Origin of the sequence: Sphingomonas gilva, from assembly GCF_003515075.1 — a bacterium.
Lineage (GTDB): Bacteria > Pseudomonadota > Alphaproteobacteria > Sphingomonadales > Sphingomonadaceae > Sphingomonas > Sphingomonas gilva.
The window spans coordinates 675,008-732,205 of record NZ_QWLV01000002.1 but is presented as its reverse complement, the minus strand read 5'-3'; the positions used below and the strand labels follow the sequence as shown (position 1 = coordinate 732,205).

The following is a 57,198-nucleotide window of genomic DNA, read 5'->3' as shown; positions in this document are numbered from 1 at the left end:
AGAACGGCATGTCGTCCTTGCTTGCGGGCTTGCCGCAGAGGGGGCAGGTTTCTGATTTGGCCATGACGCTATGACGCCTCGAAGCGGGTGGCGGTTCCGGTGCGGCGGTGGAGCTCGGCGATCCATTCGGGTTTGAGCGCGGCGAGCGCCGAAAGGGACACGCGTTCGACCGCTACGCCCGGCGGCGGGGTTCGCTCGATGCGCCTGAGCAGTGCGCGCGCCTCCGCCGCGGCGGGATCGGAGGCGAGCAATTCGGGAAGGGAGGCGCGGGCGCGCGGGCGGATGACCTGGAGGAAGCCGTAACCGTTGACCGCAGTGCGCTCGAACGGCGCGATCATCGCGGCGTCGAATGCTTCGGCGACCGCGCCCCGTTCGGCCTTGTTGGCGAGGGTGGGAAAATCGACGCCGATCGAGCCGCCGATGCCCATCCGCCGGATCGCGCGCGCGACCGCGCCGGCGGCTGCGATGGCGAGCCTGGCAGGATCGCCGTCACCATCGACGTCGAACAGCGTCATTGCCGGGGTGACCGCCATGCGCAGCGCGCCGCCGGGAAAGGCGATCTCGCCGGTCGCGGACTCTTCGAGCAGCTCGGACCAGCCTGCGCTCTCGAGCGCGTCAGGTTCATGCGGGCGGATGCGGCGGACGGGGACGCCCGTCGCGGTGATCTCGGCGAGCAGATCGGGGCCGGGCTTTGCTGGCGCATCGGTCGGGACGGCCTTGGGCAGCTTGGGGCGGCGATGCTCGGGAATGGCCTCGCGGACGATCTCGACAGTGAGGTGCCGGCCGACGGTCAGGCCCGGCGGGATAGGGGAGAGCATGGCCTCGCCGCCGCAGTCGAGCGCGACGCGGGCGAGGCGGCCGCCTTCAACCAGCGTCGCGCCGAGCACCGCGCCGAGCCGCAGGCCGGGGTCATGGACGGCGATGCGCGCGACCGCGATCTCGCCATGCTCGATCAGCGCGGCGCGATCTTCTCCGATGCCCGCTTCGTAGAGCCATTCGCTCACGCGATCACGCCAGCCCAGGCCAACAGCGCGCGCGTCTCAAAGAGGGGAAGGCCGATCACGCCCGAATGGCTGCCGTGGAGGAAGCGGACGAACGCCTCGGCGCGGCCCTGGATGGCGTAGCCGCCGGCCTTTCCCAGACCCTCACCGGTGGCGATATAGCCTTCGATTTCGGCCGTCGTCAGCGGTTTGAACGCGACGATGGTGTCGGCGAGCTTCGTGCGCAGCCGGCCGTCGGGCGCGATCACGGTCACGGCGGACAGGCAATGGTGGCGGCGGCCGGAGAGGCGCTGGAGCAGGTCGCGCTGGACATCGGCGTCCGCCGCGGGCGGCAGGATGCGGCGGCCGAGCGCGATGGTGGTGTCGCCGGCGATCACCGCCTCGTCGTCCGCGCGGACGACGGCGCGCGCCTTCTCCTCCGCCAGGCGGAGCGCATACGCGCGGGGCAGTTCGCCCTTCAGCGGGGTTTCATCGATATCGGGCGATTCGCAGCGCAGGGGCATGACGCCGAGCCGCGCGAGCAGATCGCGTCGGCGGGGGCTGGAGGATGCGAGAATCAGCGGCGCGGCCATCGAAAGCGCGGCCGCTTACTTGAACCGGTAGGTGATCCGGCCCTTGGTCAGGTCATAAGGAGTCAGCTCGACCAGCACCTCGTCGCCCACCAGCACGCGGATGCGGTTCTTGCGCATCTTGCCCGCGGTATGGCCGAGGATTTCGTGGTCATTCTCCAGCTTCACGCGGAACATCGCGTTGGGGAGAAGCTCGACCACTTGGCCGCGCATTTCGAGAAGTTCTTCCTTGGCCAAACAATACCGCCTGCAAATGGTGCTGAAAACGAGACGCGCCGCCTTAGCGAAGCCGATGCAAAAAGGGAAGCGTCCCGCCGCAAGGGGTGGACAGCGGCGCTCCAAGACAGCAGGTTAGCGCTAACAAGAATCGTGGAGAGGCGGATGGCGGGGCGGAGGCGGCGCGGATTGCGCTGGTGGATCATCGCGCTGGTGATGATCGGGATGATCATCAACTATCTGACGCGCAGCGTGCTGGGCGTCGCCGCGCCGACCTTGATGGCGGACCTCGGCATCGACGAGCTGCAATATGCCTGGGTCACCGCCGCGTTCCAGCTGGGTATCATGCTCCAGCCGGTGGCCGGCTACCTGCTTGACGTGATCGGCCTGCGTATGGGATTCGCGGTGTTCGCGGTCTCCTGGGGCCTCATCACCATGGCGCATGGGTTCGCCGCCGGTTGGGTGAGCCTGGCGGCCTTGCGCGGCGCGCTCGGCTTCGCGGAAGGGGCGGCGCAGCCGGCGGGGCTGAAGGCTGTCGCGGAGTGGTTCCCGGCGCGCGAGCGCGGCTTCGCCGGCGGGATCTACAATATCGGCGCGTCGATGGGATCGGTGCTGGCGCCGCCGCTCGTCGCCTGGGCCATCCTCGTCCATAGCTGGCAGGCGGCGTTCGTCATATCGGGGGCGCTGGCGCTGATATGGGTGGTGCTGTGGCTGCGCTACTATCGCGCGCCCAGGGAGCATCCGGCGATCACGCCCGCGGAGGCGAGCTATATCGAAGCGGGGCAGGAGGAGCATCTGCTCGCCGACCGCGCCCGGCCGTCCATCGGCTCGATCCTCCGGCAGCGCAACTTCTGGGGAATCGCGCTGCCGCGTTTCCTGGCGGACCCGACCTGGGGCACGCTCACCTTCTGGATGCCGCTCTACCTGATGAACGTGCGCGGCTTCGATCTCACGCAGATCGCGCTGTTCGCCTGGCTGCCCTTCGTCGCGGCGGATCTGGGCTGCCTGTTCGGCCCGGCGGTGAGCCTGTGGCTGCAGCGGCGCGGCGTCAGCCTGATCAACGCACGGCGCGGGGCGTTCACGGTCGGCGCGGTGCTGATGACGGGGATGATGTTCGTCGGTCAGGTAGAGAGTCCCTATGCGGCGCTGGCGCTGCTTTGCCTCGGCGGTTTCGCGCACCAGACGCTGTCGATCACCGTCCTCACCATGGCGCCCGATCTGTTCAAGCGGCATGAGGTGGGGACGGTCGCGGGACTTGGCGGGACCTTCGCCAATCTGGGCGTGCTGCTGTTCTCCCTGGCGATCGGCGGGCTGGTGACGACGATCGGCTACGCCCCCTTCTTCGTCGCGCTGGGCGTGTTCGACCTGGTCGCCGCGGCGCTGCTGTGGGGCCTGGTGCGCGATCCGGCGAAGAAGGCGGTGGCGGCATGATCCGCAATCCGATCCTGCGCGGCTTCAACCCCGATCCTTCGATCGTGCGGGTCGGGGACGATTATTATATCGCCACCTCGACCTTCGAATGGATGCCGGGCGTGCAGATCCACCATTCGCGCGACCTTGCCAACTGGCGGCTGGCGGCGCGTCCACTCGACCGGATCGACCTTACTGGCCGGCCCGACGGGTGCGGCGTGTGGGCGCCGTGCCTCACCCATGCCGATGGGCTGTTCCATTTGGTGTATACCGATGTCCGGCGTTATGGCCGCACCACCGTGGGCGGGGCCGCTGGCGCTTCGCTGCGCGACTTCCACAATTATCTGGTGACGAGCCCAAGCGTGGAGGGGCCGTGGTCGGCCCCGGTTCACCTCAACAGCAGCGGGTTCGATCCATCGCTGTTCCACGACGATGACGGGCGCAAATACCTGCTCAACATGCTGTGGGACCACCGTCCGGCCCGGAATCGTTTCGCCGGGATCGTCGCGCAGGAATATGCGCCCGCGGAGCGCCGGCTGATCGGCGAAAGCCGGGTGATCTTCGAAGGGACCGCGCTCGGGCTGACCGAGGCGCCGCATCTCTACCGCCGCGACGGCTGGTATCATCTGATCGTCGCGGAGGGCGGCACCGGTTGGGATCACGCGGTGACGATGGCGCGCTCGCGATCCTTGTCCGGGCCCTATGAGCTGCATCCCGACGGACCGGTGCTGACCTCGCGCGGGCGACAGCATGCGACGTTGCAGCGCGCCGGCCATGCCGATCTGGTCGAGACGCCCGACGGCCGCACCTGGATGACCTATCTGTGCGGACGGCCCTTGCCCGCGCGCGGACGGTGCGTGATGGGACGCGAGACTGCGATCCAGCCGGTACGCTGGGGCGAGGATGGCTGGCTGCGCACCGAGGCGGGCGACGGCGCGCCGATGGAGACGGCCGACACGGGCCTGCCGGCCGCGCCCTGGCCGGAAGAAACGGCGCGGACATGCTTCGATGGCGACCGGCTGCCCGACGCCTTCCAGTGGCTGCGCACGCCCTGTCCCGAACGGCTGTTCAGCCTGACCAAGCGGCCCGGCCGGCTGCGGCTGTTCGGCCGCGAAAGCATCGGCAGCCTGTTCGAACAGGCGCTGGTCGCGCGCCGGCAGACCGGGTTCCGCTATACCGCGACGACGCGGATGGCGTTCATGCCGGCGCACTACCAGCAGGCGGCGGGGCTGGTCTGCTATTACAACAGCAGCAAGTTCCACTATCTGCACGTGACCTACGATGAGGCGCTGGGTCGCTGCCTGGCGGTGGCGTCGGTGCTTCCCGATTCGCCCCAGGGCGATGTCTGGACACAGCCCGTCGCGTTGCCCGATGGCGAGATCGAACTGCGCGTCGACGTCGATTTCGACCGGCTGCGCTTTGCCTGGCGGATGGAAGGCGACGACGAATGGCGCTGGCTGGCAAAGGAGTTCGACGCGAGCATCCTGTCCGACGAGGCGACCGCGCCCGGGCAGCCCAACTTTACCGGGGGGTTCGTCGGCGTCGCCTGTCAGGACATGGCCGGCACGGCATGCCCGGCGGACTTCGCCTGGTTCGATTACCGCCTCCGCGATTGACCCGTCTCAGGATTGGTCGCTGAAGCGTTTCACCCGGTTTGGCAGATCCTTCCCCTTGGTCCGCCGCGATGGCAGCTGGACGGGGTTCTTCTTCTTCCACTCGGCGAAGGTCATCGGCCCTTCGGGCGTGTCGATGATGGTGTCGTCGATCGAATCGGGCATGGCACCACTATAATGCATCGGGCGACATGCGTCCGGACTATCCGTTAGCGGACATTCCTGTCCGCTATCGAACAGGTGGAATTGCCCAACCCTTGGCATATGTCGCCATGCTCGTTGGCGTCGGCCGGGCGGATATCGCCGAGATGGCCCGAATTCATGGTGTATTATGCATATGGCACACCTCTTGCTGAGCGATGAGCGGCGGATCGGCCGCCGTTCAAGGAGGATTGACATGAAAACGGGTATGCGAGCGATCGTGGCTGCTGGACTTGCGCTCACGGTCAATGTGCCGGCGATGGCGGGCGAGGTGAAGCGGCTCAATAACGAGGACGGGATCAACGTCACCTATCGGGCGGAGTCCGAGCGTTATTGCATCAGCACGCATAGCGGCGAGGCTGCCGACCGATTCAATCTGCGGGTGCATGCCAAGGAGTGCCGGACGAAGGACGGATGGGCGCGCCAAGGGCTGACGCTGGTGCGGCGCGGCGAGAGCGCGCAGCAAGTCGCTTCGGCAGACTGATCCGTGGTGGAAAGGAAACCCCGCCGGGATAGCCCGGCGGGGTCGAGATCAAGAGCGCGCCTGAACGCGGGGCGAGCGTTCTAGGCGGCGCCGTGCGCCAGTGCAGCGAGCAGCAGCAGCGCCACGATATTGGTGATCTTGATCATCGGGTTGACCGCGGGGCCGGCGGTGTCCTTGTAGGGATCCCCCACCGTGTCGCCGGTCACCGCGGCCTTGTGGGCTTCGCTGCCCTTGCCGCCGTGGTTGCCGTCTTCGATGTACTTCTTGGCATTGTCCCACGCGCCGCCACCCGAGGTCATCGAGATGGCGACGAACAGCCCGGAGACGATCACGCCGAGGAGCAGCGCGCCCAATGCGGCGAAGCCCTCCGCCTGGCCCGCGACTGCGGTGATGACGAAATAGACCAGGATCGGCGCGAGCACCGGCAGCAGCGAGGGGACGATCATCTCCTTGATCGCCGCGCGCGTCACCAGATCGACCGTGCGGGCATAGTTGGGACGGCTGGTTCCCTCCATGATCCCCGGATTGTCGCGGAACTGGGCGCGGACGTCCTCAACCACCGAGCCCGCCGCGCGGCCCACCGCGGTCATGCCGAACGCGCCGAAGCTGAACGGCAGCAGCGCGCCGAGCAGCAGCCCGACGATGACGTACGGGTTGCTAAGGCTGAAATCGACCGCGAGATCGGGGAAGAACTCGGTGAGATCGGTGGTGTAGGCGCCGAACAGCACGAGCGCGGCGAGCGCCGCCGAGCCGATCGCATAGCCCTTGGTCACCGCCTTGGTGGTGTTGCCGACCGCGTCCAAGGCGTCGGTGCGGGCGCGCACCTCGGGATCGAGATCGGCCATCTCGGCGATGCCGCCGGCATTGTCGGTGACCGGACCATAGGCGTCGAGCGCGACGACCATGCCCGCCAAGGCGAGCATAGCGGTTGCGCCGAAAGCGACGCCGATGACGCCTGCGATCTGGTATGCCGCGATCACCGCCACGGAGATGACGATGGTCGGCAGCGCCGGACTTTCGAGGCTGACGGCAAGGCCCTGGATGACGTTGGTGCCGTGGCCGGTCTCCGACGCGCGCGCGATGCTCTTGACCGGGCGGTAGTTGGTGCCGGTGTAATATTCGGTGATCCACACCAGCGCGCCGGTGAGCGCAAGGCCGATCATCATGCACCAGAACAGGCCCATGCCGGTGAACCCGGCCGCCTCAGCGACCGGTTCGGCGGCGAAACCGTCGAGCGGGGCATCGAGGAAAGCCTCTCCGCCGATCACCGCGTTCATGTCGCCGAGCGTCCAGGCGGTGGCGAAGTAGATGGCGGGAATGGCGAGCACGACCGAGGTCCAGAAGCCCTTGTAGAGCGCGCCCATGATCGACTGACCCTTGCCCAGCCGGACCATATAGGTGCCGATGATCGAGGTGATGATGCACACGCCGCCGACGATCAGCGGCAGGCCCATCAGCGCAAGCAGCTGTTCGGAAGAGGTGGTGACGAGCAGCGCGATCGACACCATCGTCACGCCCAGGGTCACGACATAGGTTTCGAACAGGTCGGCCGCCATGCCGGCGCAATCGCCGACATTGTCGCCGACATTGTCGGCGATCGTCGCGGGGTTGCGGGGATCGTCCTCGGGAATGCCCGCCTCGACCTTGCCGACCAGATCGGCGCCGACATCGGCCGCCTTGGTGAAGATGCCGCCGCCGAGGCGGGCGAAGATCGAGATCAGCGAGGCGCCGAAGGCGAGCGCGACGAGCGCGTCGATGACGATGCGATCATCGGGCAGGTGGCCTGCCGGACCGATCAGATACCAGAAGAACAAGGCGATCGAGAGCAGGCCGAGGCCCGCCACCAGCATGCCGGTGATCGCGCCCGCGCGGAACGCCATGGTGAGGCCGCCCTGCAGAGAGGTGCGCGCGGCCTCAGCGGTGCGGACGTTCGCCTTGACCGACACGTTCATGCCGATGAAGCCGGTCGCGCCCGAAAGCACCGCGCCCAGGAGGAAGCCGACAGCCGAGATCGGCGCGCCCATCCGATCGAGGAAGACCCAGACGAGAATCGCGACCACCGCGCCGACGATGGCGATGGTGCGGTATTGCCGGCCGAGATAGGCGCGCGCGCCTTCCTGCACGGCGGCGGCGATATCCTGCATGCGCGCATTGCCCGCGCTGGCCGACAATACCTGCCGGCCGGTGACGAAACCGTAGAGCACGGCGATCAATCCGCACGCGATCGCGACGTAGATGACTGTCATGGGATGCGGTATCCTTCCCCCTGTTTATCCCGGGTCGCGCCGCCGGTCTTGATGCCGGTCGAGGGCGCGGGGCGAAGGCGTAAAGGGCGGGGCAAGGCGTGGCAAGCCTTTGCGGGCTAGGTCGCGCCGGCATGCTCCCAGCCGAGCCTTTCGGGCAGCGGGACGTGGCCCATGCGGTCTTCCAGCATCAGCCCTGCGCCGTCGTGGAAGCGGCCGATGCGAGTGACGGGAACGGGCCATTCCTCGTCCTCGGGCGCGGCGAACAGCAGCTGATAGTCGTCCCCGGCGGTCGCGGCGGACAGGCGCGCGGGGCGGTCGTCGCCGGCATGGGCGACGAAATCGTGGCTCAGGGGGATGCGGTCGAGATCGATGCCGATGGCGAGGCCCGAGGCCGCGGCCATGCGGCCCGCGTCGATCAGCAGGCCGTCCGATACGTCCATCATCGCGGTGACGAGCGGGGCGAGCGCACGGCCGTCGGCGATTAGCGGCATCGGCCGGCGATAGGCGGCGATCAGGCGGGGCGGTCCGTCGCGCCCCTCACGCAGCAACTCGAGGCCTGCGCCCGCGTCGCCGATCGTGCCGGTGACGTAGAGCGCGTCGCCCGAACGGGCGCCCGCCCGGCTCGGCGCGCCCGCCGGCCCGGCGCGGCCGATCGCGGTCAGGCCGAACATGCGCGGCGCGCCGCCTGGCAGCGTAACCGTGTCGCCGCCGAGCAACGTGCAATCGAGCTGGGCGAGCGCGCGGCCGAGCTCGTCGGTGAACGCGGCGTCCCATGCGGCGTCGCCCGACAGCGCCTGTCCCACCAATACGCCGATCGGCGACGCGCCCTTGGCGGCGAGGTCCGACAGATTGACCGCGAGCAGCTTCCACGCGACCGATTCCGGCGGATCGGCGGAGAGGAAATGGACGCCTTCGGCGATCATGTCGTGGGTCAGGACCAGCGCGCCCTCGGCCGATCCCAGCACCGCGGCGTCGTCCGCCAGCCCGCGCGCCGCCTCATGCAGCGGAAGCGAGCGCAGTCGCGCGAGCAAATCGGCCTCGTTCATCGGGCCGCTATAGCGGTCAAAACGAGTCGAGCGGAACCTCTGGCGGGACGAGCCGAGCCGCCGGTAGCTTTTCGTTAACCATGAGGACGTTAACCATTCGGCCATGCGTTGGGGCGGGGTATTGATGGTCGCGTTCATGGTTTCCGCCTGTTCGGGCGGGGACGACCGGGATCGGCGTCCGTCGCGCGCGGCCGCCAAACCCGCCAAGCCGCCGACGCCGCGCGCGGACACCGCCGCGATCCGCCAATGCAAGTCGCGGATGCTCGCGCGCGGTTTCGAGTTCTCGTCGTTGCCCGATCGCGACTTCGGCGGCGGCTGCTCGGCGTTCGGATCGATCAAGCTGCTCGACGTCGGCGTGCCGGTGACCAATCTCGGCGCGATGACCTGTCCGCTCGCGGCGAATTTCGCCGCCTGGGCGCGCCACGCTGCGATGCCTGCCGCACGCGTCTATTTCGATACCGAGCTGGTCAGGATCGAGACGATGGGCACCTATTCGTGCCGTCCGATCGCCGGAAGCAGCCGGTTGTCCGAACATGCGCGGTCCAACGCGGTCGACGTCAGCGCCTTCGTGCTCGCCGACGGGCGGCGGATATCGGTGAAGGACGGGTGGAATGGCGACGAGGCGTCGCGCGATTTCCTCCGCCGCATCCGCGCCTCCGCCTGCCGGCGCTTCCCGACCGTGCTAAGCCCCGACTACAACGCCGCGCACCACGACCATTTCCACCTCGATATGAGCGGCAAGGACTTCTGCCGATAGGATTGGCTTGGCCATGCGCCTGCGCTAACGGCGCAGCGATGACAGAACAGAAAGAAACCCGCGTCCCGGCGCGCGTCTTCGCCAACGCGCGGACCGAGGCCGAGACCGCCAAGGCCTCTGCGGTGCGCACGCCGCAGACCGAGCATCCCGCCTATCGCCTGGCCTTTCAGGACATGGAATTCTTGCTGCGCGAGGATCTGCGTCCGGTGCGTTTCCAGCTTGAGCTGCTCAAGCCCGAATTGCTGCTCGACGAGGCGCAGATCGGTTCGATGATGGTGTTCTACGGCTCCGCGCGGATTCCCGAGCCGGCCAAGGCGCAGGCGCTGCTCGATCTCGCCACCGACGACGAGGGCAGGGCGATCGCTGAACGGCTGGTCGCCAAGAGCAAATATTATGATGTGGCCCGCGAGCTCGCCCGGCTGGCGAGCGATTTCCCGCGCGACAATGAGGGCAAGCGGCATTTCGTGGTGTGCTCGGGCGGCGGGCCGTCGATCATGGAAGCGGCCAATCGCGGCGCGCAGGATGCCGGCGCGGAGACGGTGGGCCTGAATATCGTGCTGCCGCACGAACAGGCGCCGAACCCCTATGTCACCCCGTCATTATCGTTCCAGTTCCACTATTTCGCGCTCAGGAAGATGCATTTCCTGCTGCGCGCGCGTGCTGTCGCGGTGTTCCCGGGCGGATTCGGCACCTTTGACGAAACCTTCGAGCTGCTGACGCTGATCCAGACGGGCAAGATCGATCCGATGCCGGTGATCTTCTTCGGCCGGGAATTCTGGGATCGGGTGGTCAATTTCGAAGCGCTGGTCGAGGAAGGCGTGATCGGCCGGCAGGATCTCAACCTGTTTCACTATGCCGAAACGGCCGAGGAGGCGTGGGAGATCGTCCAGGCATTCTACAGCGGACGCACCGAGAATCGGGCGGAGCGCGACGACCCCAGCGTCGGATAAGGCGTCGCCCCTGCGCCGGGGCGACGCACAATTCAGATCGGGCAATCGAAGACGAATGCGTTGCGGTCCGCCGCCCATTGGCTGGCGCATTTGTCGAGTTGCGCGCGGAGCTTGCCTTGCTGCAGCTCGACGCGGCCGGCGGCGGCCTCGGTGAGCGAGATCGTCGCGGGCGTGCGCAGCTTGCTGCGGGTGCCCGAGACGCTGATCCGCGCACCGGGCTTGGCCGAGCGCACCAGTATTTCGGCGAAGCCCATGCCGGCGGGATCGAATTGGACCGGCATCACGCCCGCGGCCGTGCGTGGCGCGAGCCTGGCCGAGGCGAGATCGGCATAGGCGTAGCGCGCATCGCGCGGCGGTATCGCCCGGAGCGCGATCGACCAGTCTCCTGCTGCCGCCGCCTCACGCAGGGCGACGGGAAGCTGCGCGCACCAGTCGCCGGTGAGGTTGGGCTTGGCGCGCGAGGCGGTGCGCGTGTCCATCCGCGCGAACAGGCGATAGGCAAGGACGGCGGCGCCCTCTCGCGTCGTCACCGTGGCTTCGGCATGGGTGACGAAGCCATAGGCAGGATCGTCGCCGATGCGCGCGGCAAGAGGAATGGGATTCTCGAAGCAGAGCTGGCGGCTGGCGCTGTCGCTGCGCGGGCGCGCATCGACGATCAGGGCGCGCACGGCGCAGTTGGCGCCGCAGCCCTCGGCCAGGGCAATGTTGTTCTCAAAGGCTGCGAGCTTCTCCGCGGCGGCGTAGCTGCGCGCCGCGGCTGCGCCGCCATAGAGGCGGACGAACTCCTCGACGGTGTCGGGCCGAGCGACCTGGGCGATTGCCGGTGTGGCGGACAATGCCGCCAACGTGATCGCGATACGCAGCCCCAGCATCACCCGCTCCCTGTCTGAATTCCGGCCAGATTAGGCCGCGGGGCGCGGGCTGTCGAGGATTCGCGCTACTTCACCACCGCTTCGGCGGCCGAGCCCTGCGCGGCTGCTGGATCGACGGACGGCGCGCCTGTGGCCGGCGTCGCGTTGTTGGCGAGCTCCGCTGTGTTGGCGATGTCGCCGCCCTCAGTGACGTTCGCCTCGGCCGTGGTCTCGGGCGCAGCCGCCGGAGCGGCGGGCAGCGGCAGGTTGGAGCCCTGGCTGTTGAGATAGACCAGCAGGTCGGCGCGGTCCTGGGCGTTCCCCAGGCCGGCGAAGGTCATCTTGGTGCCGGGCGCGTACTTGCGCGGGGACGTGAGCCACGCGTCCATAGACTTGAAATCCCAGACGCCCGGAACGCTCTTCAGCGCGTCCGAATAGGCGAAGCCGGGAACATGGCCGTGCGGCTTGCCCATCGCGGCCCAGAGATTGGGTCCGATGCCGTTGGCGCCGCCCTGGTTGATCGTGTGGCAGGCGGCACACTTCTTGAACACCTCGGCGCCCTTGGCCGCGTCGGCGGTGGGCAGCAGCGTGGCGATATCGACCGCGGCGGCGGCGCCGCCCGCGCCCTCTTCCTCGACGCCCTCGATCGGGTAGCCCATCTTCTCGGGGCGCTCTGCATGGAAATACATGCCCGCGCCGATCGACGCCGCCAGGGCGGTGGCGCAGCCGGCGAGCACCCAGCCCGCGATCGTGTTGGTCCGGTCGTCCATCTCGTGCTTTCTCAACGCCTCTTGAAGGTGGCGTGTCGATCACGCCCGGCAGAAAATCCCGCCCCCCTTATCGGCGGGGGGAGGGGATCGCAAGCGCGCTTGCTTGCGCGCGCGCGCATCTTTAGGCGCGCGAGCGATATGGAGAATTTCCCCGCACCCGCCCGTCCGATCGTGACCGAGATGGTCGCCGCCGCCGCCGCCGAGCCCGCGCGCGCGGTCGCCTTTCAGGGCGCCCCAGGGGCGAATTCGCACATCGCCGCGCGCGAGGCGTTTGCCGACGGCTTACCGCTGCCCTGCTTCAGCTTCGCCGATGCGATCGACGCGGTCCGCGATTTCCATGCCGATCGCGCGATGATTCCGATCGAGAACTCGCTGCACGGGCGCGTCGCCGACATCCATTATCTGCTGCCCGAATCCGGGCTGGTGATCACCGGCGAGCATTTCCTCCCGATCCGCTATGCGCTGATGGGGCTGGGAGACGGATCGGGCCTCAGGGACGTGATGAGCCATCCGCAGGCGCTGGGCCAATGCCGCCACTGGCTGCGCGGCAAGAGCCTGAACCCGGTGGCCTATCCCGATACCGCGGGTGCGGCGGCGCGCGTGGCCGAGCTGGCCGATCCCGCGGTGGCGGCGCTGGCGCCGGCGGGGGCGGCGGAGATTTACGGCCTCACCATCTTCCAGCAGGGGATCGAGGATGCGGATCACAACATGACCCGCTTCGTCGTGCTGGCGCGCGAGGCGGCGGCGCCCGTCGCCACCGGCAAGCTGATGACGACCTTCATCTTCGAGGTGAAGAACGTGCCCGCCGCGCTCTACAAGGCGATGGGCGGCTTCGCGACCAACGGCGTCAACATGACCAAGCTGGAAAGCTATCAGCGCGGCGCGACCTTCGCCGCGACGGAGTTCTACGCCGACATCGAAGGCGCACCGGGCGACCCCGCGGTCGATCGTGCGCTCGACGAGCTCGCCTATCACAGCAAGTGGGTGCGGGTGCTCGGCACCTATCCGCAGGCGCGTCCGCGCGGCGGCGACTGAACGGGAGAGTCGGTATGCGGATGGCGATGCTGGTGGCCGTGGCGATGCTCTCCGCCTGTGCCGGAGAGCCCGTCGCTCGCGCCGATGTGAGCGTGGAGACGCTGCGCGAGGTCGGCGACCGATTCGACCAGGCGCAGATCGCCAAGGACGGCGCGGTGCTGCAGACGCTGGTCGCGGACGACCTGATCTTCATCGAAGGCGACGGCACGCGATCGGGCAAGAAGGCGTTCATCGACGGCTGGACCGATCCGGCGCTCAGTTTCGAGCCGATCGCGATCGAGGACCGCGTGTTCGTTCCATTGGGGCCGGATGCCGGGATCGTCGGGGGCGAGGTGGTGCTGCGCGGGCGTGCGAATGGCGCCCCCTTCGCCAGCCATATCCGCTTCGCCGATACCTTCCGGCTGAAGAACGGGACATGGCAGGCGACACATATCCAGGTGACGCGGGTGCCGGCGAACAAATAATCCTCGCCCCTGTGCAGGCAGGGGCCGCTCTGTTTGTGGCACATCCGAACATCGCACTTGCCGACGGTTATTCGTCGATCCACCGCGCGAACAGGGTGTGCGCGATCGCGTAGGGCGGCGGGGCGAGGAACGGCGCGTCCGGATCGCCGGCCATCGCGGCGCGGACGGCGTCGCGGCTGACCCAGATCGCGTCCTCTAGCTCGGTGGCGTCGATCGTCAGCGCGTCGTCCGCCGCCGCCGCCATGCAGCCCATCATCAGCGAATGGGCGAAGGGCCAGGGCTGGCTGGCGACGTAGCGGACGTCGGAAACACGGATGCCCGCCTCCTCGTGGAGTTCGCGCGCGACGGCTTCCTCGATCGATTCGGCTGGCTCGACGAAGCCGGCGAGCGCCGAATAGCGTCCCGGCGGATAGCCCGCGCTGCGCCCGATAAGGACGCGATCATCATGTTCGGCAAGCATGATGACGACCGGATCGACGCGTGGGAAATGCTCGGTGCCGCAAGCGTCGCAACGGCGGCCCCAGCCGGCGCGAAAGATGCGCGTTACGGCGCCGCAATTGGCGCAGAAGCCGTGGCGACGGTGATATTCGAGCAGGCTCCGCGCCGAGGCGTAGATCTGCGCCTGATCGGGCGACAGCGTCGCGAGCGCGCGGAACACGGCGGGGCTGCGCGGGATCGGATCGGGCTGGCCCATGCGCCATTCGACGAGGTGCGGCACGCCGCCGTCGAGGCCGAGGAGGATGAGTTCGGCTTGGTCGTGTGCTTCGGCCAGGCTTTTCCAGCCGATCATTCCCTCCGCGGTCACCACCGGATCGAGCGAGGTGAGGTCGAGCACGCGCGCGCGGACATCGCCGAGCAGGGCGGCGAACGCTTCGGGGTCGCCGCGCAGCTTGTCGGCGCGGTCGAGCGGGCTGCCGGTGAGGCCCGGCCTCACCGCGCCGCCAGCCGCGCCGCGTCCTTGACGAGCGCGGCCGGCACTTCCTGGCGCAGCGGCCATTTCTCGGCAGGGAAATAATTGACCATGATCGTGCCGCGCATCTTCCGCGCCGGATCGACCCAGGCGATCGTGCCCGCGGCGCCGCCCCAGCCATAGGTGCCCTTCGACGCGCCCGTCGGATTATCGGCCAGATAGACCGAGCCGCCCGCGCCATAACCCATCGCAACCGGCGCCTGCGTACCGCCGGTGCCGTCGCCGATGCCTTCGAAGGTGACGCCGGGGGGCAGCAGGTTGGACATGGCGAGCGCCGCCGTCTCCGTCTTCATCACGCGGACGCCGTCCAGCTCGCCGCCATTCTGCAGCATGTGCAGGAACCGGTCGTAATCGCGCGCCGAGGAGACGAGGCCCGCGCCGCCATAGGGAAAGCTCGGCGGCTGGAGATAGACCGAGGTCGCCGCCGGATCGAACGGCACCATCGCATCGCCCATGAAGACGTAGTTGGTGGCGAAGCGGCCGACCTCGCCGGCGGGCACCGTCCAATAGGTGGAGGTCATCTTGAGCGGGGTGAACAAACGCGTCTGGACGAAGCTCTCGAACGGCTGGCCCGCCGCCTTTTCGACGACGGCGGCGAGCACGTCGAGCCCCATCGAATAGCTCCATTTGGTCCCCGGCTCGGCGATCAGCGGCAGCGTCGCGGCGCGCTCGGCGAACTCGGCGAGCGTCTTGGGGCGGGCGGGGCGCGCTACCGCCTCCGCCTGCGCGTTGACCGCGCCCGGCGTCAGGCCGAGCCGCTCGACCTCCTTGAGCAGCGGCCCCTTGGCGCCGATCGAATAGGTCAGGCCGGCGGTGTGGGTCAGCAGGTGGCGGACGGTGATCTGAGTCTTCGCCGGCACGCTGTCGAGCGAGGTGTCGGGGCTGGTCAGCACCTTCATCGACTTGAAGCCGGGGAAGAAGTCGCTGATCGGCTGGTCGAGCTTCAACTTGCCCTCTTCGACCAGGATCATCGCCGCCATCGCGGTGATCGGCTTGGTCATCGAATAGATGCGCCACAGCGAATCGTGGCCGGCGGGCGGCGCGCCGGGATCGGTTGAAATATGACCGGCGGAGACGAAGTGGGTCGGGCCGTCGCCGACGCCGAACGCGCCGACGATACCGGGCATCTTCTTTGCCGCGACATAGCCATCGAACAGCGCCTGTGTGTTGGGGAGCGCGGCTGCCGTGGCGGCGGGGCGGGTCTGGGGTTGCGGCGCGGCCTGCGCGTGGAGCGCGGTGCCTGCGAGCAACATGGCGAGCGCAGCGCCGCGAATCGTCCAACCCAATGTCATCCGTCTCTCCCGAAAATGCTGGCGGCCTTGGCGAACACCGTCGGCAGCCCCGCCTGGCCGATGCGGTCCTTGGGCCACCATTCCCAACCCGGTTGCATCTTGCAATGCTTTTCCGAAGTGCCGGCGACGAGCGCGAGGCGCAGCTCGAAATGGGTGAAGACGTGGGTGACGACCGGCTCGACCGCGTGCCAGCCAACATCGCAAGGCGCGCCGGCGAGGCCCGGCGGAGAATCGCCCCACGATCCGGTGGGCAAGGCGCGCATGCCGCCGAGCAGGCCCTTGTCCGGACGGCGGACCAGCAGCACGTCCTTACCGCGCTCCAGCCAGAAGATGGTGCCGTGGCGAACGGGGCGGGCCTTTTTCGCGGCTTTGACTGGAAAGGCGGTTGGATCGCCGCTGACGTAACCCGCGCAATGTTCGTGGATCGGGCAGGCGAGGCAGGCCGGGGCGCGGACGGTACAGATCGTCGCGCCAAGGTCCATCATCGCCTGCGCGAAATCACCCGCGCGGCCGTCCGGCGTGATCGAATCGGCGGCGGCGCGGATGGCGGGCTTCGCACCGGGCAAGGGATCGGCAATCGCGAACAGCCGCGCGACGACGCGCTCGACATTGGCGTCGACCACTACCGCGCGGTGCCCGAAGGCGATCGCGGCGATCGCGGCGGCGGTGTAGCCGCCGATGCCGGGAAGCTCGCGCAGTCCGGCCTCGGTATCCGGAAAGCCCTTGCCCGCCACGGCACGCGCGGTGGCGAGCAGATTGCGCGCGCGGGCGTAATAGCCGAGGCCGGCCCAGGCGGCCATCAGATCGGCATCCTCGGCGGCCGCCAGCGCCTCGACCGTCGGCCAGCGCTTCGTGAATCGCTCGAAATAGGGCGCGGCGGCCGCAACCGTGGTCTGCTGAAGCATGATCTCCGACAGCCAGACGCGATAGGGATCGGCCGGTGGAGCGCCAGGCGGGCTGCGCCAAGGGAGGCTGCGGGCCTGCGCGTCGTAATGCGCCAGCAGTTTGTTCGCGATCTGGTTCTCGACGGGCACGGGGAGCCTATGGCATGGGTAGGCGGATGAGTGAACGGCGTCGCCCCGCAAAGCCCCAAGACCGCCCGCGCGGCGGACCCGCCAAGAGCGTCGCCGAGCTGGTGCCGGCGATCGGCGGCGCCGCGTTCCGCAAGTTCGGCTTCGTCCAGTCGGCGATCGTCAGCCGCTGGGGCGAGATCGTCGGCGAGCGCTATGCCGCGATCTCTCAACCCGAATCGCTTCGCTTCCCGCACGGCAGGAAGGGCGAGGGCGTGCTGTCGGTGGTCGTCTCCGGCGCGCACGCCGCGATCATGCAGCATGTCGCGCCCGAGATCATGGAGCGGACCAACCGCTTCTTCGGCTATCCCGCGGTTGCGCGCGTCGCGATCCGCCAGGGCCAGGTGGAGCGGCGCGCGAAGCCCGTCCCGCGTCCCGCGCCCGCGCCCATACCGGTCGAACTGGGCGAATCACTGCGCGACATCGCCGATCCCGAACTGAAGGCGGTGCTGTCCGCGCTCGCCTCAAGCGTCGCGGCGGCGGAGGCGCGGCCGATCCCCGTGCTAGGAAAGGTGAAGTGATGCGCTATTCGCTGATGGCGGCCGCGGCGGTGATCGCCACGCCGCTTTCGATCCTCGCCGCCGCGCAGGACTGGAGCCGGACGATCACGCCGACCCCGACGGGCAGCTATGTCCACGGCAATCCGGCCGCCAAGGTCAAGCTGGTCGAATATATCAGCTTCACCTGCGGCCATTGCGCGCATTTCGTCGGCGAGGCCTCGGCCGCGCTCGACGCGCGGGTGAAATCGGGCACGACCAGCGTCGAGCTGCGTCATGCGGTGCGCGATCCGCTGGACCTGACGGCGTCCATCCTCGCGCGGTGCGCCGGGCCGCGCGCGTTCCACGGCCATACCCGCGCGATCATGGCCGCCCAGCCGCAATGGCTGGAGAAGGGCGCGGCGTGGCAGGCGGCCAATGCCGAAGCGCTGAAGACGATGAGCATCAGCGCGCGGCTGCAGGGCTATGCCGGCGGATCGGGCCTGCTGGCGCTGATGAAGGCGCGCGGGCTGCCCGAGGCGAAGGCCAAGGCCTGCCTCGCCAATCCGGCGGAGCTGAAGACGCTGACCGAACAGGCCAAGGCGGCCTTCGCAGTGATCCGCGGCACGCCATCCTTCACGATCAACGGCGAGGTGGTGACGGGCGTCCACGACTGGAGCGGATTGCAGCCCAGGCTTGTCGCGGCCGGATCGCTTTGAGTTTTTCCTCAGGAGTATCGCACTTGACCAGACTTCCCCTTCTCGCCGCCGCCATCCCCGCGCTGATGATCGCCGGCTGCGGCGACGGTGCGGGCAATGGGACCACCGCCGCGCCCGTCGCCAATGTCGCGGCGCCCGCCGGCACGAACTGGGTCGAGACGGTCAACGTCTCGCCCGAGGGCGGCTATGTGATGGGCAACCCCAATGCGCCGATCAAGCTGGTCGAATTCGGATCGCGCACCTGCCATGTCTGCGCCGCCTTCGAAGAGGAAGGCGTCGCTCCGCTCAAGGAGAAATACATCTCGACCGGCAAGTTGAGCTACGAGTTCCGCGACTTCCTGCGCAACCCGATCGACATCGCCGGCGCGCTGATCGCATCGTGCAACGGCACCGCGCCCTTCTTCCCGCTGACCGAGCAGATGATGAAGGGGCAGGAGGAGATCCTGGCCAAGGCGCAGACGCTGGACCAGGCCGCGTCGCAGCGCATCGCCGTGCTGCCGCCGGCGCAGCAGTTCACCGCCTATGCCGAGGCGGTCGGCCTGATCGACTGGGCCAAGCAGCGCGGCGTCGCCGAGCCCAAGCTGCGCCAGTGCCTGGCGGACACCGCCAAGGCCGATGCGCTGGTCGCCGCCACCACCAAGGCGAGCGAGGAATTCGAGATCCAGGGCACGCCGACCTTCCTGATCAACGGCCGCAAGGTGGACGGCACGAGCTGGGCGCAGATCGAGCCGCAGCTGAAGGCGGCCGGCGGCTGACGCGCGGAAGGGGGGCCGACATTTGCAGATCCGGCGGCTTCGCCTCACCGGTTTCAAGAGCTTCGTCGATCCCGCCGACCTGCGGATCGAACATGGCCTGACGGGCGTCGTCGGCCCCAATGGCTGCGGCAAGTCCAACCTGCTCGAGGCGCTCAGGTGGACGATGGGCGAGAACTCGCCCAAGTCGATGCGCGGCGCCGGCATGGAGGACGTGATCTTCGCCGGCACCGCGACGCGGCCGCCGCGCGATTTCGCCGAGGTCTCGATCTTGGCCGAAGGGGCGGGGGAGGAGATCGAGATCGTCCGCCGGATCGAGCGGGGGGCTGGATCGGCCTATCGCATCAACGGGCGCGACGTGCGCGCGAAGGACGTCGCGCTGCTGTTCGCCGACGCCGCCACCGGCGCGCATTCGCCCGCATTGGTCAGCCAGGGACGGATCGGCGCGGTGATCGCGGCCAAGCCCGCCGACCGCCGCGCGATGCTGGAGGAGGCGGCGGGGATCGCCGGGCTGCATGTACGCCGCCGCGACGCCGAGCAGAAACTGCGTGCGACCGAGGCCAATCTCTCGCGGCTCGACGAGCTGCTGGGCGACATGGAAGGGCGCGCGGGGGCGCTCAAGCGTCAGGCGCGCCAGGCGGAGCGCTATCGCAAGCTTTCCGACGAGATCCGCGTGGCCGAGGCGCGGATGATCTTCGTCCGCTGGCGCGAGGCGGCGGCGGCGGCGGATGCGGCGAAGGCCGAGGCCGGGGCGGCCGAGGCCGCGGTGCAGGCGGCGGCGGAGGCGCAGCGCGGCGCGGCCGCCTATGTCGCCGATGCGGCGGCTACGCTCGCCACCGCGCGGCGCGCGGCGCAGGACGCGCGCGACGCCGAACGCGACGCGGGGCACAAGCTGGAGGCGCTCAGGATCGAGCGGCGAACGGTCGAGGCGCGGATCGGCGAGCTGGCGCGGGCGCGCGACGCGATCGCCGCCGACCGGGAGCGGGAGGGCGCGCTCGCCAACGACGCCGCCGGGGCGATCGACCGGCTGACGGCCGAGGCGAAGCAAATCGAGGCGCGGCTTGCCGAAGGCGAGGGCGGCCGTCCCGCGCTGACGGAACGGGTAGTTCACGCCGAACGCGCGGTGCGCGACGCGGAGATCGAGCTGGCGCAGGCGCTGGCCGAACAGGCGTCCGAACAGGCCGAGACGCGCGTGCGCCGGGCGGCCGAGGCTGCCGCGAAGGCCCGGCTGGAGCGCAGCGAAGCGGAAGGTGCGCGGTTGCGGCGCGAAGCCGATGGGCTGGGCGACGCGGCTCCGCTGGAAGTCGAGCGCGATGCGCTGGCGGGCAAGGCGCGGAACGCGCGCGACGAGGTGATCGCGGCGGAGGCGGCGCTGAGCGCGGCGGACGCGGCGCGAACGGCGGCGTTGGCCGCGCGCGAGACGGCGCAGGGGGCGCTCGCCTCGGCGCGCGCCGAGCGTTCCGCGCTGGAGGGCGAGGCGAAGGCGCTGGCGCGGGGCCTGGAAGGCGCGAAGGGCGGCCGCGCGATCGACGCGATGCTTGCCGAGCCGGGCTATGAGCGCGCTCTCGCGGCGGCGCTGGGCGACGATATCGAGGCCGGGCTGAGCGAGGGGCCGCGCTGGTGGGCGGGCGCCGAGGGAGCCGGCGATCCGGCGCTGCCCGCGGGATTAGAGCCGCTGGCGGACCATGTCCGCGCGCCGGCCGCGCTCGCGCGGCGGTTGGCGCAGGTGGGGGTGGGCGAGGACGCCGGCCAAGCGCTCGCGGTCGGCCAGCGGCTGGTGACGCGCGAGGGGCGGCTGCGGCGGTGGGACGGCTTCGTTGCGTCGGGCGACGGCGCGGCGGCGGCGGAACGGCTCGAACGCGCCAACCGCCTCGCCGAGATCGAACGGGTCTTGCCCGCGGCGCGCGACGCCGAAGCGGCGGCGGCGGGCGCGCTGGGCGACGCCGAGACGCGGCTGCGCGCGGCGGGCGAGGCGGGCGAGGCGGCGCGTGGCGCGCGCGCGCGGGCCGAAGCCGCCGAGCGCGAGGCGCTGCGCGAGGGCGAGCGGGTCGCATCGGCGATCGAGCGGCTCGCGGGGCGTCGCGCCGATCTCGATCAGCGCATCGCGCGCGCGGCCGAAGATGCGGCGGCGGCCGGGCGCGAAGCCGATGCGACCGCCGCCGCGCTTGCCGACCTGCCCGATCCGGCCGGCTCTGCGGCGCGGGTGGCGGCGCTCTCGGCCACCGCCGAGGCGCGCCGGGCGGAGGTGGCCGAGGCGCGCGCGGCGTCCGCGACGCTCGACCGCGCGCTCGCCGCCGACCGCGAGCGGCTGGGCGCGGGCGCCGGCGAGATCAAGGGATGGCGCGCGCGCGCCGGCGAGGCGGCGCGGCGCATCGCCGACATGGCCAGGCGCGAGGCCGCCGCGCTGAACGAGAGCGAGACGCTGGCCGGGAAGCCCGACGCGCTCGCCGCGCGGATCGCCGAGGTCGAGGATGCGGCGAGCGCCGCGCGCGACGCGGCGGCGGCGCTGGCCGCGCGCGAAAGCGAGGCGGAGGCCGCGCTCAGGGCCAACGAGGCGAAGGCGGCGGCGGCGAACGAGGCGCTGTCCAGCGCGCGCGAGGTGCGCGCCGGGGCCTTGGCGCGCGCCGAGAACCAGGAGCTGCGCCGCGTCGAGATGGGGCGCGTGTCGGGCGAGCGCTTCGAATGCCCGCCGCCGGTGCTGCCCGAGAAGCTTGGCTTTTCAAGCGCCGAGGTGCGCGGCGCGGCGGAGGAATCGGCGCGGCACGAACGGCTGTCGGCCGAGCGCGAGCGGATCGGGCCGGTCAACCTCGTCGCCGAGAGCGAGCTTGCCGCGCTGGAGGCCGAGCATGTCACGCTGGCGGCCGAGCGCGACGAGCTGGGCCAGGCGGTCAACCGGCTGCGCGGGTCGATCGGCAGCCTGAACAGGGAGGGCCGCCAGCGGCTGCTCGCCGCGTTCGAGGCGGTCGACGGGCATTTCCGGCGGCTGTTCACCACGCTGTTCAACGGCGGGCAGGCGCATCTTGCGCTGATCGATTCGGACGATCCGCTGGAGGCGGGGCTGGAGATCATGGCCCAGCCGCCGGGCAAAAGGCTGCAATCGCTGACGCTGCTGTCGGGCGGCGAGCAGGCGCTGACCGCCGTCGCCCTGATCTTCGGCCTGTTCCTGACCAACCCCGCGCCGATCTGCGTGCTGGACGAGGTCGATGCGCCGCTGGACGACGCCAATATCGAGCGTTTCTGCGACCTGCTCGATCGCATGGCGGCGGAGACCGACACGCGCTACCTGATCGTCACCCACAACGCCGTGACGATGAGCCGGATGCACCGGCTGTTCGGCGTGACGATGATCGAGAAGGGCGTCAGCCGGCTGGTGTCGGTCGATCTAGGCGGGGCGGAGCAGCTGCTGGCGGCCGAGTAGGGCGCCTCAGGCCCCTCGACTCCCCCTGACCGGCAACCTCGCAGGGTTTCGGACTCACGCCTGTAGCTGGCGTTGCATGGCCCCCTGCTTTCGCAAGGGCGACAGGGACATATTCAGCGCGGCGCGTTCGCACGCCCGCTATGCGGCGTCTCGTCGCCGTAATATTCGCGCAGCCGCGCCAGCTCGGCCTTCATCGTGGCGATCTCCTCGCGGTAGGCCGGATCGTCGATGCGGTTGTGCATCTCGGTGGGATCGGCCTTCAGGTCGTAGAACTCCCAGGCGTCGATATCGCCGTAGAAGCGCGCCAGCTTGTAGCGGTCGCTCCGCACGCCGTAATGCGCGCGCACCGAATGGAAGCCGGGAAATTCGTAATAATGATAATAGAGGCTGCGGCGCCAATCGGCGGGCGGCTTGCCCTCTACGAGCGGCGCGAGCGACCGCCCCTGGATGCCGCCCGGCGCCGGCACCCCGGCACATTCGAGCAGGGTCGGCGCGTAGTCGATATTCTGCACCAGCGCATCCACCGTCGTCCCGCCGCGGATATGGCCGGGATACTGGACGAGCAGCGGCGTGCGCATCGACTCCTCGTAGATCCAGCGCTTGTCGAACCAGCCGTGCTCGCCGAGATAGAAGCCCTGGTCGGAGGTGTAGACGACGATGGTGTTCTCCGCGAGGCCGCTTTCCTCCAGATAGTCGAGCAGCTCGCCCACCCCCTCGTCGACCGCGGCGACCGTGCCGAGATATTCCTGCATGTAGCGCTGGTATTTCCACAGCGCCATGTCGCGGCCCTCAAGGCCGGCGGCGTTCATCGCGTCGTTGCCCGCCTGGTGCAGCCGGTCCCATTCGGCGCGCTGGGCCGGGGTCATCCGGTCGAAATCGTCGGGCCAGATATTCTCGCGCAGCCTGGTCGAGCCGACCGCGACCGTCATCTTGAGATCGTGCCCTTCCTGCGCGTCGCGATAGATGTTCATCTCCTGCCTCGCGGCGGCGGGGCGGCTCTTGTAATCGTCGAAATAGGTCGGCGGCACCGGGAACTCGACGCCCTGGTACTTCTGCACATGGCGCAGCGCCGGCATGAAGTTGCGATGCGGCGCCTTGTGATGCACCATCAGCATGAACGGCTTGTCCGGGTCGCGCCGCGTCTTCAGCCAGTCGAGGCTGTACCGGGTGATCAGATCGGTGGCGTAGCCTTCGACCCTGGTCCTGCCGCCGGCGGTTATGAAATCGGGATTATAGTATTTCCCCTGGTCGTCGAGGATCTTCCAGTAATCGAAATCGATCCCCTCGGGCGTCGGCCCGATATGCCATTTGCCGATCACCGCGGTCTGGTAGCCGGCCTCCTTCAGCGCGCGCGGCCAGGTCCATTGGCTGGCGTCGAAGGTCTCGCCATTCTTGTTGAAGCCGTTCACATGGCCGAACTTGCCGGTCAGCATGGCGGCGCGGCTCGGCCCGCACAGCGAATTGGTCACGAAGCTGTTGCGGAACACCACGCCGTTCTGCGCGATCCTGTCGATATTCGGCGTCGGCGCGAGCTTCGACACCGGATGGCCATAGGCCGAGATCGCCTGCACCGCGTGATCGTCGGACATGATGAAGACGATGTTGGGCCGCGTGCCACGTGGCTCGGCCGACGCCGCGCGCGAAGGCGCGTCCATCCCTTGCGTCGCACAGGCCGCGAGCGACGATCCCATCAATATGGTGGTGAACCGCTTGAGCCACATTGCCCTCACCCTCCTATTCGGTCAGCGTGAAATCGGCGGACGCGGTCGCGTCGGACGATCCGCCGATGAACAGCTTGAACGCCCCCGGCTCCGCCCCGTAGCTCATGTCCGCCCGGTGGAAGGCGAGGTCCCTGTCGCTTAGCGTGAACGACACCTTGCGCCGCTCGCCCGGCTTCAGGCTGATCTTACGGAAGCCCTTCAGCTCGCGCACCGGCCGCGTGACCGATCCGACCAGATCGTGGACATAGAGCTGCACCACCTCCTCGCCTGCGCGCTTGCCGGTGTTGGACACGGTCACCGACGCGGTCAGCGCCTGGCCGGGACGGATCGTCGCGCGGTCGAGCGTGACCGGCGAATAGGCGAAGCTGGTGTAGGAGAGGCCGTATCCGAACGGGTAGAGCGGCGAATTGGGCGTGTTCAGATAGCGCGACAGATATTTCTGCCCCTGCTTCTCCGGCGTGTAGGGCCGCCCGGTGTTCTTCATGTCGTAATGGATCGGCACCTGCCCGACATTGCGCGGAAAGGTCACCGGCAGCTTGCCCGACGGGTTGTAATCGCCGAACAGCACGTCGGCGACCGCGTGTCCGCCCATCGTGCCCGGATACCAGGCGTGGAGGATGGCGTCGACATTCTCCGCCGCCCAGCCGATCGCGTTGGGCCGGCCCGACATCAGCACCAGCACGATCGGCTTGCCCAGCGTCTTTAGCTGCTCGAGCAGCGCCTGCTGCGTGCCCGGCAGGTCGAGCGAGGTGCGGCTCGCCGCCTCGCCGGTCATGTCCCATTTCTCGCCCATCGCGGCGACGATCACGTCGGCATCTCGCGCCGCCGCCATCGCCGCTGCGAAGCCCGAGCTGTCGGTGCTGCCGAGCTCATAGGCGGCGCCCTTGGCATAGGTGACCGTCGCGCCCTTGGCCCGCGCCTTCAGCCCTTCGAGGATCGTCACCGGCCGCGTCTTGCGGTCGCCCGCCGCCGCCCAGCTGCCGATCATGTCCTCCTTGCTGTCGCCCAGCGGGCCGATCAGCGCGATCCGCCTGGCGGACGCGGCGAGCGGCAGCACATCGCCCTCGTTCTTCAGCAGCACCATCGACTTGCGCGCCATGTCGCGCGCCGCCTCCAGATGCGCGGGCTTGTAGATCTCGCGCTTCTCGCGCGCCTCGTCGCTGTAGCGATAGGGGTCCTCGAACAGGCCCAGCCGGTACTTCATCTCCAGGATCGCGCGCACCGCCGCATCGACCCGCGCCGGGCTCACCCGCCCTTCCTTCACCGATTTTTCCAGATGCGTCATGAACACCGCGCCCTGCATGTCCATGTCGACCCCGGCGTTGATCGACAGCTCGCCGGCATGCGCCTCGTCGCGGGCATAGCCGTGCGGCACCATCTCGTTGATCGCGGTATAGTCGGTGACGACGAAGCCCTTGAAGCCCCATTCCCCGCGCAGCACGTCGGTCAGCAGATATTTGCTCCCCGTCGCGGGTACGCCGTCCAGCTCGTTGAAGGCGGTCATGAAGGTCGCGGCGCCGGCGTCGAGCGCGGCCTTGAACGGCGGCAGATAGGTGTCGCGCAGCACGCGTTCGGACATGTCGACGGTGTGATAGTCACGCCCCGCCTGCGCCGCGCCGTATGCGGCGTAATGCTTGGCGGTGGCGAGGACCGTGTCGGTCCGCTTGAGGTCGTCGCCCTGGTAGCCGCGCACGCGCGCCTTGGCGATCAGGCTGCCGAGATAGACGTCCTCGCCCGATCCTTCGGAGATGCGCCCCCAGCGCGGATCGCGCGCGATGTCGACCATCGGCGCGAAGGTCCAGTGGATGCCCTCGGCCGACGCCTCGACCGCGGAGATGCGCGCCGCATGCTCGATCGCCTTCAGGTCCCACGACGCCGCCTCTCCCAGCGAGATCGGGAAGATCGTGCGATGGCCGTGGATCACGTCGTAGCCGAACAGCAGCGGAATCCCCAGCCGGGTCTTCTCGACCGCGATCTGCTGCAGCTCGCGCGTATATTTTGCGGTGAAGGCGTTGAAGATCGATCCGACGTTCCCCGCGGCGATATCCTGCATATAGCTGTCGCGCATCGTCGGGCCGGTCGATTCCCAGCTGCTGGTGAGCTGGGTCAGCTGGCCGATCTTCTCCTTCAGCGTCATCTTCGCCATCAGCGAATCGATGAAGGCGCGCATCTCCGGCGGGTCGCGCCAGGGCGAAGGCGCCGCCTCAGCGGCCGCCTCGGTGCGCGCCGCATCCTGCGCCGCCAGCGCCTGCGGCCAGCACGCGCCCGCCAGCGCCGCCAGACAGATCGCGCGTGCCGCCGCGCCCCGGTTCCACTTGGTCAATGCATCCTCCCATGCCCGGCGCGGCGCACATTGCCTGCCGGAAAATCCCTATGGCCAGCCCGATTCGGCGGCCCTGCAACGTTGCCGCCAGAGCACGATGCGCCCGAAAAATCGGGCCCCGCGCCGGCCGTGTCCGATTTCTCTTGACGACGGCCACCCTGTGCGACGATTTTCCATGTAACCGGTTTCATTCCGTGCGGCAATCGCCCGAAAGCCGGATCAGAAGACGCACGGCGGTCCGTCGAGGGGAGAATTTATCGTGTCATTTCAGAATTTTGTATCACCGCGCACGCGTCGTGGGGCGTCGCTGCGAATCGCCGCCGCCCTGTGCCTGGGCACCGCCGCCAGCGCGCTGATGTCGACCCCTGCCGTTGCGCAGCAATCCAACGCTTCCTTGCGCGGCGACATCACGACCGACGAAGGAGTGACCGTCACCAGCGTCACCGCCATCGAGGTCGACACCAACTATCGCCGCCCAGCCACGGTCACGGAAGACGGCGGCTACAATCTTCCGTCTTTGCGCCCCGGTGAATACCGACTGGAGATCGTCACCTCCGCCGGTCCGCGCACTACCGACGCGTTCACGCTCAACGTCGCGCAAAGTTCACAGCTCGACTTTGATTTTTCGACGGGCGGAATCGACGCCGGGGCGGCCGCGTCGGGCGGCGATATCGTCGTCACCGCCGCGCGCATCCGCCAAATGGAAGGCGGGGAGGTCGGCGTCACCATTCCGCAGCGCCTGATCGAACAGTTGCCGCAGAACAACCGCAATTTCCTCGCCTTCGCCGATCTGGCGCCAGGCGTGCAGCTTATCACCGGCACCAACGGCAACGTCGCGATCCGCGGCGGCGCGCAGAACAGCCGTACTGTCAACGTGTTCATCGATGGCGTCGGCCAGAAGGACTATGTCCTGAAGAACGGCATCACCGGCCAGGATTCATCGCAGGGCAACCCGTTCCCGCAGCTGGCGATCGGCGAGTACCGCGTGATCAGTTCCAACTACAAGGCGGAGTTCGATCAGGTCAGCTCGGTCGCGATTACCGCGGTGACCAAATCGGGCACCAACGAGTTCGAGGGCGATTTCTTCGTAGACTATACCGATCAGAACCTGCGCGCGCGCACGCCGACCGAGGTGGCCGACGGGGACGAGAAGACCGAGACGCGCGACTTCCAGTTCGGCGGCGCGCTGGGCGGCCCGATCGTCAAGGACCTGCTGCACTTCTTCGCCAGCTACGAAGGCAAGCGCCAGCAGATTCCGGTTGATATCTTCCCCGCCGAGACGGACAATACGCAGAATATCCCGGCCGAATATCTGGGCAGTTTCGGCCGATTCAACCGCGTCTTCAACGAAGACCTGTATTTCGGCAAGCTCAGCTTCTCGCCAAGCGCCCGCGACCTGTTCGAGCTTTCGGTCAAGGTTCGCAAGGAAACGGGCGAAGGCATCGGCTCCGGATCGACGCTGCGCGAAGCGGCGACCGATACCAAGAATGACGAGGTGCGCGGCCTGTTCCGCTACGAACGCACGGGCGAAACCTGGGTCAACGACTTCAAGCTCACCTATGAGGACGCGTCTTGGGCGCCGACGCCGGTCAACTTCGCCAACGCCTACGTCTTCCAGGCGGCGAACGGCGGCCAGATCTTTCGTTCGGGCGCCGGCAGCAACTATCAGGACAAGGGCCAGACCGGCTACAGCGTCCAGAACGACTTCACCTATACCGGAATTGAGAACCACACCATCAAGGCCGGCGTGAAGGCGAAGTGGGTCAAGCTCAATGCATTGACCCTGAACGCCTTCAATCCCGTTTATTCGTTCAATACGGAATTCAATCCGAACGGCGGAAACTTCAATACGGAGATTCCGTGGCGGCTGGTATTCGGCTATGATGACGGCGTCGGCGATCCGATCGTCGAATCGGAGAATTTCCAGTTCGGTCTATACATCCAGGACGATTGGGACGTTACCGACCGGCTGACGCTCAATCTCGGCATACGTTGGGACATGGACCGTACGCCTGCATATCTCGACTTCGTGACGCCGCAGGACTCGATCGATCTGGTCTCTCCGGAAAACTATCCCAACCTCAACGACGCCGATTACGATATCACCGACTATTTCTCGACCGGTAATGAGCGCAAGACCTTCATGGGCGCGTTCCAGCCGCGCATAGGGTTCAGCTATGTCGTTGACGAGGCGCGCACGACGACCATCTTCGGCGGCTATGGACGGTCGTACGATCGTAACCAGTTCGACTTCCTTCAGCAGGAAATCTCGATTGGCTCGTTCGCATCGCGCACGATCTATTTCGACACGGGCGATGACGAACACCCTTGTCCGAGCGGGAACAATGTCTGCTTGCCTTGGGATCCGATCTATCTGACTCAGGAAGGCCGCGATCAGATCGCAGCCGATCTCGGTACGAGCGGACGCGGCCTGCGCTTCATCACCAACGATTTGAAGGTGCCCTATTCGGACCAGTTCAGCCTGGGCGTGCGTCGCCGCTTCGGCAGCAATTTCGAGGCGGAGGTGGGCTATACCCACATCGAAAGCCGTGACGGGTTCGCCTATCTGCTCGGCAATCGCTTGCCCAACGGGGACTTCTTCGCGCCGGGCACGATCTGGGGCGCCCCCTTCACAGCCGGCGCCGTTCCGGGCGGGGGCAACATCACGCTCGGCACCAACGGGCTCGAGACGAGTTCGGATTCGGCCTATGTCAAGCTGACCAAGACCTACACGCCGTCCTCCCCGTGGAGCCTGAACGCGACCTACACCTTTACCGAGGCGGAGGAGAACCGCGTCTATGGCGAGTATTTCTCGTTCGACTACCCGTCGCTGGCCGACTATCCGGTGCTTCCCGCAACCGGGTCGGTCCGGCATCGCTTTGTCGCCGCCGGCACGGTCGATCTGCCGTTCGGTTTCACCTTCTCGAGCAAGCTGGAGCTTTCGTCGCCACCCTTCCTCTACGGGATCAAGGGCGATTCCAACGCGGACAACCGGCCGGTGGTGGCCGAGGGCCTCAACAAGAACCCGTTCATCATAGGCGATCTTTGGGCCAAGCGTCAGATCGACGTTGCGCTGACCAAATACGTCCCGATGGACTTCTTCAAGGATGGCGCACGCATCAGGCTGCGCGTGGATGTGCTCAACGTGCTCAACGAGGAAAATTTCACGACCTACAACAGCAACCCGGACGACACTACGCGGCCGGCCAACTCGCCCTCGGTCTATCGCGAGATCAGCGGTCTCAGCATCGGCGGCAATCCAACGCGGACCTTCAAATTCTCCGCTGGCTTCAGCTTCTGAAGCCGCTTCGGGCCGCCGCGCGGAAGTCTCCGCGCGGCGGCCTTTTCTTTTGCCCGCAATCCAGGGGATCACCGATGCGCCTTCCATTCGCCCTGCTCGCCGCCGCCACGCTGGCCGGGTGCATGGCGCCTGCCGGCGACATGCCTCCCCCGCCGCCGCAGGCCAGTGCTCAGGCCGCCTTCGTCGAGGATCTCTCGCGGCGCACCTTCGATTATTTCTGGCAGACCACCGATCCGGAGAAGTGCCTCGCGCCCGATCGCTGGCCGTCCAATCCCTTCTCCAGCATCGCCGCCACCGGCTTCGCGATGAGCGCCTATGCCGTGGGCGTCGAGCGCGGCTATGTCAGCCGCGCCGAGGCGGCTCAGCGCACGCTCAGATGCGTCGAGTTCTACCACGACGCGCCCCAGGGCCCTCAGACCAGCGGCGTTTCGGGCCACAAGGGCTTCTTCTATCACTTCCTCAGGAACGACGACGGCACGCGCCACGGCAAGACCGAGCTTTCGACCGTCGACACCACGCTGCTGCTCGGCGGCATCCTCTTCGCCCAGGCCTATTTCGACCGAGACGACCCCACCGAACGCCGCATCCGCGAGCTCGCCGAGGCGATCTACGCCCGTGTCGACTGGACCTTCGTCCAGCGCGAGAACAGCGGCATCCCCTCCGCCAACGGCGGCAGCGGCAAGGCGATCGCGATGGGCTGGTATCCGGAGCGCGGGCAGGGCGGCGACTTCGGCACGCACGACTGGGTCGGCTACAATGAGGGAATGCTCGTCTATATCCTGGCGGCGGGCTCGCCGACGCATCCGATTTCGAAGGAGGCGTGGGAGACCGGCTGGGCGGCCAATCTCGAAAAGGACTGGGGCAGCTATTACGGGCAGGAGCACCTGACCTTCGAGCCGCTGTTCGGGCATCAATATTCGCACGTCTGGGTCGATTTCCGCGGGATCCAGGACGAGTTCATGCGCGGCAAGGGCATCGATTATTTCGAGAACAGCCGCCGCGCCACGCTGTCGCAGCGCGCGTACGGCATCGACAACCCCAATGGCTGGGCCGGCTATTCGAGCGACATCTGGGGATGGACGGCGAGCGACGGCCCCGGCGGGTTCAAGCGCATGGTCGGCGGCAAGGAACGCCAGTTCATGGGCTATGCCGCGCGCGGCGTCAGCCCCGACCGCATTGTCGACGACGGCACCGTGGTGCCGACCGCGGCGGGCGGATCGATCCCCTTCGCGCCCGAGATCACCATCCCCGCGCTGATGGCGATGAAGGCGCGATATGGCGAGCGGCTCTACACACGCTACGGCTTCAAGGACGCGTTCAACCCCAGCTTCACCTTCACCGACGCAGGCAGCAGGAGCGGAACGGTCGACGCCCAGGCCGGCTGGATCGCGCGCGACCATCTCGGCATCGATCAGGGCCCGATCCTGCTGATGCTGGAGAATCACCGCAGCGACCTGATCTGGAAGACGATGCGCAAGAGCCCGCACATCGTCCGCGGCCTCAGGCGGCTGGGCTTCAGCGGCGGCTGGCTGGACGAGGCGGCGCGCTGATGCGGGGGCCGATGCTGGACCGCCGCACCCTTCTGCTCGCCGCGGCGGCTCTTCCACTGTCCGCTTGTGCGACAGGTGCGGCGTCGAAGCGTCCGGCGATTCGCGTCGCCACCTTCAACATCTGGCACAATGCCGGCAACTGGGAGGCTCGGCTGCCGCTGCTGCTCCAGGCGCTGCGCGAGGCGGATGCGGACGTCATCGCGCTCCAGGAGGTGCTGGAGGATGCCGGCAAGGGGCTGCCCAACCAGGCGGACACGATCGCGCGCGCGCTTGGCGGCTATTCCGTCCACTTCTTCGCGACCGAGCCCCCCGGCTCGCCCAAGCGATACGGCAACGCGATCCTGACGCGCCTTCCCGTCATCGCCGAGGCGTCGAGGAAGCTGGAGCCCTTGAACGACTATCGGACGGCCCTGCGTGTGCGCGTGTCCGCCGATGGCCGGCCGGTCGACATCGTCGTCACCCATCTGGCGTGGCAGCCAGAGGCCGGCGCGGTGCGCGCGCGGCAGGTCGCCGATCTCATGTCGTGGTTGCCCAGGGACGGCGTGCCGCTGGTCGTCATGGGTGACTTCAACGCTCCGCTCTCGGATTCGGGCCTCGCCGCCCTGACATCGCCGCGCTTCGAAAGCGCCCTGCCGCCCGGCGCGACCGATACGACGCTGAACCCCGCGAAGGGGCACAAGCCGCGCGTCATCGACCATATCTTCGCCGAACGGCGCTGGTTCGGCGCCTCCCACGCAAGGCGGATCGGCGACCGGCCGGTGGCGGGCGAATATCCATCCGACCATTTCGGCGTGGCGGCGACCCTTCAATTCAACTGAGGGGCGACGCGCGGTCCCCGGCCTCAAGCGAGGCCGCGAACACGAACCATCGCACTGGTCAGAAGCCGCGGAACAGCGGCTCCGTCGACGGCTTCGCGGTGGGGACATGCAAATTGTCGCCCCAACGCAACACCGCCCTGTCGACACCGCCGGCGATTCCGTGGAAACCCGGAGCAAGCGCGACGACCGTTTTCGGCGTATATCGGCGGCCGTCGATCGTCACCGGGGCATCGGCCTCGACCGTGTACCGCCCGCCGATGACGATCTCGAAATCGGCCTTGCCGCCAACCAGCCGCAGCGTTTTCCCGGCGACCCAGATCGCGCCCCAATGATGGACATAATTGTCGCGCAAGAAGGCCGCGTCGCCGGGCAGCAACCGATTGCCGTCGGCGGAATCCGCGCCCGCCATCGCTGCCTCCAGCGCCGGGCCGTTGGCGATCAGCAGCGGCGGGGCGCGATCCCTCGCAATCGCCCTGAACACCTCACGATCGGCCGCGCGGTAGCTTTCGACGCCCCAGCTCGACATGAAGAAGCCCGTCTTCGGGAAGCGCGCGATCATCGAGCAGCGGTCGATATAGGGCACGGGCTCAGGAAATACCGCGTGCACCGCGGCGATCAATTCGGCCTGCGCGTCCTGCGGCTTGGCCAAGCCCCGGCTGTGGCTCACCACGCTGCCGATCGTCATCGCCAGTGCTAGCGGGATCAGCCAGCGCCGCCCCAGCCGCTCGGTCGCATAGCCCGCCACCACCGCCACGGGGGGCAGGATGAAGGCGAAGAAATAGGGAAAGGCGTTGCGGTAGAAGATCAAGGTCAGCAGTGGCGTGGCCAACGCGAGCAGCATCAGCGGGCGCTCATACGCGCTGCGGCGCACCAGCGCGGCGCCAGCCATTCCAACGCCCGTGACGGCGAGCGCCGCCTGGACGGGAGAGTTCAGGACGACGGAGAGCAGCACGTCCGCACGCGGGAACAGGCCCGCTTCGAGGATCGTCTTCTCATAGGCGTTGGCCAACAGCGCGCGCGATCCATCCAGATCGGCGGACATCAGCGACTGATGCCACAGATAGAGCCCGGCGAAGACGGCGCCGGCCGCGACGCCCGTCACGGCCAGGCGCAGGGCCAGCGCGCGCGGCTGGGCCGCGCGCCATAGACGCCACGCCGCCAGCGCTGCGATCAGCGGCGCGTAGAAGATCGCCTTGACCGTGATCAGCATCGCCAGCGCGCCCGCCACGGCGAGCAGTGCGAGCGCCGGCGCGCGCAGCGTCGAGCGGGCGAGCAGCGCGCAGCACAGCATCATCAGGACGGTCGCGATCGGGTCCGCGCGAAAGCTGGCGCCGTGGAGCATGACCACGCCCGCGGCGATATAGGCCAGCACCGCGGCAAGCGCCTCCTCCCGATCGAGGAAGCGGCGTCCGACGGCGTAGATGCAGGCCATCGTGCCGGCCTCGCAGGCAAGCATCGCCAGCCGCGCCGCCTCGATCTGCGCGATCTCGCCGCCGGGGACAGCGGGCAACCAGCCGAACAGATGGACATGGAAGCTCTGCAGCGCCCGCGCCAAAGTCCCGCGATCGAACGCGTGGACGTGCGACAGGAAGAAATACTCGTCCCAGTTGATCTCCTGCACGAAGACGAGATGGAGCTGCAGGGCGAGGCACAGGCCGATGCCGAACAGCAGCAGGGCAGCTATCCATGGCCGCGCCGGATCCGGCGTCCGGTCCGTGCCGGCATTCCCTTCGGTCATCGTCAGGCGCTCGCCGATCGCGAACCGGCCGGGATGCGCGTGGGACGGCGCCTGGTCTCCAGCAGCCGTTCGATCTGGCTCACGATATAGCAGTTCACATCGCCCATTCTCTCGGTGAATGCGCGCGACCGGGCGCGGAACGCCTGCCGGTCTTCGGCCAATGCGCGCTCCACCGCCTGTCCAAGGTCGTCGGCCGCATGAAGGCGGCTGATCAGCCCCGCCGCTTCCTGCTCGGCGACATAGCCATAGTCCTTGTCGATTTGGAGCAGCGCCGGAACCCCCAGCGTCACCGCCTCGCTGGCGACGGTGATGCTCTCCCCGCAGCACAATCGGCAATGCGCCAGCAGGTGGTGGAAGTCGGCGACTCCGCCGCGATAGCGCAAGGGTTCGAGATCGCCTGGCAGCGCGCCTTCGGCCGAGATGTGAACCTTGCCGCGCGCGCCGAGAACACGGACCAGCTCGCGCAGCCGGGCGGTCGAGAGACCGGACCGGCCATGATCGTGATTCGCCTGCCACGCGACCGTGCGGACAAGGAAATTGTCGCGGGCGGGATCCCATCCGGTCGCGCGGGCGATCTTCGGCGAGGGAAAGAAATGGCCGGGGTGCAGATAGGCGAACTGCTTGCCGCCCGCGAAGCGGAAGGTGCGGCCCCCGGCCTCAGCGCCGCGCCAGCTTTCGGGAACATGCCATTCGCTGATGAAGGGCAACGCCAGCCGAATCTGAAGGTCCGCATGCTCGGTATCGTAGAAGGACAGGCTCGGAATGCCGGTCAGCGCGCCGACATGCGCGATCGCGACGCCGCCGAAGCCGACCATCACATCGGGCCGGAACCGCCGCACGAGCCGCCACAGCCGCCAGTCGCGCCGCAGCAGCTCGATCGCAAGACCGGCGCGTCCCCTGCCGGCGCGGCCGAGCGGCACATGCGCGAGGCCGAGATCGTCGAGCAACGGGATCAGGACATCCTTGTCACGGCTTGCGATGCGCACGTCGATCCCGTTGCGCCGCAGCGCCTCGATCGCGTGGCGAAAGAACAGCGCGTCCGCCGGGTGGACCAGATCGAACAGGACCTTCATGCCGCGGCCTCGCGGCGTGCGTAGAGCGCGGAGGTTCGTCCGCGCAGATGGGCGACATGCCCCGCCGCGGCGCCGAGCAGATGGAGCCCGGCGGCGAAGGAGGCGATCCCGATCACCGGCACGACCATCAGCGCCAATCCCGCCGCCGCGCGCGGAAGCTGCTCGAGCAGGACCCGCGCCGCCGGAAGGTCGCGCAAGGCGGCCATGACGATCCCCTGCGCCCGGCTGCGGCCGAACTGATAGCGGATCGAAAGCCGGTCGGCGGTGATCGGCTCGGAAACGATGGCGGTCGGGCACCAGGACACGGCGAGGCCCGCGTCGCGCACCGCGCGGTAGAAGGCGGCGTCCGATCCCCCCGAATAGCGCATCGCGCTGTCGAACCACAGATCATGGTCGCGCACGATGGCGAGCTCGCACAGCCAGTTGCTGGTGTTGACCGGAACCGGCCGGCCGGCGGCCGCGTCCCGCTCCGCCCGCTTCTCGGCCAGCGATCGCCGGGCGATCAGGCTGCGGGCGAACAGGCGCCGCCAGGCGGGCAAGGCGTCGCGCGGCATCGTCCGGCGCAGGGGGCCGCCGATCAGCGCCGCGCCGGTCCGCTCCCAATGCGCGATCATCTCCCTCAGCCAGCCGCGCTCCGGCGTCTCGTCGTCGTCGAGGAAGCACAGCAGCCTGCCGCCGCCCGCAAGCCCCTCGCGAAGCGCGCGGTTGCGTGCGGCGGGAATGCCCGGCTCCGGTTCGACAACATAGCCAAACGCCGGCGCCTCCCGTTCGACCAGCGCGCGCGCGCTGCCCTGCGGATCGTTGTCGACGATCAGGAAACGGACCTCCCAATCCTCCGGCAGCGCCAGCCTGCTACACCCCCGCAACAGCTGGGCCACGTCCTCGGGCCGCTTGTAAGTCAGCGCCGCGACGTACACGATTGGCTTCATGGCAGCACCATCCTACACGCACCGCCCTGCAACACGGTGAATCGCGCGCGACACCTATCAGGATGGACCCCAGCATGAACGCCGGCGCCAATTGGTGGATACGATACCGGACGCCGATCAAGGCGGCGCTGTTTCCGCTCAGCCTGGGATGGGCCGCGGCGAACCGCTACGGATGGCTCGGCGAACCGGCGATCGGGTCCGCGCCGCATCTCAACCCCCGCGCGCTCGCATGCTGGCGCGAGGCGATGGCACACGCGAAGGTCTATCTGGAATATGGCGCCGGCGGATCGACCGTCGAGGCGGTCCAGTCCGCCGCGCATGTCGTCAGCGTCGAGACCGACGGGCGGTATCTTGCCGCAGTCGCGCGGCGCGTCGCCGGCATTGCCGGTCGCGGCGCCTTCCATCCGGTTCATGTCGATATCGGCTGGACGTCCAAATGGGGCCAGCCGGTCGTCACCCGGCGCTCGTCGGCGCGCCTCGCCAGATGGCGTCGCTATCCGTCCGCGCCCTGGGCGGTGCTGGAGAAGGAGGGCCTGGTCCCCGATTTCATCTTCGTCGACGGCCGTTTCCGCCTGGCCAGCGTGCTCGAATCCTTGCTTCGCCTGCCCGACGGATCCGATTGCCTGATCATGTTCGACGATTTCGAAGGCCGCGCGGCGACCTATGGCCGCGTGCTGGAGTTCGCCGAGGACGTGCAGCGGCTGGACGGCACGATCGCCTTCCGCCGCAGGCGCGACTTCGATCGCGCCCAATGCCGGCGCTATCTGGATTCGGCCCAGGGCGATCCGTTCTGACCGCACTCAGAAAGCGCCCAGCGCCGGACGGACGCCGCGCCGCGCTCGCGCAAGCAGCAGCAGCCCCGCGGTGAGCGCGAGGCCCGTCATCCACACCACCCGGCCGATCGCGGCGCCGACGAAACCGACCGCCGCGGGAACCGCCACCGCCGGGGACAGCAGCGCCACGACCGTCTCCCCCACGCCCAGCCCGGACGGCGCGATCATCGCCGCCGATCCGACGAACGAAGCGACGACGAAGACGGAGGATTGGCCGAAGCCGATCGCCGTCCCCACCGCCATCATGGCGAGGACGTAGCGCAGGGCTTCGAGCGGGAGCGAGACCAGCCGCATCAAGGCGACGATGCCCACCATCCGCCAATGCGCGAAGCGGGCGAAACCCGCGCCGCAGATCAGCAGCAGCGCCGCGCCCAATGTCGCGAACAGCGCGGCAAGCCGCCCCTGCCCGAGCCACATCAGCGCGCCGGCGGAATAGAGGAAGGCGAGGCCGCCCCACACCGCATAGGAGAGGACGATCATGGCGGAGCCCGCTCGGTAGCCGACGCCGTGCAGCTTCATCGCCGCCATCTTGGCGAGCGCCCCGCCCGGCAGCGGCAGCATGTTGGCGGCATTGGTGTAGACGGTGACCTCGAAGGCCGTCCGCCACGCCATCCGTCCCCCGCCGATCCGGCTGAGCGCATGGAGCTCGACCGAATTGAGCAAGGCGCCGACCGGCGCGCCGATGACCAGCAGCGCCAGCAAGGGTTCGTACCGCAGGCGGGAAGGCAGATCGGGCAGGCGCGACATGGCCCAGGCAAGTCCGCCGATGAACATCAGCAGCGCCAGCGCCAGCCCGTATTTGCGCAACCGGTCGCGCCGTTCCGAAATCCAGCGGAACGCCCGGTCGGCCGCTATGGCGAACCCCGCCATCGCCTTGCTCAGGCCGCCTTGCCGCGCGATGCCGGAACGGCGCGCCGGGGTGCGTCACCCATCCCATTCTCGATCCGCCGCACGCGTTCGAGCGTGGTCTCGAGCAGCTGCCGGTTGCGGCCGACCAGATCGGCGACGATGCCGAACATCACCGCGACGATGCCCAGGATCAGCAGCACGCCGCCCAGCACCAGCGACTGGACGTGCCCGTCGCCCTCGCCGATCGCATAATAATAGAGGAACCGCGCGATCGGCGCGAAGCCGATCAGCGCCGCCAGCAGCCCGGCCATCACGAACACGCGCAGCGGATTGTACATCGCATAGGCGCGCGCCATCGTCACCGCGGTGTTGGCGATGAACTGCGGGATGCTGGAGAACAGGCGCGAGGGGCGCATCGCCGCGTTGGTGCGCACCGGCACCGACGTCACCGCCATCCGCTTGCGCCCCGCCTGGATCAGCATCTCGGTGGTGTAGGAATAGCGCGACACGATGTAGATCCGCTCGGCCGCCGCCCGGCTGATCGCGCGGAAGCCGCTGACCGCGTCGGTCACCTCCGTCCCCGAAAAGCGCTGCACCACCGCGCTGCCCAGCCGCTGCAGCAGCCGCTTGCCCGGGGCGAAATGCGCGTTGTCGCGCACGCCGCGGTCGCCGATCACGACATCCGCCCAGCGATCGACGATCGGCGCGACCAGGGCGGCGATGTCGCGTCCGTCATACTGGTTGTCGGCATCGGTGTTGACGATGATGTCCGCGCCCGCGGCGAGCGCGGCGTCGATCCCGGTCTGGAATGCGGCGGCCAACCCGCGATTGGTGCGATGCCGCACGACATGGTGCACGCCCCAGCGGCGCGCGACCTCGCTGGTGCCGTCGCGGCTGCCGTCGTCGATCACCAGGAATTCGATGCTGTCGATCCCGGCGATCTCGCGCGGCAGGGCCAGCAGCGTGGTCGGCAGCGCCTCCGCCTCGTTGTAGCAGGGTATCTGGATGATGAGCTTCATCTGGCGCCGCGCCTCGATTGGGTGCGCCGATCCCTAAAGGGGAGTGGTTAACAACCTCTTCGAACATCGCCCGCCGAATGATCGCCGGCACGCCGTGGAGGGCGGCGAATAGTGCTGCTTATGCTGGAAGATTGGTGGACAGGGCTGGATTCGAACCGCGCCGGATCGACTTGACGATCCGGCCAACTGACAAAAGCTGGTTCGCGATGATGCAGGTATTGGTGGACAGGGCTGGAGGGGTGCCTGTGTTCCATTTTGCTGCCAAGCTGTTGATATTGTTTTGGCCGATCACAGCTAGTGTACCAAGTGTACCAAGCGTGATGTAGCGTACCGTAGCTCTAATCACGGTCTGGTGAAGGGGGAAGTTACGTCCCTTCTCATGCATATCCAAATCTGCTTGATGACGAGTGCATTTCACCCAAAATCGGTCGTCCGCTTCGAACTCCGTCGAGCCTGAACGCGGACGTTCGTTCAGCTCGGCCGGGCTCAATCCGCTGCTATCAACTCCGGGCCGCCGCCATGCTCCATCCCCTCCAGCGCCTGAAGGGCCTGTAGCACCATCACGAGGTTGTCGCGCCGTTCTCGCAGCTCTGCGTGGAAGCCGTCCCGTTGTTCCGCAGGGAAGGTGCCGAAATGTGGTCCTGGGCCGGCCATCCAAGAAACCTTGAGCTGCCGCGCCTGCCTAGCTCGGCGTACCGCTGAAAGGAAATCGTCTCGAGCCTGATGCCGCATGTGATCGTGCCATGCGCGGTGTTGACGTTCCAATTGAGGCATTTGCGCCCTCACAATCTCGTCCCGCAGCTCACCGTCTTCAAGCAGAGTGTTCGTGATGGTCCGCACCGCGTAAATGAGGTCGTTGATGCTCCTCCCGCGAGGATCGGCGGGAGGCTCTGGCGCAGGCGCAGCGACGACTTCCGGTTGAGGTCGGTCTCGCTGGCCCAGGAAGTATCCCAGTGTTGTGGCAGCGTACAACAAGAGGAGGCCGATTACCGGGTAGATCAGCCACAGCCACTCTCCGAGGCCGGAAAGCACCGCGTCGGGCTTGTGCTCCGCCATGACAGGCAGCCCCGCAAGTACGATCGTCAGCGCGAGGGCACCTATCGCCTTGTACTTCGTGAACAGTACCATCCCCACCCCCTTGCGCGACAATAACCAGCACCGCTCCTCCCTTCAATTCGTGCTGCCCAAGCACGATCGAAGGCGGTCAACCAAGCTCATGAACCGCGCGAAGAACTTGGAAAACTCGGTCGAAGCTTGGCCGTCACACCCATAGCGGATTTCATCGAACAATCGGCGATTGCCCTTCCTCCGCTTGGCATACCCCGCAACATAATCGGCGAAGCCGAGCTTGATGAGATCGGGATGGATGGGAACTCGGCGAACACCAGCGGCCGATTTGACATGCTTGAGATCGCCCCCGCGGTTGTTGTCCTCATTGATGGAGATGAAGGGGATGGGTCCAGCCAACGAGATGTCGCATAGGTGGAGCTGGATCAATTCGCCGAGCCGACAGCCTGTGTACAGACCCAGAATTGGCACCCAGAATTTCGCATCGCGGATCAGTGACGATCCCGGCACGAAACGGCGATGCCGCGACTTGCATCCCGTGAAGAGCGGGCTCTGGAATAGCATACGCAACTCGTCCTCCTGGAACGGGCGGCGGGTGCGCTGACCTTTAGGCTTCTTGTCGGCGATAATGCGAATGTCTTCAGCCGGGTTGGTGTCGATCAGCCCTTCAACCGATTTTCCCCAACGAAAAAACGCCTTTGTCGGTTCGAAGATGATGGTTGCGGTCTTGATCGCGATCCGGTGCTTCTCACTGGCCGTCTGTTTCTCCGCGAACGTCTGGGTAGGCGAGCGGCCATGATTTACCCGCAGGGCCAAGATGCCATTACGAAACGCGCGGATGTCATGTGCCGTAATACTGGCGATGGCTCGCTCTGCGCCGAGAAATTGCTCCAGATAGCCGAGCTGCCATATCCGAGCCTTGTGGGTGCGAGGCCGCCAGACCTTCCGATGCGTATCGAGGTACGATGCGATTGCGTGGCCGAGCCGAGGTCCGGTCGGCTCCGGGACGGACCTGAGCATCGGGGGGACGGCGGCTTCATCGACATTCGATCCACCTTGGCCGATCTCCTTGGCGAATAACGGGTCGACGGGCCGGATCGGAGCCAACCTGTCCTCAAGGCGAAGCAGGAAAACGTTCTGCTGCTCGACCAACGCTCGTGCCACACCGCTCAATAGATCGAGGCGGGCGACTTCACCGAGATCGAGCATGGAGCTGCCGTTGGCGACCAGCACCATATCGGCCCTGCTCTTCACCTGACCATCGAAGTCTTGGGTCAGCTGCTGTTGGCGCAACTGGATGATCCGATCCGTAGCCAAGGTCCGCTGTTCCTCGATCTCCAGTTCCGGTTCCGTCGTCTGCGGGATGTAGCCGCCGACCGCCTCGATCTCGGATACCAGATCGTGGAAACAGGCATGTACCAACTCACGCGCGCGGCCCTTCGTGAACGTTTCGGTACGAATCATATCGAACGCCTCCATCACTCTCGCCGCATAGAGTGCGGCCAATGATCGAGCCTTCTTGTGCGCGTAGGTCCCAAGGGACCGGCGAACCTCGGCTCGGTCGATGCAGTGACGAACGTCATCCGGAACCCGGACCCGCAGATGGTAGATGCCGTTACGTCGCTGGAGGTGCGGAGTGCGTACTCCGCTCAATGCGGCGTACCCCGGCCGAGGCCCCACCATGCTTGGGCCAGCCCTGCCGATATGATGCCTCGGCAGCCGGGCTTGTGTACCAAGCGAATGTACCAGCATCGGCGAAGGCAGGATAGTGCCTTCGTTAAGCCATTGGTGTTCCAGCTATATCCGAAGTTTTGGTGGACAGGGCTGGATTCGAACCAGCGTACGCTCACGCGGGCAGATTTACAGTCTGCTGCCTTTAACCACTCGGCCACCTGTCCGTTGGGGCCGCTTTCAAAAGCGAGGCGGTCACATGGCGAATGCCCCTCCGGCTGTCAACGGCTGGATTCGCGCGCTTGCGCCTGCGGGTCGCCATGCTAAGCCACCGCAATAAAATTACAGGGGAATCGTTCATGCGCCATCTGCTGCTCGCCGCCACCGCCCTGATCGCCGCCGCGCCCCTCGCCGCGCAGAGCGTCGATCGCCAGACGGTCAACAGGATCATCGACCAGGGCACCAACCAGAGCCAGGTGATGCAGATGGCGCAGCACATGACCGACGTGATCGGCCCGCGCCTGACCAACTCGCCGCAGATGCGCGAGGCGGAGGCCTGGGCGCAGGCCAGGTTCCGCGAGATGGGCCTGAAGAATGTCCGCGCCGAGGGCTTCGATTTCGGCCGCGGCTGGTCGATCGAGCGCTCCAGCGTCCGCATGACGACGCCGCGCCCGATCCAGCTGCGCGCGATCCCGATCGCCTGGACCCCCGCCACCAACGGCGCGCTCACCGCGCCCATCGTCGTCGCGCCGATGTCCGAGGAGGAGGATTTCGCCAAGTATCGCGGGACACTCGCCGGCAAGATCGTGCTCGTCACCCATCCCGGCCAGCCGAGCGATCCGACCGAGCCCGCCTTCAAGCGGCTGAGCGGCGAGGATCTCTCCAAGCTCGACAATTTCCAGCAGCCCACGCACGATCCGGAGGCCGCCAACCGCCGGCTCGAGCGGCTCGATTTCGCCAAGCGGCGCGACGCCTTCCTCAAGGCCGAGGGCGCGGTGGCCTGGGCGCAGATGGCGCGCCGCGACGGCGGGCTGCTCCACGGCGAGGGCTATCTCTTCAAGCGCGAGGACACGCCCGCGCTCCCCGCGGTCGAGATCGCGCAGGAGGATTATCGCCGCCTGACCCGCCTCGTCCGCCTGGGCAAGGCGCCGACGCTGGAGATCGTCAGCGACGTGACCTTCCACGACGAAGACCCGATGGCCTACAACATCATCGCCGACATTCCCGGAACCGATCCCGATGCCGGCTATGTCATGGCCGGCGCGCATTATGACAGCTGGGTCGGCGGCGACGGCGCGGTCGACAACGCCGCGGGCTCGGCGGTGGTGATGGAGGCGGCGCGCATCCTCACCGCGATCGGCGCGCGGCCGAAGCGGACGATCCGCTTCGTGCTGTGGAACGGCGAGGAGCAGGGGCTGCACGGCAGCTTCGCCTATGTCACCAAATATCTCGCCAGCCGCCCGCCCGAAACCGATCCGGCGAAGGCCCAGCTCGACCAATATTATACCTGGGGCAGCCGCTGGCCGATCACGCCCAAGCCGGGCTTCGACGACCTCGCCGCCTATTTCAACCTCGACAACGGATCGGGCCGGATCCGCGGCATCTATGCCGAAAACAACCCGGCGGTGGTGCCGATCTTCAAGGAATGGCTGGCGCCCTTCGCCTCGATGGACGCCTCGACCGTCGCGATCCGGCGGACCGGCGGCACCGATCATGTCTTCATGCAGCAGATCGGCGCGCCGGGGTATCAGTTCATCCAGGACCCGCTCGATTACGGCGCGCGCGCGCACCACACCTCGATCGACACCTATGACCGCCTCCGCGCGGAGGACATGCGCCAGAACGCGATCATCATGGCGAGCTTCCTGCTGAACGCCGCCAATGCCGACAAGGCGCTGCCGCGTCCGCCGCTGCCGCAGCGGCCGGTGCCGACCGATCCCTTCGCCTGGCCCAAGGACGACGACTGATCATGGCCGGCCGGCGCGGGCACAGGCCGCAGGGCAACGCCGCCCGCCCCCGCTTCTGGGGGCGGCACGCGGTGACGGCGGCGCTCGCCAATCCCCACCGCACCGCGCGCAAGCTGTGGGGCACGCGCGAGGCGTTGGGCCGGCTCGATCTGCCGCCGGTGCTGCCGGTGGTCTATGCCGACGTCGCCGATCTCGGCCGGATGGTGCCCGGCGACGCGCCGCACCAGGGGCTGGTGCTGGAGGTCGATCCGCTGGAGGACCTGTACCTCGACGAGCTGTTCACTGCGGGGCGAGACGACACCCGTCCGATCCTGGTGCTCGACCAGGTGACCGATCCGCACAATGTCGGCGCGGTGCTGCGCTCGGCGGCGGCGTTCGACGCGCTCGGCATCGTCACCCAGGACCGCCACTCGCCGCCCGAATCGGGCGCGCTCGCCCGCGCGGCGAGCGGGGCGCTGGAAACCGTGCCCTGGGTCCGCGTGGTCAACCTGTCGCGCGCGCTCGACGAGATGGCGGAGGCCGATTTCTGGCGCATCGGCCTGACCGGCCACGCGTCCGATCTGCTTGGGGAAGCGCTCGGCCAGCCCAAGGTCGCGCTGGTGCTCGGCGCCGAGGGCGAAGGGATGCGGCAGAATACGGAGGCGCATTGCGACGCGCTTGCGAAGCTGCCGATCTCGCCTAAGGTGGAAAGCCTGAACGTGTCCAACGCGGCGGCGATCGCGCTCTACGCAGTGGCCACGCGCTCTTCTTAAGTCCCTCCCCTTCAGGGGAGGGGTTGGGGTGGGGCTTGTCAGGACAAACCGGGGGGCAAGCCATGTTGCATTTCACCCGCATCGCGCTCGCGCTCGCAGCGCCGATTCTCCTCGCCAGCTGCGTCATCACGCCGGGCAAGTTCGTCTCCACCTTGCGGATCGACGCCGATCGCAGCTTCGCCTTCACCTATGTCGGCGAGGTCCATGCGATCGATGTGGGCAATGCGTTTGCAGAAGGCATGGCCGAAGGCCTGAGCGAGGGCATGACCGACGATCCCGATTCGGACGGCGCGACGTTCGAACCGATTGCCCAGGAGCAGGAGGAGGATGGGGCGGCCGCGAAGAAGGCCGAAACCGAAGCCAAGAACCGCGCCATCGCCGAGGCGCTCGCAAAGGAGGCGGGCTATCGCAAGGTCGAATATGCCGGCGACGGCAGGTTCCTGATCGACTATGCGATCGAAGGCCGCCTGACCCACAATTTCATCTACCCCTTCAATAGCGAGGCCGAGGTGATGTTCCCCTTCATCGCGATCGAGCTGAAGAAGAACGGCACCGTCCGCATGACCGCGCCCGCCTTCGCCAACCGGTCGGACGGCGGCGCCCCGGCCCAGCCCGATGCCGCGGCCAAGCTCGACGGCAGCTTCACCCTTTCGACCGACGCCGAGATCGTCAGCCAGAACAGCGAGGACGGCGCCACGACGGAAGGGACGCGCAAGTCCATAACCTGGCGCGCCACCCCCCTCACCAAGGCCGCCCCGATGGCGGTGCTGCGGATGGGGGAGTAGCAAACCGAACCAATTCCTCCCCCGCGTTAGCGGGGGAGGGGGACCACGCGCAGCGTGGTGGAGGGGGCTTGCCGCGAGCGCGCCGCTTGTGGCTTCCCCCTCCACCGTCCTTCGGACGGTCCCCCTCCCCCAGACAAGCTGGGGGAGGATTTAAGCAAACCCCCGCCGCTTCGCCGCCGCGCGCAGCTCCGCCTCGCGCCCGGGCGCCAGCGCCTCCATCCGCCGCGCATAGGCGGCGACCAGAGCCTCGCCCGCGCGCTCGGGCGACCCAGCGTCGAACGGCGGCTGCGGATCATATTCCAGGCCGAGCTGGACCATCCGCGCGTGGTCCGGCCCGCGCACCTCTGCCATCAGCGCGAAGGCGAAGTCGATCCCGGCGGTGACGCCGCCGCCGGTCATGCGGTTGCGGTCGATCACGTGGCGCGCCTTGACCGGCTCCGCGCCGAACAGGGCGAGGTGATGGTGCCACGCCCAATGCGTCGTCGCCCTGTATCCCTTGAGCAGCCCAGCCGCGCCCAGCACCAGCGATCCGGTGCACACGCTCGTCACCCAGCGCGCGGCGGTGCCGACGCCCTCGACCCAGGCCATCGCCGCATCGTCGGCCATCACCCCGGCGACGCCGATCCCGCCCGGCACGCACAGGATGTCGGCGCGCGGCACGTCGGCGAAGGCCGCGGTGGGCGCAATCGCGAACCCGGCGTCGGTCATCACCGGCGCCCTGTCCTTCCACACCAGGTCGAGCGTGACGTTGCCCAGCCGCGACAGCACCTGCGCCGGCCCGGTCAGGTCGAGCTGGGTGACGCCGGGAAACAGCAGGAACGCGACGGAAATCGGAGACAGTTCGGCCATGACGGGCCTCCTTCAAGCAAGAGGATGCCCAGGCGCCGCGGCTCAGCAAGCCCGCGCTCCCCGGTGGTGCTCCACCTTTCGCGCCAGTCACGCGGACGGTGCGAGGATAACGCAAACCTCGCCGTCAACCAACCCCGCCTGACTGCATAGGACCGCGTCGCCCCTGCGAAGGCAGGGGCCTCAGTCGGCAAGCGCGACGTCGGAAGCGCCACAAACCCAGCGGCCCCTGCCTTCGCAGGGGCGACGCTGAATCAGATGGCGCTCACCATCACCGGCAGCCCGCCTTTAGGCCTCAATGTCACGCTGCCGTGCAGCTCGACCGTGTGGCCTTCGACCAACGCGAACCGCCGCGCCGACAGCCAATGCGTCAGGATCACCAGCGCCTCGACTATGGCGAAGCGCGCGCCGACGCAGGTGCGTGGCCCAGCGCCGAAGGGGATGTACTGGAACCGATGCCGCGCCGCCTCGCGGCCGGGCGCGAAGCGTTCGGGATCGAACGCGTCGGCGTCGTCCCACAATTGCCGGTGCCGATGGATCAGCCACGGCCAGATCGAGACGAGATCGCCCGGCCCGACCGGCTCCCCGTGCAGCATGTCCGCCGCCACCGCCTCGCGATCGAAGCGCGGCGCGGGCGGATAAAGCCGCAGCGTCTCGTCGAGCACCTGGCGCAGATAGGGCAGGCGGTCGGCCAGCGTCGCCGGATCGCCCGCCACCGCCGCCAGCGCCTCGTTGCGCGCGCGGTCCTGCGCCCTCTGGTCGCCCGCCAGCAGGTAGATCGCCCAGGCGAGCGCGTTGGCGGTCGTCTCATGCCCGGCGAGATAGAAGGTCGCGGCATTGTCGATCGCCAGCATCGTCGCCTCGGCGGGCGGAAAGCGCGCATTGAGATCGCGGATCATCCCGCCCAGGAAGTCGTCGCCGCCTTCCGGCCCGCGCTCGCGGACGATGCTGGTCAGCGTCTCGCGCAGATAGCGCCGCCCGCGCTGCCCCACCCGCACGCTCCGCGTGATCGGCAGCGGGTTGAGCCCGAACAACGCCGAAAGCCGCGCCGCCCCCGCCGCCTCCAGCGCGGCGGTGATGTGGCGGCTGGCCTCCGCCGTGGTCAGCCGCGCATCGTCCGAGAACAGCGCGTCGGCGATGATCCGCATCGTCGTCTCGGTCGCCGCATGGGCGATGTCGATGCGCCCGCTCGTCGGCCAGTCCGCCATCTGCCGCTCGGCCGCCCCGGCCATCGTCCCCGCCAGCCGCGCGACCGCGCCGGGCGCGAAGCTCGGCGCCACCACCTTCCTCTGTGATCGCCACAGCTCGCCATCCGCAGTCAGCAGCCCGCGCCCCAGCATCGGCATCAGCAGCTTCTTGATGATCCGCGGCTTCTGGTAATTGGCCGCGTTGGTCAGCAGCACCCGCTCGACCGCATCCGGATGCCGCGGGAAATGGATGACGAGCCGCATCATCCGCCGCCTGACATGCCATTGCTCGAAGGCGAGCTTGGACCAGCCCGCCACCGAATTGCGCGCCCGCTCGCCGAAGAAGCCCGACCACCACGGCCCGAACGTCTCGGGCCGGGGCGGATGGGCTGGAACGAAACGGGTCGCCGAATCGGTCATCCGGCGAATATAGATCGCCGGACCGGCTATGCATCGCGTCACCGCCAGCGATGTTCGTCCGGGGACATTTGCGGGGTGATGCGATGACGAAGAAGACCCAGATCGTCATCGTCGGCGGCGGCGCGGGCGGGCTGGAGCTCGCCCGGCGGCTGGGCGCGCGCTACGGCCGCAAGCGGCACGACATCATCCTGGTCGACAAGAACCACACCCATGTGTGGAAGCCGCTGCTGCACGAGGTCGCGACCGGATCGCTCGACGCCAATCTGGACGAGGTCGGCTATCGCAGCCATTGCCACCGCTGGGGCTATCGCTTCTTCTTCGGCGCGCTGGAGGCGATCGACCGCGACACGCGCGAGATCGTCATCGCGCCGCTCTATGACGAGGACGGCAGCGAGCTGATCGCGCGCCACCGGCTGCGCTTCGACTATCTGGTGCTGGCGATGGGATCGGTCGGCAACGATTTCGGCACGCCCGGCGCGCGCGAGCATTGCATCTTCCTCGATGAGAGGCCCCAGGCGGACCGCTTCCGCAACCGGCTGCTCAACCACTGCCTGCGCGTCTCGCACGAGATGCTCGCCGATCCGGCGAGCGACGCGCATGTCAACATCGCCATCGTCGGCGGCGGCGCGACCGGGGTCGAGCTCGCCGCCGAGCTCTACAACGCCGCGGGCGGGCTCCGTCATTACGGGCTCGAGGTGTTCGACGAAGGGCGCCTCGGCGTCACGCTGATCGAGGCCGGCCCGCGCATCCTGCCGGCGCTGCCCGAGCGGCTGGCCGAGGCGGCCAGGGCCGAGCTGGAGGCGCTCGGCGTCACGGTCCTGACCGATACGCCGGTGACCGAGGTGACCGCCGACGCGGTGCTGCTCAAGTCGGGCGCGCGCGTGCCCGCCAATCTCAAGGTCTGGGCGGCGGGGGTGAAGGCCGCGCCGCTCGCCGGCGGCGACGATGACGGGCTGGAGCGCAGCCGCGCCGGCCAGTTCGTCGTCCGCCCGACGCTGCAGACCTCCAACGACGATCGCATCTTCGCGATCGGCGACTGCGCCTTCTGCCACTTGCCCGGCGACGAGCGCCCGGTGCCGCCGCGCGCGCAATCGGCGCACCAGATGGCGGCGACCGCCTATCGCAACCTGATCGCGCTTCAGGACGGCAAGCCGCTGCGCCCGTTCCGCTATCACGATCACGGTTCGCTGGTGTCGCTCAGCCGTTTTTCCACCGTCGGCAGCCTGATGGGCAATCTCGTCGGCGGGCGCATGGCGATCGAGGGCCGGCTGGCGCGCTTCGTCTACACCTCGCTCTACCGGATGCACCTGATCGCCATCCACGGCTGGCTGAAGGGCCTCGCGCTGATCGCCATCGGCCAGGTCAACGCCATCATCCGCCCGCGGCTGAAGCTGCATTAGAGCGGTTGAGCCCCATCCCCTCCAACGGAGACCAGGCCGCTACGCGCCCAGGTCTCCCATAAAGGAGGATCATCCTACCGAGACGTCGGCCAGGCCAGGGTCGCGACTATGGGGAAGTGATCGGAGGTCTGCATCTCGCCGCGATGGTCGGTCACCGTTTGGGTGCTCCGCACATCGAGGCCGCGGGTCAGGATCCAGTCGATCCGGCGATCGGCCTTGCCGGTGAAGTTGTGGAAGGTGTCGTCCGGCCCCGATCGCGACGGCGCGGCGATGCGCACGTCCGCCAACCGCTCGGTCAGCGCGGCGTGGATCTGGCTGTCGGGCGTCGTGTTGAAATCGCCGGTCAGCACGACCGGTATGTCCGCGGGCAACGCGTCGATGCGCTGGCGCAGCATCAGCGCGCCCTTCATCCGCGCGTCCTCGTCCTCCGCCCGATAGGGGAAATGGGTGTTGAGCACATAGAAGCGGCGCTTGTCGTCCTTGGTCTCGAACAGCGCCCAGGTCGTCATGCGCGGCAGCGGATGGCCCCAGCTGATGCTGCCCGGCACGTCGGGCGTGTCGGACAGCCAGAAATTGCCGAACTCGATCAGGTTCAGCCGGTCGCGGCGGTAGAACAGCCCCATATGCTCGTCGTCATGGCCGCCGCGCCGGTCGATGCCGATCCAGCCATAGGCGGGCAGCAGGCGGACGATATCGTCGCCCTGGCGCTTGTGCAGCTCCTGCGTGCCGATCACATCGGGCGCGATCCGGCGGATCATCTCGGCGGCGAGGCCGCGCCGGCGCTCCCAGCTGTTGACCCCCTTGTCGATGGGCAGCCGGACGTTGAAGCTCATCACCTCGATCGTGCCGTCGCGCGCCTGCGCGATGCCAGCGCCCAGCATGATCTGGCACAGGGCCGCGACGGCCAGCGATATCCATGTCAATCTGCTCATCGCGCCACGCTATACCGGCCGCTCCGCCGATTGCCAGAATTCGGTGCGCGCCGGCGACAAGACGGGTCCGGGCCAGGCCAAGGGCCGTGTCAATGTGGCGCATCGCTTTCGTCCCCGATCTGCGATAATATCTGTCCGTCGGTCGAGGGGGGAGGCTGGGCTGTGGGGAAGGATGCGTTCCTGAAGCTGTGCGGCTGTGGCCGCACCTCGGCGATCGCGGGCCGATGCGTGTCCTGATCGTAGAGGACAACGCCCGTCTGGCCGGGCTGTTCGCGCGCGGCATCGCCGAAAAGGGCTTCGCCGTGGACCGCGCCGGCAATCTCGCCCATGCCGAACAGGCGCTCAGGACCGCGACCTACGACGCGATGATCCTCGATCTCGGCCTGCCCGACGGCGACGGGCTGGCGTGGCTGCGCGCCAATGCGAACATGCTCGATCTGCCGATCCTGGTCATGACCGCGCGCGATGCGCTGGGCGATCGCGTCGCCGGGCTCGACGCGGGGGCCGACGATTATCTGGTCAAGCCGGTCGACATCGCCGAACTCGCCGCGCGGCTCCGCGCGCTGCTTCGCCGGCCGGGCTATCGCAACGCGCCGGTGATGCGGATCGGCGATCTGCAGTTCGACACCGCCGGGCGAACCGCGCGCAACGGCGAACGCGATATCGAGCTGACCCGGCGCGAGGCCGATCTGCTGGAACTGCTGATGCGGCGCGCCGGCACCGTGGTGAACAAGACGGCGATCACCGAAGCGCTCTATTCCTTCGAGGATCCGGTGACGCCCAACGCGATCGAGGCGATCGTCTCGCGGCTGCGCCACCGGCTGCTCGCGGCCGGCGCGGGCGAGGTGCTGATCACCATTCGCGGCACGGGATATATGCTGAGGGACCAGGCGCGGTGAGGGAGGCGGTTTCCGACCGGCTGACGCGCGGGCTGACAATAGTCGGGCTGACCGGCGGGCTGGCGTTGATCGCCTTCGTCAGCCTGGACGTCGATGTGCTGCTCGAACAGCAATCCGCGCAGGTCGGCTGGCGCGGCGAATGGCTCGAGATCGCCGAGCACGTCGTGCTGCCGCTGATATTGCTGATGCTGCCGATGTATCTCGGCATCCGGCTCGTCGTGCGCAGGTCGCTGGAACCGCTCTCGGCAAGCGCCCGGCATATCGACGCGGTCAAGGGCACCGAGCGCGGCTTTCGTCTGGACACCACCGGCTTCCCCGCTGAGCTGTTGCCGTTTGCCGATGCGATCAACAACCTGCTCGGCCGGCTGGACGATGTGGCGCACCGGCGCGAGACGGCGGCGGCCGAAGCCGCGCACGAGCTTAAGACGCCGCTCGCCATCCTCATGCTCGAGCTCGACCGGCTGGGCGGCCCCGACGCCGCGCGTCTGAAGGGGGATGTCAAGGAAATGAGCCGGCTGCTCGACCAGATGCTGCTGACTGCGCAGGTCGACGCGCACGCCACCGCCCCGGTGCCGCTGGAGATGGTGAGCCTGGCCGAGCTGGCCGAAGATGTCGTCATATGGCTCGCGCCGATCGCGCTGGAGCAGGGCAAGGAAATCGTGTTCGACCGGATCGAGAGCGGAATGGTGATGGCGCGCCGCGAACTGCTCCGCGCGGCGATGCGCAACCTGGTCGAGAACGGGCTGCGCGCCACGCCGACAAAGGGGACGGTGTTCGTGCTGGTCGGCCCAGGCCGGCAGTTTCGTGTCCGCGACGAAGGGCCGGGGTTGACCGCGGAGCAGCTCGACCGCCGAGTCCGCCGGCTGCCCCGGTCCGATCCGGATCATGTCGGCGGTGCGGGGATGGGGCTTTCGATCGTTTCGCGTATTATTACCGTCCATGGCGGCAGTCTGCAGACCATTCCCAAACAAAGGGAAATTGTTCTCGTCTTACCGGATCCCGGCACATCCGAAGTATAGGAAAGTGCTCGTCAGGCTGCCGTCAGGTTAACCGGCTATGCATAATCCCAGTCGCGAGTCGTTTCGGGTAAGGTGACGACAGAACACTTAACCTGGGATAATAACCTGGCTGCGATTCTGACCGAAATCTTTGAAGACAATCGACTTCGAGCCGAATTCAGCGTCATTTTGTGGGGAACTGACGTGGAGGGGATTCCGAACCATATTCTGGTGGCCGACGGCCAGCTGCTCTGCCGCGCCGGGCTGGCGGCGATGTTCAGCCGCGACCTGGGCATCGCCACGGTCGACGAGGCGGGCAGCTTCGATGACATGGTCGCGGCGATCGCCCGCAACCCGGGCATCGCGCTGGTGACGATCGACCTCGACCTGCCGGGCATGCGCGGACCTGAGAAGATCCGCCAGATGCGCTTGGATCATCCATCGCTTCGCGTCGTCATCGTCGCCGCGACGCGCGACCGCCAATCCGTGCTCGATGCGCTGTGCGCGGGCGTCCATGGCTATGTGCCCAAGGACCTGCCGGCGAGCGAGATGCTCGATGCATTCCGCAGCGTGCTCGCCGGGCATATCTATGTGCCGGCGCTGGTCAGCGATGTCTGCGCCAAGCCGCAGGCGTCGGCGCAGCGCAACGTCGCGCCGCACGATCAGAGCCTTACCGACCGGCAGTTCGAGGTGCTGGGGCTGCTCGCGGCGGGACGGTCCAACAAGGAGATCGCGCGCGCGTTGCGCATCGCGGAAGGCACGGTGAAGGTACACATCACCGCCGCGTTCCGCGCGCTTGGCGTGCACAACCGCGTCAGCGCTGCGGCGGCGCTGCACAATCTGCCCGAGCCGGAGGCCATGCGGGGCGCCTTCATCCCGGGCCTGTTCGCGCCCGAACGGCGAGGGCGGGGCGCCGGCCCCGCGGGCGGACCGGAGCCGCTTCCGCTCGCCAGCTGACGATATCGGTCGTTGCGCCGCCCGGGAGCGCCGCGACGCCAAGGAGCTTGTTATGTTGAGCGCCCTGATCGTCGAAGACGATGCCGCGGTCGCGCAGATGCTGAGCGCACTCGTCGAGCTAGACGGGCGATACCGCGTGACTGCGGTGGCGGACGATCTGGCGGGCGCGATGCGCGCCGCGGCGGAACAGCGTATCGACCTCGCGCTGGTGGATATCGCCCTGGCGCGCGAATCCTCGGGCTACGGCGTCGCCTGCGAGCTCAACCGGCGCGATATCTGCTGCATCTTCGTCACCGGCGGCGCGCCGCCTTTCGCGATGCCCGAATTCGCGCTCGGCTGCATCGAGAAGCCCTGCACGCTCGAGGCCGTGCACGCCGCGCTGGAGGCGGCGGCCACCCGGCTGGCCGGAAGCGAGCCGTCCGTCGCCGGCGCGAACGCCGGCTTCATGCTCTATTGAGCAAAGCTGCTGAACGCGCTGGAAAATATCACACAAGTTAAGATGGCTACGACGAAGGTCATAGTACCGGCCAAGCAAGTCATAGAGGACTAGTCCTTCCGGCTTTAATGCTTCAGCCCAATTGGTCTTGGGCGAATCTCCGCGCAAAATTCCATCCGAAGAAGCGGGCTTGAACACAGTTTGAGCATGACCGTCCCGAGCCGTGGGGGTTCGGGCGGGAAAAGGGTGCCGGCTTCGCAACGGAGGGCGTGATGGTTGATTTCATCAGGAGCGATCTCGAGTTCATTCTCCAGCAGATCAAGATTGCCGAGGCGCACGCGGCCGGAACGCCCCTCTATGGTCCCGGCGGCCAGATCCCGGCCTATAACATCCATTGGGGGCTGCGCACCGTCGACGGAAGCTACAACCATCTGCTGCCGGGCCAGGAGCGGTGGGGCGCGTCCGACGTGGAGTTCCCGACCCTGCTCGACCCGGTCTACCGCCCCGCGGACGGGACGGCGTTCGATCCCGACGGCCCCGGCGGCGCACCGCCCATGCCGACGGCGCCAAACTACAACCCCTCGAACGATCCCGATTCGCTGGTGTTCGACAGCAGCCTGCGGACGATCTCCAACCTGCTGGTCGATCAGACGCTGGGCAACCCGGCGGCGATCCTCGAAGGCCTCGACCGGGCCGGCAGCGCCGATCCCTTCGCGGATCTGGCCGCGATCACCGTGATCTATCAGGCGTTCAAGCCGGCCTCCGATGCCGAGTACCAGGCCCGGGTGGTCAAGCAGAACGCCGAGACCGCCGCGGTCGAAGCCGATGACGGCGATCCCGGGACGACCACCCCGGCCGAAGCCGCCGCCGCCGCCGCGCTCGCCGCGGCCACGGCTGCGCATGACGTTACCGTCGCCGATCTGGACGCGGCGCGCGTGGTGCGCGACGCCGCGCTCGCGCCCTATGGCATCGCCATGGACGGCGACAACGTCCATCTTCCCAACATCTCGCCGGACGGCGGCCTGTCGGCGTCGTTCAACTCGTGGTTCACCCTGTTCGGGCAGTTCTTCGATCACGGTCTCGATCTCGTCGCCAAGGGCGGCAGCGGCACGGTGTTCATCCCGCTGCAGCCGGACGATCCGCTCTATGTCGAGGGCAGCCACACCAACTTCATGGTGCTGACGCGCGCCACCGTGTCCGCCGGCGAGGACGGCATCATGGGCACCGCCGACGATGTCGGGCCGGTCAACAACACGACGTCCTTCGTCGATCAGAACCAGACCTATGCGTCGCATTCGTCGCACCAGGTCTTCCTGCGGCAATATATGGTGAACGCCGACGGCGAGCCGGTCGCGACCGGCAAGCTGATCGAGGGCGCGGGCGGGTCTCCGGGCGGCATGGCCACCTGGGGCGAGGTCAAGGCGCAGGCGCTGATGCTCGGCATCCTGCTGACCGATGACGATGTCGGCAACGTGCCGCTGCTGCGCACCGATCAATATGGCAACTTCATTCCCAACGCGGACGGTTACGCCCAGGTCATCACCGGCATCGGTCTTGACGGGATTCCGAACACGGCCGACGATGTCGTCATCTCCGGCACGCCGGACGCGCCCGTCGGCCTGGCCGCGGCGATCCGCACGGGCCACGCCTTCCTCGCCGACATCGCGCACACCGCCGTGCCCAACGGCCTGGAAGACGGCGACATCACCATCGGTCTGCTCAACCCGGGCAACAACCCGCTGGTCTATGACGACGAGCTGCTCGACGCGCACTTCATGGCGGGCGACGGCCGGGTGAACGAGAATGTCGGCCTGACCGCGGTCCACCATGTGTTCCATGCCGAACACAACCGCCTGGTCGATCACACCAAGGAGGTCACCCTTGCCGATGCGGCGGCGATGCTCGCCGGCGGCGCATCGCAGGCCGATGCCGTGGCGTTCCTCAACGAATGGCTGATCGACGACGTGACCTCGGTGCCGGACACCCCCGCGGAGATCGCCGCGCTGGTGTGGGATGGCGAACGCCTGTTCCAGGCCGCGAGGTTCGGCAACGAGATGCAGTATCAGCACCTCGTGTTCGAAGAATTCGCGCGCAAGATCCAGCCGCAGGTCGATGCCTTCATCGTGCCCGACGGCTTCGACACCACGATCAATCCCGATATCGTCGCGGAGTTCGCGCACGTCGTCTATCGCTTCGGCCATTCGATGCTGACCGAGGATATCGATCGGTTCGGCCCGACCTTCACGCCGAACGACATCTCCCTGATCGACGGCTTCCTCAATCCCGTGCAGTTCAACGGCGTCAACGGCGCGATCGAGGACGGCCTCGCCGCCGGCGACATCATCCGCGGCATGACCCGCCAGGTCGGCAACGAGATCGACGAGTTCGTCACCAGCGCGCTGCGCAACAACCTGCTCGGCCTGCCGCTCGATCTCGCGACGATCAACCTCGCGCGCGGCCGCGACACGGGCGTTCCGTCGCTCAACGCCGCTCGCCGCGAATTCTACGAGGTGACCAACAACGACGCCCGGCTCAAGCCCTATGAAAGCTGGGTGGACTTCGCCGGGAACATCAAGAACGAGGCGTCGATCATCAACTTCATCGCGGCCTATGGCCTGCATCCGCTGATCACCTCGCAAACCACGGTGGAGGGCAAGCGCAACGCGGCGATGGAGATCATCTTCGGCACCGATATGGGTGTCGGGGATACGGGCGTGCCCGCCGATGCGGAGGACTTCCTCAACAGCACCGGCGCCTGGGCGAGCTCGCCCGACGGCGTGACGACCACCGGCCTCGACAATGTCGACCTGTGGATCGGCGGCCTGGCCGAGAAGATCCTGCCGTTCGGCGGCATGCTCGGCTCGACCTTCAACTTCGTGTTCGAAGTGCAGATGGAGCAGCTGCAGAATGGCGACCGCTTCTACTATCTGCAGCGGCTCGACGGCCTGCATCTGTTCAGCGAGCTCGAGGGCAATTCCTTCGCCAGCATGATGATGCGGCACTCCGATGCCACGCATCTGCCGTCGGACGTGTTCTCGCGGCCGGGATTGATCCTGGAGGTCGACTCGACCCGCCAGTTCAACGATCTGGACGGCGACGGCGATCTGGAGAGCGGCGATCCAACCGGCGGCGGCATCCTGACGCCGCTGGTCATCCGCAACAATCCGGGCACCGTTGGTCCCGACACCAACTATCTGCGCTATACCGGTGACGAGCATGTCGTGCTGGGCGGCACCGACGGCGCCGATATCATCATCGCGAGCGAAGGCGACGACACCATCTTTGGCGATGGCGGCAACGACACGCTGGAAGGCGGCGCCGGCAACGACATCATCAATGCCGGCGACGGCGACGATGTCGTGCGCGATCTGGGCGGCGACGACAACATCAAGCTCGGCGACGGCCATGACGTCATCAACACCGGCCCGGGTCTCGACCTGGTGCTCGGCGGGCGCGGCCAGGACTTCATCGTCCTGGGCAACGATGCCGGATCGGAGGTGTTCGCAGGGGAAGGCAACGACTTCATCCTGGGCAACATCACCGCCGAACGCATCCTCGGCAACGAGGGCGACGACTGGATCGAGCACGGCACCTTCGACGGCGCGCCCGGCGACAATTTCGACGAGGTGTTCGCCCAGGACGGCATCGACGGGCACGACGTGTTCTTCGGCCTCGGCGGGTTCGACGAGTTCATCGGCGAAGGCGGCGACGACATCATGGTCGGCAGCCCGGGCCGCGGCAAGCTGGCCGGCATGTCCGGCTGGGACTGGGCGACCTACAAGGACAATGATTTCGGGGTCGACGCGGATCTGACCCGGGGAATCGTGTTCGATGAGAACCCGACGCCGCCTGCAAATGCCACGCTGGACGCCTATGAGGCGATCGAAGGCCTCTCGGGCTCCCATTTCGACGACATCCTGACGGGCGCCGACACCATCGCGGACGAACGCCTGCCGTTCGCCCAAGGCGGCACCGAAGGATATCGCGGCAGCGCGCTGGATGCGGACGGCATCGCCCGCATCGACGGCCTGCAGGAACTGCTGGGCGCGGGCGTCGACTCGTTCATCGCCGGCGACATCCTCCTCGGCGGCGACGGCAGCGACGTCATCAGCGGCCGGGGTGGCGACGACATCATCGACGGCGACAGCTGGCTGAACGTGCGCATCAGCGTGCGGGAATCGGTCGGCCCGAACGGCGGCGTCGGTGATGAAATCGCCACGGCGGACAGCATGAGCGAACTCGTCACCCTGATGTTCAACCGCACCTATAATCCCGGTCAACTGGCGATCGTGCGGGAGATCCTGTCCAGTGACTCGCTCGACGACACGGATGTCGCGAGGTTCCAGGGGAATCTGGCCGATTATCTGATCGAGGGCCGCGTTCTGGCTGGCGATGTGGTGATTACCGCGGCCGCCG

The 57,198-nt window shown here is 67.9% G+C and carries 49 protein-coding genes, 1 tRNA gene and 1 riboswitch (2 of these 51 only partly in view); of the genes, 24 read left to right on the top strand and 26 right to left on the bottom strand.

Going from position 1 to position 57,198, the window contains the following annotated elements; genetic code table 11:
• The 4 genes in view from D1610_RS08070 to infA are tightly spaced (at most 15 nt apart) and all read right to left on the bottom strand, a layout consistent with a single transcriptional unit that may run on beyond the window.
• A protein-coding gene (locus tag D1610_RS08070; RefSeq protein ID WP_118863593.1) for a DNA gyrase inhibitor YacG crosses the window boundary here: on the bottom strand, positions 1-64 show its 5' portion. It extends 113 nt beyond the left edge of the window; only the first 64 of its 177 coding nucleotides appear in the window; its start codon is at positions 62-64; its stop codon lies beyond the left edge, outside the window.
• Between the two features lie 4 nt (positions 65-68).
• Positions 69-1,004 carry a ribonuclease gene (locus D1610_RS08065; RefSeq protein WP_118863592.1) on the bottom strand — a complete coding sequence of 312 codons (936 nt, stop codon included), beginning with the start codon at positions 1,002-1,004 and terminating at the stop codon, positions 69-71.
• Complete coding sequence (locus tag D1610_RS08060) at positions 1,001-1,573, bottom strand: Maf family protein (protein WP_118863591.1); 573 nt, start codon at positions 1,571-1,573, stop codon at positions 1,001-1,003. Before D1610_RS08060 ends, D1610_RS08065 begins: the two co-directional genes overlap by 4 nt.
• A 15-nt stretch (positions 1,574-1,588) precedes the next feature.
• The gene (infA, locus tag D1610_RS08055) at positions 1,589-1,807 is read right to left on the bottom strand and encodes a translation initiation factor IF-1 (RefSeq protein ID WP_010162480.1); all 219 of its coding nucleotides are present in this window, start codon (positions 1,805-1,807) and stop codon (positions 1,589-1,591) included.
• Positions 1,808-1,951: 144 nt separating this feature from the next.
• Here infA and D1610_RS08050 point away from each other — a divergent pair, with 144 nt between their 5' ends.
• Both D1610_RS08050 and D1610_RS08045 read left to right on the top strand, forming a co-directional pair.
• Positions 1,952-3,217, top strand: a complete 1,266-nt coding sequence (locus tag D1610_RS08050; protein WP_118863590.1) for an MFS transporter — start codon at positions 1,952-1,954, stop codon at positions 3,215-3,217.
• The gene (locus tag D1610_RS08045) at positions 3,214-4,812 is read left to right on the top strand and encodes a glycoside hydrolase family 43 protein (RefSeq protein WP_118863589.1); all 1,599 of its coding nucleotides are present in this window, start codon (positions 3,214-3,216) and stop codon (positions 4,810-4,812) included. Before D1610_RS08050 ends, D1610_RS08045 begins: the two co-directional genes overlap by 4 nt.
• A gap of 6 nt (positions 4,813-4,818) precedes the next feature.
• Here the strand turns inward: D1610_RS08045 and D1610_RS17040 are convergent, their stop codons facing one another.
• Positions 4,819-4,992: a hypothetical protein gene (locus D1610_RS17040; protein WP_222926978.1), complete on the bottom strand. Its 174-nt coding sequence runs from the start codon at positions 4,990-4,992 to the stop codon at positions 4,819-4,821.
• A gap of 214 nt (positions 4,993-5,206) precedes the next feature.
• Here D1610_RS17040 and D1610_RS08040 point away from each other — a divergent pair, with 214 nt between their 5' ends.
• A complete protein-coding gene (locus D1610_RS08040) occupies positions 5,207-5,494 on the top strand; it encodes a hypothetical protein (protein WP_147414295.1) in 288 nt (95 codons plus the stop codon).
• Positions 5,495-5,574: 80 nt separating this feature from the next.
• Here D1610_RS08040 and D1610_RS08035 read toward each other — a convergent pair whose 3' ends face one another.
• Positions 5,575-7,740: a sodium-translocating pyrophosphatase gene (locus D1610_RS08035; protein WP_118863587.1), complete on the bottom strand. Its 2,166-nt coding sequence runs from the start codon at positions 7,738-7,740 to the stop codon at positions 5,575-5,577.
• Positions 7,741-7,856: 116 nt separating this feature from the next.
• Positions 7,857-8,786, bottom strand: a complete 930-nt coding sequence (gene thiL, locus D1610_RS08030; RefSeq protein WP_118863586.1) for a thiamine-phosphate kinase — start codon at positions 8,784-8,786, stop codon at positions 7,857-7,859.
• Positions 8,787-8,889: 103 nt separating this feature from the next.
• Here thiL and D1610_RS08025 point away from each other — a divergent pair, with 103 nt between their 5' ends.
• Both D1610_RS08025 and D1610_RS08020 read left to right on the top strand, forming a co-directional pair.
• Positions 8,890-9,543, top strand: coding sequence for an extensin family protein (locus D1610_RS08025; protein ID WP_118863585.1), 654 nt, complete (start codon positions 8,890-8,892; stop codon positions 9,541-9,543).
• A 38-nt stretch (positions 9,544-9,581) separates the two neighbouring features.
• The gene (locus D1610_RS08020) at positions 9,582-10,493 is read left to right on the top strand and encodes an LOG family protein (RefSeq protein WP_118863584.1); all 912 of its coding nucleotides are present in this window, start codon (positions 9,582-9,584) and stop codon (positions 10,491-10,493) included.
• Between the two features lie 32 nt (positions 10,494-10,525).
• On the opposite strand, the gene D1610_RS08015 is transcribed toward D1610_RS08020, so the two are convergent.
• Positions 10,526-11,365, bottom strand: a complete 840-nt coding sequence (locus D1610_RS08015; protein ID WP_118863583.1) for a hypothetical protein — start codon at positions 11,363-11,365, stop codon at positions 10,526-10,528.
• Between the two features lie 65 nt (positions 11,366-11,430).
• The gene (locus D1610_RS08010) at positions 11,431-12,114 is read right to left on the bottom strand and encodes a c-type cytochrome (protein WP_118863582.1); all 684 of its coding nucleotides are present in this window, start codon (positions 12,112-12,114) and stop codon (positions 11,431-11,433) included.
• A gap of 138 nt (positions 12,115-12,252) precedes the next feature.
• On the opposite strand from D1610_RS08010, the gene D1610_RS08005 reads away from it, so the two are divergent.
• On the top strand, positions 12,253-13,149 hold the full coding sequence (locus D1610_RS08005) for a prephenate dehydratase (RefSeq protein ID WP_118863581.1): 897 nt from the start codon (positions 12,253-12,255) through the stop codon (positions 13,147-13,149).
• A gap of 20 nt (positions 13,150-13,169) precedes the next feature.
• Positions 13,170-13,613 carry a nuclear transport factor 2 family protein gene (locus tag D1610_RS08000; protein WP_182466744.1) on the top strand — a complete coding sequence of 148 codons (444 nt, stop codon included), beginning with the start codon at positions 13,170-13,172 and terminating at the stop codon, positions 13,611-13,613.
• A gap of 67 nt (positions 13,614-13,680) precedes the next feature.
• Here the strand turns inward: D1610_RS08000 and nudC are convergent, their stop codons facing one another.
• Genes nudC through D1610_RS07985 form a run of 3 tightly spaced genes read right to left on the bottom strand, consistent with a single transcriptional unit; the run spans position 13,681 to position 16,909 of the window.
• Positions 13,681-14,547 (bottom strand): NAD(+) diphosphatase, encoded by an 867-nt coding sequence (gene nudC, locus D1610_RS07995; RefSeq protein WP_245942037.1) that lies wholly within the window; start codon positions 14,545-14,547, stop codon positions 13,681-13,683.
• On the bottom strand, positions 14,544-15,875 hold the full coding sequence (locus D1610_RS07990) for a serine hydrolase domain-containing protein (protein ID WP_118863578.1): 1,332 nt from the start codon (positions 15,873-15,875) through the stop codon (positions 14,544-14,546). Before D1610_RS07990 ends, nudC begins: the two co-directional genes overlap by 4 nt.
• Positions 15,872-16,909: an A/G-specific adenine glycosylase gene (locus tag D1610_RS07985; protein ID WP_118863577.1), complete on the bottom strand. Its 1,038-nt coding sequence runs from the start codon at positions 16,907-16,909 to the stop codon at positions 15,872-15,874. Before D1610_RS07985 ends, D1610_RS07990 begins: the two co-directional genes overlap by 4 nt.
• Positions 16,910-16,935: 26 nt before the next feature.
• Between D1610_RS07985 and D1610_RS07980 the strand changes: the two genes are divergently transcribed.
• Genes D1610_RS07980 through D1610_RS07965 form a run of 4 tightly spaced genes read left to right on the top strand, consistent with a single transcriptional unit; the run spans position 16,936 to position 22,310 of the window.
• Positions 16,936-17,466, top strand: coding sequence for a DUF721 domain-containing protein (locus D1610_RS07980; protein WP_425453207.1), 531 nt, complete (start codon positions 16,936-16,938; stop codon positions 17,464-17,466).
• Complete coding sequence (locus D1610_RS07975; protein ID WP_118863575.1) at positions 17,466-18,140, top strand: DsbA family protein; 675 nt, start codon at positions 17,466-17,468, stop codon at positions 18,138-18,140. Before D1610_RS07980 ends, D1610_RS07975 begins: the two co-directional genes overlap by 1 nt.
• A 23-nt stretch (positions 18,141-18,163) precedes the next feature.
• Complete coding sequence (locus tag D1610_RS07970; protein WP_245942036.1) at positions 18,164-18,895, top strand: thioredoxin domain-containing protein; 732 nt, start codon at positions 18,164-18,166, stop codon at positions 18,893-18,895.
• A gap of 22 nt (positions 18,896-18,917) precedes the next feature.
• A complete protein-coding gene (locus D1610_RS07965; protein WP_118863574.1) occupies positions 18,918-22,310 on the top strand; it encodes a chromosome segregation SMC family protein in 3,393 nt (1,130 codons plus the stop codon).
• A gap of 113 nt (positions 22,311-22,423) precedes the next feature.
• Here D1610_RS07965 and D1610_RS07960 read toward each other — a convergent pair whose 3' ends face one another.
• The gene (locus D1610_RS07960; protein WP_245942035.1) at positions 22,424-24,031 is read right to left on the bottom strand and encodes a sulfatase family protein; all 1,608 of its coding nucleotides are present in this window, start codon (positions 24,029-24,031) and stop codon (positions 22,424-22,426) included.
• A gap of 13 nt (positions 24,032-24,044) precedes the next feature.
• Positions 24,045-26,354, bottom strand: coding sequence for a beta-glucosidase BglX (bglX, locus tag D1610_RS07955; RefSeq protein ID WP_245942034.1), 2,310 nt, complete (start codon positions 26,352-26,354; stop codon positions 24,045-24,047).
• Between the two features lie 355 nt (positions 26,355-26,709).
• Here bglX and D1610_RS07950 point away from each other — a divergent pair, with 355 nt between their 5' ends.
• The 3 genes from D1610_RS07950 to D1610_RS07940 all read left to right on the top strand — a co-directional run bounded on the left by D1610_RS07950 (position 26,710) and on the right by D1610_RS07940 (position 32,023).
• A complete protein-coding gene (locus D1610_RS07950) occupies positions 26,710-29,655 on the top strand; it encodes a TonB-dependent receptor (protein WP_182466743.1) in 2,946 nt (981 codons plus the stop codon).
• Positions 29,656-29,729: 74 nt separating this feature from the next.
• Entirely contained in the window at positions 29,730-31,205 is a 1,476-nt protein-coding gene (locus tag D1610_RS07945) for a glucoamylase family protein (protein WP_118863572.1), read from the top strand.
• A complete protein-coding gene (locus D1610_RS07940) occupies positions 31,205-32,023 on the top strand; it encodes an endonuclease/exonuclease/phosphatase family protein (RefSeq protein WP_118863571.1) in 819 nt (272 codons plus the stop codon). The genes D1610_RS07945 and D1610_RS07940 overlap by 1 nt, the downstream gene beginning before the upstream one ends.
• Positions 32,024-32,081: 58 nt before the next feature.
• Here D1610_RS07940 and D1610_RS07935 read toward each other — a convergent pair whose 3' ends face one another.
• The 3 genes from D1610_RS07935 to D1610_RS07925 are packed head-to-tail and all read right to left on the bottom strand — an operon-like array spanning position 32,082 to position 35,763.
• Entirely contained in the window at positions 32,082-33,761 is a 1,680-nt protein-coding gene (locus D1610_RS07935) for a glycosyltransferase family 39 protein (RefSeq protein WP_182466741.1), read from the bottom strand.
• 2 nt (positions 33,762-33,763) lie between these two features.
• Positions 33,764-34,834, bottom strand: coding sequence for a DUF354 domain-containing protein (locus D1610_RS07930; protein WP_118863569.1), 1,071 nt, complete (start codon positions 34,832-34,834; stop codon positions 33,764-33,766).
• Positions 34,831-35,763: a glycosyltransferase family 2 protein gene (locus tag D1610_RS07925; RefSeq protein ID WP_118863568.1), complete on the bottom strand. Its 933-nt coding sequence runs from the start codon at positions 35,761-35,763 to the stop codon at positions 34,831-34,833. Before D1610_RS07925 ends, D1610_RS07930 begins: the two co-directional genes overlap by 4 nt.
• Before the next feature lie 74 nt (positions 35,764-35,837).
• Between D1610_RS07925 and D1610_RS07920 the strand changes: the two genes are divergently transcribed.
• Positions 35,838-36,557 (top strand): hypothetical protein, encoded by a 720-nt coding sequence (locus D1610_RS07920; protein WP_147414293.1) that lies wholly within the window; start codon positions 35,838-35,840, stop codon positions 36,555-36,557.
• A 6-nt stretch (positions 36,558-36,563) separates the two neighbouring features.
• Here D1610_RS07920 and D1610_RS07915 read toward each other — a convergent pair whose 3' ends face one another.
• From D1610_RS07915 to D1610_RS07895, 6 genes are all read right to left on the bottom strand, one after another.
• Positions 36,564-37,466, bottom strand: coding sequence for a hypothetical protein (locus tag D1610_RS07915; RefSeq protein ID WP_118863566.1), 903 nt, complete (start codon positions 37,464-37,466; stop codon positions 36,564-36,566).
• 8 nt (positions 37,467-37,474) lie between these two features.
• Positions 37,475-38,464: a glycosyltransferase family 2 protein gene (locus tag D1610_RS07910; protein WP_118863565.1), complete on the bottom strand. Its 990-nt coding sequence runs from the start codon at positions 38,462-38,464 to the stop codon at positions 37,475-37,477.
• Positions 38,465-38,582: 118 nt separating this feature from the next.
• Positions 38,583-38,954: a hypothetical protein gene (locus tag D1610_RS16845; protein WP_147414292.1), complete on the bottom strand. Its 372-nt coding sequence runs from the start codon at positions 38,952-38,954 to the stop codon at positions 38,583-38,585.
• A complete protein-coding gene (locus D1610_RS07905; protein ID WP_118863564.1) occupies positions 38,951-39,592 on the bottom strand; it encodes a hypothetical protein in 642 nt (213 codons plus the stop codon). Before D1610_RS07905 ends, D1610_RS16845 begins: the two co-directional genes overlap by 4 nt.
• A 42-nt stretch (positions 39,593-39,634) precedes the next feature.
• The gene (locus tag D1610_RS07900; protein ID WP_342768326.1) at positions 39,635-41,215 is read right to left on the bottom strand and encodes a DUF6538 domain-containing protein; all 1,581 of its coding nucleotides are present in this window, start codon (positions 41,213-41,215) and stop codon (positions 39,635-39,637) included.
• A gap of 129 nt (positions 41,216-41,344) precedes the next feature.
• Positions 41,345-41,430: transfer RNA gene (locus tag D1610_RS07895), tRNA-Tyr, on the bottom strand.
• 132 nt (positions 41,431-41,562) lie between these two features.
• Between D1610_RS07895 and D1610_RS07890 the strand changes: the two genes are divergently transcribed.
• The 3 genes from D1610_RS07890 to D1610_RS07880 all read left to right on the top strand — a co-directional run bounded on the left by D1610_RS07890 (position 41,563) and on the right by D1610_RS07880 (position 44,707).
• Positions 41,563-43,170 (top strand): M20/M25/M40 family metallo-hydrolase, encoded by a 1,608-nt coding sequence (locus D1610_RS07890; RefSeq protein WP_118863562.1) that lies wholly within the window; start codon positions 41,563-41,565, stop codon positions 43,168-43,170.
• Positions 43,171-43,172: 2 nt separating this feature from the next.
• Positions 43,173-43,922, top strand: coding sequence for a 23S rRNA (guanosine(2251)-2'-O)-methyltransferase RlmB (gene rlmB / locus D1610_RS07885; RefSeq protein WP_118863561.1), 750 nt, complete (start codon positions 43,173-43,175; stop codon positions 43,920-43,922).
• Positions 43,923-43,984: 62 nt separating this feature from the next.
• Entirely contained in the window at positions 43,985-44,707 is a 723-nt protein-coding gene (locus tag D1610_RS07880; protein ID WP_118863560.1) for a hypothetical protein, read from the top strand.
• Between the two features lie 150 nt (positions 44,708-44,857).
• On the opposite strand, the gene D1610_RS07875 is transcribed toward D1610_RS07880, so the two are convergent.
• Positions 44,858-45,556 (bottom strand): DJ-1/PfpI family protein, encoded by a 699-nt coding sequence (locus D1610_RS07875; RefSeq protein ID WP_118863559.1) that lies wholly within the window; start codon positions 45,554-45,556, stop codon positions 44,858-44,860.
• A gap of 19 nt (positions 45,557-45,575) precedes the next feature.
• Positions 45,576-45,657, bottom strand: a riboswitch (ZMP/ZTP riboswitch).
• Positions 45,658-45,807: 150 nt separating this feature from the next.
• Positions 45,808-47,160 (bottom strand): cytochrome P450, encoded by a 1,353-nt coding sequence (locus D1610_RS07870; protein ID WP_118863558.1) that lies wholly within the window; start codon positions 47,158-47,160, stop codon positions 45,808-45,810.
• A gap of 83 nt (positions 47,161-47,243) precedes the next feature.
• On the opposite strand from D1610_RS07870, the gene D1610_RS07865 reads away from it, so the two are divergent.
• Complete coding sequence (locus tag D1610_RS07865; RefSeq protein ID WP_118863557.1) at positions 47,244-48,560, top strand: NAD(P)/FAD-dependent oxidoreductase; 1,317 nt, start codon at positions 47,244-47,246, stop codon at positions 48,558-48,560.
• A 74-nt stretch (positions 48,561-48,634) separates the two neighbouring features.
• Here the strand turns inward: D1610_RS07865 and D1610_RS07860 are convergent, their stop codons facing one another.
• Positions 48,635-49,492 carry an endonuclease/exonuclease/phosphatase family protein gene (locus D1610_RS07860; protein ID WP_118863556.1) on the bottom strand — a complete coding sequence of 286 codons (858 nt, stop codon included), beginning with the start codon at positions 49,490-49,492 and terminating at the stop codon, positions 48,635-48,637.
• Between the two features lie 224 nt (positions 49,493-49,716).
• Here D1610_RS07860 and D1610_RS07855 point away from each other — a divergent pair, with 224 nt between their 5' ends.
• From D1610_RS07855 to D1610_RS07835, 5 genes are all read left to right on the top strand, one after another.
• Complete coding sequence (locus D1610_RS07855) at positions 49,717-50,391, top strand: response regulator transcription factor (protein ID WP_118863555.1); 675 nt, start codon at positions 49,717-49,719, stop codon at positions 50,389-50,391.
• A complete protein-coding gene (locus tag D1610_RS07850) occupies positions 50,388-51,410 on the top strand; it encodes a sensor histidine kinase (protein WP_118863554.1) in 1,023 nt (340 codons plus the stop codon). Before D1610_RS07855 ends, D1610_RS07850 begins: the two co-directional genes overlap by 4 nt.
• 183 nt (positions 51,411-51,593) lie before the next feature.
• Positions 51,594-52,346, top strand: coding sequence for a LuxR C-terminal-related transcriptional regulator (locus D1610_RS07845; RefSeq protein ID WP_182466740.1), 753 nt, complete (start codon positions 51,594-51,596; stop codon positions 52,344-52,346).
• Positions 52,347-52,398: 52 nt separating this feature from the next.
• Positions 52,399-52,803 (top strand): response regulator, encoded by a 405-nt coding sequence (locus D1610_RS07840; RefSeq protein WP_118863552.1) that lies wholly within the window; start codon positions 52,399-52,401, stop codon positions 52,801-52,803.
• A 251-nt stretch (positions 52,804-53,054) separates the two neighbouring features.
• Positions 53,055-57,198: the 5' portion of a peroxidase family protein gene (locus tag D1610_RS07835; RefSeq protein WP_118863551.1), read on the top strand. 1,988 nt of this gene lie beyond the right edge of the window; only the first 4,144 of its 6,132 coding nucleotides appear in the window; it begins with the start codon at positions 53,055-53,057; its stop codon lies off the right edge, out of view.

Excerpts from the sequence above, each read along its gene's own strand:
- D1610_RS08060 (WP_118863591.1), bottom strand. The coding sequence starts at position 1,573 with ATGGCCGCGCCGCTGATTCTCGCATCCTCCAGCCCCCGCCGACGCGAT.
- D1610_RS08050 (WP_118863590.1), top strand. The coding sequence starts at position 1,952 with ATGGCGGGGCGGAGGCGGCGCGGATTGCGCTGGTGGATCATCGCGCTG.
- D1610_RS08045 (WP_118863589.1), top strand. The coding sequence starts at position 3,214 with ATGATCCGCAATCCGATCCTGCGCGGCTTCAACCCCGATCCTTCGATC.
- D1610_RS17040 (WP_222926978.1), bottom strand. The coding sequence starts at position 4,992 with ATGCATTATAGTGGTGCCATGCCCGATTCGATCGACGACACCATCATC.
- D1610_RS08040 (WP_147414295.1), top strand. The coding sequence starts at position 5,207 with ATGAAAACGGGTATGCGAGCGATCGTGGCTGCTGGACTTGCGCTCACG.
- D1610_RS08035 (WP_118863587.1), bottom strand. The coding sequence starts at position 7,740 with ATGACAGTCATCTACGTCGCGATCGCGTGCGGATTGATCGCCGTGCTC.
- thiL (WP_118863586.1), bottom strand. The coding sequence starts at position 8,786 with ATGAACGAGGCCGATTTGCTCGCGCGACTGCGCTCGCTTCCGCTGCAT.
- D1610_RS08025 (WP_118863585.1), top strand. The coding sequence starts at position 8,890 with ATGCGTTGGGGCGGGGTATTGATGGTCGCGTTCATGGTTTCCGCCTGT.
- D1610_RS08020 (WP_118863584.1), top strand. The coding sequence starts at position 9,582 with ATGACAGAACAGAAAGAAACCCGCGTCCCGGCGCGCGTCTTCGCCAAC.
- D1610_RS08015 (WP_118863583.1), bottom strand. The coding sequence starts at position 11,365 with ATGCTGGGGCTGCGTATCGCGATCACGTTGGCGGCATTGTCCGCCACA.
- D1610_RS08010 (WP_118863582.1), bottom strand. The coding sequence starts at position 12,114 with ATGGACGACCGGACCAACACGATCGCGGGCTGGGTGCTCGCCGGCTGC.
- D1610_RS08005 (WP_118863581.1), top strand. The coding sequence starts at position 12,253 with ATGGAGAATTTCCCCGCACCCGCCCGTCCGATCGTGACCGAGATGGTC.
- D1610_RS08000 (WP_182466744.1), top strand. The coding sequence starts at position 13,170 with ATGGCGATGCTGGTGGCCGTGGCGATGCTCTCCGCCTGTGCCGGAGAG.
- D1610_RS07990 (WP_118863578.1), bottom strand. The coding sequence starts at position 15,875 with ATGACATTGGGTTGGACGATTCGCGGCGCTGCGCTCGCCATGTTGCTC.
- D1610_RS07980 (WP_425453207.1), top strand. The coding sequence starts at position 16,936 with ATGAGTGAACGGCGTCGCCCCGCAAAGCCCCAAGACCGCCCGCGCGGC.
- D1610_RS07975 (WP_118863575.1), top strand. The coding sequence starts at position 17,466 with ATGCGCTATTCGCTGATGGCGGCCGCGGCGGTGATCGCCACGCCGCTT.
- D1610_RS07960 (WP_245942035.1), bottom strand. The coding sequence starts at position 24,031 with ATGTGGCTCAAGCGGTTCACCACCATATTGATGGGATCGTCGCTCGCG.
- D1610_RS07950 (WP_182466743.1), top strand. The coding sequence starts at position 26,710 with ATGTCGACCCCTGCCGTTGCGCAGCAATCCAACGCTTCCTTGCGCGGC.
- D1610_RS07945 (WP_118863572.1), top strand. The coding sequence starts at position 29,730 with ATGCGCCTTCCATTCGCCCTGCTCGCCGCCGCCACGCTGGCCGGGTGC.
- D1610_RS07940 (WP_118863571.1), top strand. The coding sequence starts at position 31,205 with ATGCGGGGGCCGATGCTGGACCGCCGCACCCTTCTGCTCGCCGCGGCG.
- D1610_RS07935 (WP_182466741.1), bottom strand. The coding sequence starts at position 33,761 with ATGACCGAAGGGAATGCCGGCACGGACCGGACGCCGGATCCGGCGCGG.
- D1610_RS07930 (WP_118863569.1), bottom strand. The coding sequence starts at position 34,834 with ATGAAGGTCCTGTTCGATCTGGTCCACCCGGCGGACGCGCTGTTCTTT.
- D1610_RS07925 (WP_118863568.1), bottom strand. The coding sequence starts at position 35,763 with ATGAAGCCAATCGTGTACGTCGCGGCGCTGACTTACAAGCGGCCCGAG.
- D1610_RS07920 (WP_147414293.1), top strand. The coding sequence starts at position 35,838 with ATGAACGCCGGCGCCAATTGGTGGATACGATACCGGACGCCGATCAAG.
- D1610_RS07915 (WP_118863566.1), bottom strand. The coding sequence starts at position 37,466 with ATGGCGGGGTTCGCCATAGCGGCCGACCGGGCGTTCCGCTGGATTTCG.
- D1610_RS07910 (WP_118863565.1), bottom strand. The coding sequence starts at position 38,464 with ATGAAGCTCATCATCCAGATACCCTGCTACAACGAGGCGGAGGCGCTG.
- D1610_RS07905 (WP_118863564.1), bottom strand. The coding sequence starts at position 39,592 with ATGGTACTGTTCACGAAGTACAAGGCGATAGGTGCCCTCGCGCTGACG.
- D1610_RS07900 (WP_342768326.1), bottom strand. The coding sequence starts at position 41,215 with ATGGTGGGGCCTCGGCCGGGGTACGCCGCATTGAGCGGAGTACGCACT.
- D1610_RS07890 (WP_118863562.1), top strand. The coding sequence starts at position 41,563 with ATGCGCCATCTGCTGCTCGCCGCCACCGCCCTGATCGCCGCCGCGCCC.
- rlmB (WP_118863561.1), top strand. The coding sequence starts at position 43,173 with ATGGCCGGCCGGCGCGGGCACAGGCCGCAGGGCAACGCCGCCCGCCCC.
- D1610_RS07880 (WP_118863560.1), top strand. The coding sequence starts at position 43,985 with ATGTTGCATTTCACCCGCATCGCGCTCGCGCTCGCAGCGCCGATTCTC.
- D1610_RS07875 (WP_118863559.1), bottom strand. The coding sequence starts at position 45,556 with ATGGCCGAACTGTCTCCGATTTCCGTCGCGTTCCTGCTGTTTCCCGGC.
- D1610_RS07870 (WP_118863558.1), bottom strand. The coding sequence starts at position 47,160 with ATGACCGATTCGGCGACCCGTTTCGTTCCAGCCCATCCGCCCCGGCCC.
- D1610_RS07865 (WP_118863557.1), top strand. The coding sequence starts at position 47,244 with ATGACGAAGAAGACCCAGATCGTCATCGTCGGCGGCGGCGCGGGCGGG.
- D1610_RS07860 (WP_118863556.1), bottom strand. The coding sequence starts at position 49,492 with ATGAGCAGATTGACATGGATATCGCTGGCCGTCGCGGCCCTGTGCCAG.
- D1610_RS07855 (WP_118863555.1), top strand. The coding sequence starts at position 49,717 with ATGCGTGTCCTGATCGTAGAGGACAACGCCCGTCTGGCCGGGCTGTTC.
- D1610_RS07840 (WP_118863552.1), top strand. The coding sequence starts at position 52,399 with ATGTTGAGCGCCCTGATCGTCGAAGACGATGCCGCGGTCGCGCAGATG.